Source organism: Marinobacter sp. L-80, assembly GCF_056859395.1.
The window spans coordinates 1-57,063 of the sequence record NZ_JBSXOI010000059.1 but is presented as its reverse complement, the minus strand read 5'-3'; the positions used below and the strand labels follow the sequence as shown (position 1 = coordinate 57,063).

General features: G+C 56.0%; 52 protein-coding genes and 2 pseudogenes (1 of these 54 only partly in view). 27 read left to right on the top strand and 27 right to left on the bottom strand.

Going from position 1 to position 57,063, the window contains the following annotated elements; translation table 11 throughout:
- Positions 1-303, top strand: partial view of an ADP-ribosylglycohydrolase family protein gene (locus AC13E3_RS08685; RefSeq protein ID WP_008176872.1) — the end only. 870 nt of this gene lie to the left of the window's left edge; the window shows 303 of its 1,173 coding nt (coding positions 871-1,173); the start codon falls outside the window, past its left edge; it ends in the stop codon at positions 301-303.
- Between the two features lie 16 nt (positions 304-319).
- On the opposite strand, the gene AC13E3_RS08680 is transcribed toward AC13E3_RS08685, so the two are convergent.
- Both AC13E3_RS08680 and AC13E3_RS08675 read right to left on the bottom strand, forming a co-directional pair.
- A complete protein-coding gene (locus AC13E3_RS08680; protein WP_104270410.1) occupies positions 320-1,012 on the bottom strand; it encodes a TVP38/TMEM64 family protein in 693 nt (230 codons plus the stop codon).
- 143 nt (positions 1,013-1,155) lie between these two features.
- A complete protein-coding gene (locus AC13E3_RS08675) occupies positions 1,156-2,178 on the bottom strand; it encodes a Fe(3+) ABC transporter substrate-binding protein (RefSeq protein WP_008176867.1) in 1,023 nt (340 codons plus the stop codon).
- Positions 2,179-2,371: 193 nt separating this feature from the next.
- On the opposite strand from AC13E3_RS08675, the gene AC13E3_RS08670 reads away from it, so the two are divergent.
- The gene (locus AC13E3_RS08670) at positions 2,372-3,487 is read left to right on the top strand and encodes an ABC transporter ATP-binding protein (RefSeq protein ID WP_008176865.1); all 1,116 of its coding nucleotides are present in this window, start codon (positions 2,372-2,374) and stop codon (positions 3,485-3,487) included.
- Between the two features lie 7 nt (positions 3,488-3,494).
- Here the strand turns inward: AC13E3_RS08670 and AC13E3_RS08665 are convergent, their stop codons facing one another.
- The 3 genes from AC13E3_RS08665 to AC13E3_RS08655 form a co-directional block, all read right to left on the bottom strand.
- Positions 3,495-5,207 (bottom strand): ABC transporter permease, encoded by a 1,713-nt coding sequence (locus AC13E3_RS08665; RefSeq protein ID WP_104270409.1) that lies wholly within the window; start codon positions 5,205-5,207, stop codon positions 3,495-3,497.
- Between the two features lie 147 nt (positions 5,208-5,354).
- On the bottom strand, positions 5,355-6,206 hold the full coding sequence (locus AC13E3_RS08660) for a UDP-2,3-diacylglucosamine diphosphatase (RefSeq protein ID WP_482901909.1): 852 nt from the start codon (positions 6,204-6,206) through the stop codon (positions 5,355-5,357).
- Between the two features lie 177 nt (positions 6,207-6,383).
- Positions 6,384-7,007: a YbhB/YbcL family Raf kinase inhibitor-like protein gene (locus AC13E3_RS08655; RefSeq protein WP_008176858.1), complete on the bottom strand. Its 624-nt coding sequence runs from the start codon at positions 7,005-7,007 to the stop codon at positions 6,384-6,386.
- Positions 7,008-7,121: 114 nt separating this feature from the next.
- Between AC13E3_RS08655 and AC13E3_RS08650 the strand changes: the two genes are divergently transcribed.
- Positions 7,122-7,454, top strand: a complete 333-nt coding sequence (locus tag AC13E3_RS08650; protein ID WP_008176856.1) for an ankyrin repeat domain-containing protein — start codon at positions 7,122-7,124, stop codon at positions 7,452-7,454.
- Between the two features lie 6 nt (positions 7,455-7,460).
- Positions 7,461-8,204 (top strand): spermidine synthase, encoded by a 744-nt coding sequence (locus tag AC13E3_RS08645; RefSeq protein ID WP_482901908.1) that lies wholly within the window; start codon positions 7,461-7,463, stop codon positions 8,202-8,204.
- A gap of 6 nt (positions 8,205-8,210) precedes the next feature.
- Here AC13E3_RS08645 and AC13E3_RS08640 read toward each other — a convergent pair whose 3' ends face one another.
- On the bottom strand, positions 8,211-8,771 hold the full coding sequence (locus tag AC13E3_RS08640) for an LOG family protein (protein WP_273084128.1): 561 nt from the start codon (positions 8,769-8,771) through the stop codon (positions 8,211-8,213).
- Positions 8,768-9,640: a glutathione-dependent disulfide-bond oxidoreductase gene (gene yghU / locus AC13E3_RS08635; protein ID WP_014578957.1), complete on the bottom strand. Its 873-nt coding sequence runs from the start codon at positions 9,638-9,640 to the stop codon at positions 8,768-8,770. The genes AC13E3_RS08640 and yghU overlap by 4 nt, the downstream gene beginning before the upstream one ends.
- Before the next feature lie 109 nt (positions 9,641-9,749).
- Here yghU and AC13E3_RS08630 point away from each other — a divergent pair, with 109 nt between their 5' ends.
- Positions 9,750-11,858: a 4Fe-4S binding protein gene (locus AC13E3_RS08630; RefSeq protein ID WP_482901907.1), complete on the top strand. Its 2,109-nt coding sequence runs from the start codon at positions 9,750-9,752 to the stop codon at positions 11,856-11,858.
- A 26-nt stretch (positions 11,859-11,884) separates the two neighbouring features.
- Here the strand turns inward: AC13E3_RS08630 and AC13E3_RS08625 are convergent, their stop codons facing one another.
- Positions 11,885-12,439 (bottom strand): carboxymuconolactone decarboxylase family protein, encoded by a 555-nt coding sequence (locus AC13E3_RS08625; RefSeq protein WP_273017721.1) that lies wholly within the window; start codon positions 12,437-12,439, stop codon positions 11,885-11,887.
- A 117-nt stretch (positions 12,440-12,556) separates the two neighbouring features.
- Between AC13E3_RS08625 and AC13E3_RS08620 the strand changes: the two genes are divergently transcribed.
- The 3 genes from AC13E3_RS08620 to AC13E3_RS08610 all read left to right on the top strand — a co-directional run bounded on the left by AC13E3_RS08620 (position 12,557) and on the right by AC13E3_RS08610 (position 15,588).
- On the top strand, positions 12,557-13,162 hold the full coding sequence (locus tag AC13E3_RS08620) for a TetR/AcrR family transcriptional regulator (protein WP_008176841.1): 606 nt from the start codon (positions 12,557-12,559) through the stop codon (positions 13,160-13,162).
- 246 nt (positions 13,163-13,408) lie between these two features.
- On the top strand, positions 13,409-14,719 hold the full coding sequence (locus AC13E3_RS08615; protein ID WP_482901906.1) for an NAD(P)/FAD-dependent oxidoreductase: 1,311 nt from the start codon (positions 13,409-13,411) through the stop codon (positions 14,717-14,719).
- Between the two features lie 491 nt (positions 14,720-15,210).
- Entirely contained in the window at positions 15,211-15,588 is a 378-nt protein-coding gene (locus tag AC13E3_RS08610) for a multicopper oxidase domain-containing protein (protein ID WP_069184690.1), read from the top strand.
- 55 nt (positions 15,589-15,643) lie between these two features.
- Here AC13E3_RS08610 and sorU read toward each other — a convergent pair whose 3' ends face one another.
- From sorU to AC13E3_RS08585, 5 genes are all read right to left on the bottom strand, one after another.
- Complete coding sequence (sorU, locus tag AC13E3_RS08605; RefSeq protein ID WP_069184689.1) at positions 15,644-15,958, bottom strand: SorU family sulfite dehydrogenase c-type cytochrome subunit; 315 nt, start codon at positions 15,956-15,958, stop codon at positions 15,644-15,646.
- Between the two features lie 66 nt (positions 15,959-16,024).
- Positions 16,025-17,254, bottom strand: coding sequence for a SorT family sulfite dehydrogenase catalytic subunit (gene sorT, locus AC13E3_RS08600; RefSeq protein ID WP_083231865.1), 1,230 nt, complete (start codon positions 17,252-17,254; stop codon positions 16,025-16,027).
- 114 nt (positions 17,255-17,368) lie between these two features.
- On the bottom strand, positions 17,369-18,214 hold the full coding sequence (locus AC13E3_RS08595) for an anti-sigma factor family protein (RefSeq protein ID WP_069184688.1): 846 nt from the start codon (positions 18,212-18,214) through the stop codon (positions 17,369-17,371).
- Positions 18,207-18,791, bottom strand: a complete 585-nt coding sequence (locus AC13E3_RS08590; RefSeq protein WP_141697240.1) for an RNA polymerase sigma factor — start codon at positions 18,789-18,791, stop codon at positions 18,207-18,209. Before AC13E3_RS08590 ends, AC13E3_RS08595 begins: the two co-directional genes overlap by 8 nt.
- An 82-nt stretch (positions 18,792-18,873) precedes the next feature.
- Positions 18,874-20,331: a cytochrome D1 domain-containing protein gene (locus AC13E3_RS08585; RefSeq protein WP_205632675.1), complete on the bottom strand. Its 1,458-nt coding sequence runs from the start codon at positions 20,329-20,331 to the stop codon at positions 18,874-18,876.
- A 500-nt stretch (positions 20,332-20,831) separates the two neighbouring features.
- On the opposite strand from AC13E3_RS08585, the gene AC13E3_RS08580 reads away from it, so the two are divergent.
- Positions 20,832-21,047, top strand: a complete 216-nt coding sequence (locus AC13E3_RS08580) for an ArgP/LysG family DNA-binding transcriptional regulator (RefSeq protein ID WP_069184685.1) — start codon at positions 20,832-20,834, stop codon at positions 21,045-21,047.
- Between the two features lie 30 nt (positions 21,048-21,077).
- Here the strand turns inward: AC13E3_RS08580 and AC13E3_RS08575 are convergent, their stop codons facing one another.
- Complete coding sequence (locus AC13E3_RS08575; RefSeq protein WP_069184684.1) at positions 21,078-22,070, bottom strand: YeiH family protein; 993 nt, start codon at positions 22,068-22,070, stop codon at positions 21,078-21,080.
- 745 nt (positions 22,071-22,815) lie between these two features.
- Between AC13E3_RS08575 and AC13E3_RS08570 the strand changes: the two genes are divergently transcribed.
- Positions 22,816-23,067: a methyl-accepting chemotaxis protein gene (locus AC13E3_RS08570; protein WP_069184683.1), complete on the top strand. Its 252-nt coding sequence runs from the start codon at positions 22,816-22,818 to the stop codon at positions 23,065-23,067.
- A 291-nt stretch (positions 23,068-23,358) separates the two neighbouring features.
- Here AC13E3_RS08570 and AC13E3_RS08565 read toward each other — a convergent pair whose 3' ends face one another.
- Positions 23,359-23,784, bottom strand: coding sequence for a MerR family transcriptional regulator (locus AC13E3_RS08565; RefSeq protein WP_008175593.1), 426 nt, complete (start codon positions 23,782-23,784; stop codon positions 23,359-23,361).
- A 74-nt stretch (positions 23,785-23,858) separates the two neighbouring features.
- On the opposite strand from AC13E3_RS08565, the gene merT reads away from it, so the two are divergent.
- Genes merT through merB form a run of 5 tightly spaced genes read left to right on the top strand, consistent with a single transcriptional unit; the run spans position 23,859 to position 26,819 of the window.
- Complete coding sequence (gene merT, locus AC13E3_RS08560; protein WP_008175596.1) at positions 23,859-24,209, top strand: mercuric ion transporter MerT; 351 nt, start codon at positions 23,859-23,861, stop codon at positions 24,207-24,209.
- A gap of 13 nt (positions 24,210-24,222) precedes the next feature.
- On the top strand, positions 24,223-24,519 hold the full coding sequence (merP, locus tag AC13E3_RS08555) for a mercury resistance system periplasmic binding protein MerP (RefSeq protein ID WP_008175598.1): 297 nt from the start codon (positions 24,223-24,225) through the stop codon (positions 24,517-24,519).
- A 2-nt stretch (positions 24,520-24,521) separates the two neighbouring features.
- Complete coding sequence (merF, locus tag AC13E3_RS08550; protein WP_008175600.1) at positions 24,522-24,761, top strand: mercury resistance system transport protein MerF; 240 nt, start codon at positions 24,522-24,524, stop codon at positions 24,759-24,761.
- Between the two features lie 5 nt (positions 24,762-24,766).
- Complete coding sequence (gene merA / locus AC13E3_RS08545) at positions 24,767-26,170, top strand: mercury(II) reductase (RefSeq protein WP_008175602.1); 1,404 nt, start codon at positions 24,767-24,769, stop codon at positions 26,168-26,170.
- A gap of 13 nt (positions 26,171-26,183) precedes the next feature.
- The gene (gene merB, locus AC13E3_RS08540) at positions 26,184-26,819 is read left to right on the top strand and encodes an organomercurial lyase MerB (RefSeq protein ID WP_008175605.1); all 636 of its coding nucleotides are present in this window, start codon (positions 26,184-26,186) and stop codon (positions 26,817-26,819) included.
- 409 nt (positions 26,820-27,228) lie between these two features.
- Here the strand turns inward: merB and AC13E3_RS08535 are convergent, their stop codons facing one another.
- The 3 genes from AC13E3_RS08535 to AC13E3_RS08525 are packed head-to-tail and all read right to left on the bottom strand — an operon-like array spanning position 27,229 to position 29,106.
- Positions 27,229-27,924 (bottom strand): hypothetical protein, encoded by a 696-nt coding sequence (locus tag AC13E3_RS08535; RefSeq protein ID WP_153740613.1) that lies wholly within the window; start codon positions 27,922-27,924, stop codon positions 27,229-27,231.
- A 15-nt stretch (positions 27,925-27,939) separates the two neighbouring features.
- A complete protein-coding gene (locus AC13E3_RS08530) occupies positions 27,940-28,674 on the bottom strand; it encodes a HupE/UreJ family protein (protein WP_248237236.1) in 735 nt (244 codons plus the stop codon).
- A 48-nt stretch (positions 28,675-28,722) separates the two neighbouring features.
- A complete protein-coding gene (locus tag AC13E3_RS08525) occupies positions 28,723-29,106 on the bottom strand; it encodes a hypothetical protein (protein ID WP_153740611.1) in 384 nt (127 codons plus the stop codon).
- Positions 29,107-29,186: 80 nt separating this feature from the next.
- Between AC13E3_RS08525 and AC13E3_RS08520 the strand changes: the two genes are divergently transcribed.
- The gene (locus AC13E3_RS08520) at positions 29,187-29,465 is read left to right on the top strand and encodes a metal-sensing transcriptional repressor (protein ID WP_153740610.1); all 279 of its coding nucleotides are present in this window, start codon (positions 29,187-29,189) and stop codon (positions 29,463-29,465) included.
- 31 nt (positions 29,466-29,496) lie between these two features.
- On the opposite strand, the gene dmeF is transcribed toward AC13E3_RS08520, so the two are convergent.
- Complete coding sequence (dmeF, locus tag AC13E3_RS08515) at positions 29,497-30,426, bottom strand: CDF family Co(II)/Ni(II) efflux transporter DmeF (RefSeq protein WP_153740609.1); 930 nt, start codon at positions 30,424-30,426, stop codon at positions 29,497-29,499.
- A gap of 150 nt (positions 30,427-30,576) precedes the next feature.
- On the opposite strand from dmeF, the gene AC13E3_RS08510 reads away from it, so the two are divergent.
- Positions 30,577-31,887, top strand: coding sequence for an MFS transporter (locus AC13E3_RS08510; RefSeq protein WP_153740621.1), 1,311 nt, complete (start codon positions 30,577-30,579; stop codon positions 31,885-31,887).
- A gap of 268 nt (positions 31,888-32,155) precedes the next feature.
- Here the strand turns inward: AC13E3_RS08510 and AC13E3_RS08505 are convergent, their stop codons facing one another.
- A complete protein-coding gene (locus AC13E3_RS08505; protein ID WP_053115071.1) occupies positions 32,156-33,058 on the bottom strand; it encodes a GGDEF domain-containing protein in 903 nt (300 codons plus the stop codon).
- 480 nt (positions 33,059-33,538) lie between these two features.
- Here AC13E3_RS08505 and AC13E3_RS08500 point away from each other — a divergent pair, with 480 nt between their 5' ends.
- From AC13E3_RS08500 to AC13E3_RS08475, 6 genes and pseudogenes are all read left to right on the top strand, one after another.
- Positions 33,539-35,575 carry a TonB-dependent receptor family protein gene (locus AC13E3_RS08500; RefSeq protein WP_217646356.1) on the top strand — a complete coding sequence of 679 codons (2,037 nt, stop codon included), beginning with the start codon at positions 33,539-33,541 and terminating at the stop codon, positions 35,573-35,575.
- A gap of 414 nt (positions 35,576-35,989) precedes the next feature.
- Positions 35,990-36,217 (top strand): annotated as a pseudogene (locus AC13E3_RS08495) (MBL fold metallo-hydrolase); the annotation flags it as partial.
- 281 nt (positions 36,218-36,498) lie between these two features.
- Positions 36,499-36,792: a prolyl oligopeptidase family serine peptidase gene (locus tag AC13E3_RS08490; protein ID WP_092034393.1), complete on the top strand. Its 294-nt coding sequence runs from the start codon at positions 36,499-36,501 to the stop codon at positions 36,790-36,792.
- Between the two features lie 181 nt (positions 36,793-36,973).
- A complete protein-coding gene (locus AC13E3_RS08485) occupies positions 36,974-38,236 on the top strand; it encodes a PQQ-dependent sugar dehydrogenase (protein WP_092034395.1) in 1,263 nt (420 codons plus the stop codon).
- Positions 38,237-38,302: 66 nt separating this feature from the next.
- Positions 38,303-38,641, top strand: a complete 339-nt coding sequence (locus AC13E3_RS08480; protein ID WP_092034397.1) for a c-type cytochrome — start codon at positions 38,303-38,305, stop codon at positions 38,639-38,641.
- 254 nt (positions 38,642-38,895) lie between these two features.
- On the top strand, positions 38,896-39,309 hold the full coding sequence (locus AC13E3_RS08475; RefSeq protein WP_081699724.1) for a methyl-accepting chemotaxis protein: 414 nt from the start codon (positions 38,896-38,898) through the stop codon (positions 39,307-39,309).
- A gap of 50 nt (positions 39,310-39,359) precedes the next feature.
- Here the strand turns inward: AC13E3_RS08475 and AC13E3_RS08470 are convergent, their stop codons facing one another.
- From AC13E3_RS08470 to AC13E3_RS08460, 3 genes are all read right to left on the bottom strand, one after another.
- On the bottom strand, positions 39,360-40,109 hold the full coding sequence (locus tag AC13E3_RS08470; protein ID WP_022992095.1) for an SDR family oxidoreductase: 750 nt from the start codon (positions 40,107-40,109) through the stop codon (positions 39,360-39,362).
- Positions 40,110-40,141: 32 nt separating this feature from the next.
- Positions 40,142-41,263 carry an alkene reductase gene (locus tag AC13E3_RS08465; protein WP_092032325.1) on the bottom strand — a complete coding sequence of 374 codons (1,122 nt, stop codon included), beginning with the start codon at positions 41,261-41,263 and terminating at the stop codon, positions 40,142-40,144.
- A gap of 75 nt (positions 41,264-41,338) precedes the next feature.
- Positions 41,339-41,926, bottom strand: coding sequence for a TetR/AcrR family transcriptional regulator (locus AC13E3_RS08460; RefSeq protein WP_092032328.1), 588 nt, complete (start codon positions 41,924-41,926; stop codon positions 41,339-41,341).
- A 108-nt stretch (positions 41,927-42,034) separates the two neighbouring features.
- Between AC13E3_RS08460 and AC13E3_RS08455 the strand changes: the two genes are divergently transcribed.
- A complete protein-coding gene (locus AC13E3_RS08455) occupies positions 42,035-43,147 on the top strand; it encodes an S-(hydroxymethyl)glutathione dehydrogenase/class III alcohol dehydrogenase (protein ID WP_092032331.1) in 1,113 nt (370 codons plus the stop codon).
- 269 nt (positions 43,148-43,416) lie between these two features.
- On the opposite strand, the gene AC13E3_RS08450 is transcribed toward AC13E3_RS08455, so the two are convergent.
- The gene (locus AC13E3_RS08450; RefSeq protein ID WP_092032336.1) at positions 43,417-44,313 is read right to left on the bottom strand and encodes a LysR family transcriptional regulator; all 897 of its coding nucleotides are present in this window, start codon (positions 44,311-44,313) and stop codon (positions 43,417-43,419) included.
- A 281-nt stretch (positions 44,314-44,594) separates the two neighbouring features.
- On the opposite strand from AC13E3_RS08450, the gene AC13E3_RS08445 reads away from it, so the two are divergent.
- From AC13E3_RS08445 to AC13E3_RS08435, 3 genes are all read left to right on the top strand, one after another.
- Positions 44,595-45,608 (top strand): zinc-binding alcohol dehydrogenase family protein, encoded by a 1,014-nt coding sequence (locus AC13E3_RS08445; RefSeq protein ID WP_092032338.1) that lies wholly within the window; start codon positions 44,595-44,597, stop codon positions 45,606-45,608.
- 172 nt (positions 45,609-45,780) lie between these two features.
- Complete coding sequence (locus tag AC13E3_RS08440; RefSeq protein ID WP_092032341.1) at positions 45,781-46,980, top strand: low temperature requirement protein A; 1,200 nt, start codon at positions 45,781-45,783, stop codon at positions 46,978-46,980.
- A gap of 664 nt (positions 46,981-47,644) precedes the next feature.
- On the top strand, positions 47,645-48,982 hold the full coding sequence (locus AC13E3_RS08435) for a hypothetical protein (protein ID WP_092032344.1): 1,338 nt from the start codon (positions 47,645-47,647) through the stop codon (positions 48,980-48,982).
- Between the two features lie 89 nt (positions 48,983-49,071).
- Here the strand turns inward: AC13E3_RS08435 and AC13E3_RS08430 are convergent, their stop codons facing one another.
- From AC13E3_RS08430 to AC13E3_RS08420, 3 genes and pseudogenes are all read right to left on the bottom strand, one after another.
- On the bottom strand, positions 49,072-49,323 hold the full coding sequence (locus tag AC13E3_RS08430) for a hypothetical protein (protein ID WP_139216045.1): 252 nt from the start codon (positions 49,321-49,323) through the stop codon (positions 49,072-49,074).
- A gap of 616 nt (positions 49,324-49,939) precedes the next feature.
- Positions 49,940-55,921, bottom strand: a complete 5,982-nt coding sequence (locus tag AC13E3_RS08425; protein ID WP_092032346.1) for an AAA family ATPase — start codon at positions 55,919-55,921, stop codon at positions 49,940-49,942.
- A 572-nt stretch (positions 55,922-56,493) separates the two neighbouring features.
- Positions 56,494-56,922: pseudogene (locus tag AC13E3_RS08420) on the bottom strand (tyrosine-type recombinase/integrase); the annotation flags it as partial.
- Between the last annotated feature and the right edge of the window lie 141 nt (positions 56,923-57,063).

The following is a 57,063-nucleotide window of genomic DNA, read 5'->3' as shown; positions in this document are numbered from 1 at the left end:
GCACTTGAGAGCTCGGAACTGAACGGCGTTGCTGCCGGTGACACGTTTGGCCGCACCTGTTACCTGCAGGAAGCCATGCCGGTCAGCTTTCACATTCTGAACACGGCCCGGAGCTACACCGAAGCCATCCGCGCCAACATTCATTGTGGTGGTGACTCCTGCGGTCGAGCCTGGCTGATTGGCCCGGCCATGGCCGCCATGCACGGTGTTGGCGGTGAGAACGGCATTCCTCTGAGCTGGCTCGCCAGGGTAACGGATGCTGCGACCGTCTATCAGGATATCGAGTCGCTTGTGGGAAATTGAGAATCTGCAGCGGGCATCAGACCCTTCCATCCAGCTGCAGCCAGCGAGCCAGACGGGAATGTGGGCGATGCCGCAGGTAAAGGGGCAACGTGCTCATGACCAGCAATACCGTAGCTGCCGCTATAACGGTCAGGGTGGGGTTAAGCTCGAGGGTATGCCCCAACCCGGCAAACACAAAGGTCATGGGTAACATTCCAATAACCGTTGCCAAGGCGTAACGCCAAAGGTGTATCGCCGTCACTCCGGCGGCATAGCTGATCAGGGCGAAGGAGAACACCGGGATTAACCGGGTGAGGAGGACTGCAATAAACAGGAACCGCTGTGACCCTCTGGCCGAGAATACCGGGTTGTTTTCGAGCTTCTGCTGAACAGCATCGCGACCAAGCACTCGCGCCAGATAAAAGGCAATCAGCGAACCCGCCAGTGCACCGGCTACCGCGATTGCCGTTCCGTTGAACATTCCGTAAACCAGGCCGGACGCCGCACTGATCGGCAACGTGGGTATTGGCCCGACCACGACAGCAAGAACCATCAGGAGCATCAGTAATACCGGCCCAAGAGTCCCATGACTGGCAAACCAGTCGGACAGCACCGTTGGTGCAAAGCTGGCAGGCATGCCCAGTTGCCGCAGCAGAAGCCAGATCATGGCCATCAAAAACGCGACAATGGCAAGAAAGGAGAGACGGAAAACCAGCGGCGATCGGGTCATCCGGCTATTCTACCCGCTCATCAGGTAACAGGAAGCACAGCCGGTGCCTCGATAAAATAAAAAGGGCCGGATGTCTTACCAACATCCGGCCCTTGGGCACGCTCTCTCAAGCGTAATCTGCGATCAATTTCGTGATACTTCGATTAACGCCAGCCCACACGGTCGAAGATCTTCACCGCTTCCGGATTGTTGGTGCCCAGTACGCTCACATTGATGTCATCAATGTTCAGGTTGCCCCAGGAATCCAGCACCGGATTCTTCAGTACACCGTCTACCGCCGGGAACTCGTGATTGCTCTCAGCGAAGATCTGCTGGGCGGTATCGGAGGACAGGAACTCCAGGAACCGGACAGCGTTGTCGCGGTTAGGCGCGGTAGCCACCACACCCGCACCACCGATGTTGGCGTGAACACCACGGCCATCCTGGTTCGGGAAGATAATGCCAACCTCCCGGGCCACTTCACGGTCTGCAACATCATCAGAGTTCAGCAGGCGCGCGTAGTAGTAATGGTTGCCAACCGCCAGGTTGCATTCACCGGCAGCCACAGCACGGATCTGATCGGTGTCGCCACCCTGGGGATCACGGGCCATGTTATTGACTACGCCCTGCGCCCACTCCTCAGCGCCTTCTTCGCCGTGGTACTCAACGAGGCTGGCCAGCAATGACTGGTTGTAGATGTTGCTGGAGGACCGGATGCAGATCTCGCCCTTGAATTCCGGCTTGGCCAGGTCCTCGTACTGACTGATCCGGGAAGGATCAAAGTCTGAACGATCGTAGTAGATCACGCGCAGACGCTGACTGAAGCCGAACCAATGCCCTTCCGGATGACGCAGGGAATCCGGCAGACGGCTGTTCAGAACTTCCGAATCCACCGGCTGGAAGATGCCTTCCTGGTCGGCTCGCCAGAGGTTACCCGCGTCAACGGTAATCAGGATATCGGCCGGGCTGGCGACACCTTCTCGCTGGATTCGCTGGATCAACGCATCGGACTTCCCCTCAATCAGGTTGACCTTGATGCCGGTCTCCTCGGTGAAGGCGTTATAAATTGCCTGGTCCGAATCGTAGTGCCGCGCAGAGTACAGGTTGACTTCACTCGCGGAGACACTCGTTGCTGCCAGTGTTGTTGCCAGGGCAGCGGCTGCCAACTTCGCTTTATGAGATACCACGGGATCTCTCCTTGGTTGCTAATTACTATTGCAGGTGAAAACGATTAGTATTTAGATGCGATTTAAACGAACCCGGGCATAGAAGTCAATAAATAGGAATCAGTCGCTTTTACGTATTCAATACACAATCAGACGCAACAAGCTTACAATTGCACCTCCACTGGAGTTTGAACCGGGAGGCTGGATCGGCACCATGAGCATTTATCAGGAAAGCCCAACCTACAGCGACCAACTCGAGAACGGCCTGTCGGGCCCGTCATTGATGCTTGACCGCGTGCATTGCCAATTCCATGGCGATAGCGTTGTCAAAGACATCAACCTGCATCTGGAAGCAGGCGAGGTTGTCTGCCTCCTCGGCCCTTCTGGCTGCGGCAAAACAACGCTGCTGCGTATCGCTGCAGGCCTCCAGACGCCGTCCCGCGGCAAAGTCTTTCTCGGCAGCTCCCTGGTTTCGGCACCCGGTGGCGTGCAGGTACCCCCGGAAAAGCGGAATGTGGGCCTGGCATTCCAGGAATCTGCACTCTTCCCCCATCTGACGGTGCTGGAGAACGTCTGCTTCGGCATCAGCTCCATGCCGAAAAAGCAGCAACGTACGCGCGCACTCGAACTGTTGGGGCGCCTGGGCATGGCCGATGCCGCCAATGTTTACCCACATACCCTCTCAGGTGGTCAGCAGCAGCGGGTAGCCCTGGCCAGGGCCCTTGCTCCGTCGCCACGGGTCATGCTGCTGGACGAACCATTCTCCAGCCTCGACGCCCGGCTGCGCGACCAGATTCGGGACGATACACTGCATGTGCTGAAAGAGCTGAACACGGCCACTCTTCTGGTTACTCATGACCCGGAGGAAGCCATGTTCATGGCAGATCGGATCGCACTGATGCGAGACGGAGAGATCGTGCAAACGGGAACTCCTACAGACCTTTACTGCAATCCTGCCGAGCCGTTCGTGGTCAACTTTTTCGGGCAGGTGAACGAACATCGCGGCGTTGTCCACAACGGCGTGGTGACAACGCCATTGGGCCACCTGGAAGCTAAAGGTTTTGAGGACGGCAGCAGCGCTAGAATTCTGATCCGTCCGGAGGCGGTCAAAGTCAGGCAACTTGAAGGACAGGCCGGTGATGACCGCACCAGCCATGTTCTGATGTCCCGACTGCTCGGCCCGACCAGTCTGTTGCATATTTGTGCTCACGGGCCGGACGGGCAGGAAATGCACCTGCATGCAAAAGTGCCCGGGGTGTTTCTGCCGGAAGAGGGACAGGCTGTCTCGCTTGAGCTGGATATGTCGCAGGTTTTTCTGTTCGCCGAGTAAACCGTGGCTACCCCGTTTTACTTCCCGGGCGGGACCGACGCATCGCCAGGCTCAGAATGACCACGGGAATGATCCCGACCACAACAATGGCGAGGGAGGACATGGCCGACTCGGCCAATCGCTCGTCAGAGGCCAGGCTGTAGGCACGGACCGCCAGGGTATCGAAGTTGAACGGCCGGAGTATGATGGTCGCCGGCAACTCCTTCATCACGTCCACAAACACCAGTATACCGGCCGCCAGCAGGCTACTGCGCATGATCGGCGTATGAACCTTGCGCAAGGTACCACCGGCGGTTTGACCGAGGGTTCGCGCAGCTGCGTCCATTGAGGGCGTAACCTTCCCCAGACTGGCCTCAACCGTATTGAAGGAGACGGCCAGGAATCTCACCGTGTAGGCGTAGATCAGGACAAAAGCGCTGCCACTGAGTACCAGACCCACCATGAAACCAAAGTTGTCACGAAGAAAGAGATTGAGCTTCTGATCCAGCCAGGCCAGCGGAATCATGATGCCCACGGCAATGACAGACCCTGGGATGGCATAGCCCATGGCCGCAATCCGGTTCGCACTCCGGACCCAGGAGCTGGGATTCAGCCGTGCGCCGTAACTCAGCATTACAGCAAGCGTAACGGCAACCAGCGCCGCGCTTGAGGCGAGTATCAGACTGTTGAACGCGAATTCCAGAAAACGCGTCCCGAAAAGGCTGTCGCCGGTCGTAATCGCCATTTCCAGCAGAATCAGGGCCGGAACAATAAAACCAATAAGAACAGGCAGGAAACACACTGCAAAGGCGAGCGCAGCCTGACCTGAATTCAGCGAATACTCGGGCAATGCCTGGTACCGTGCCGAGGTATGGTATTGCTTGCCACCGCGGGAAACGCGTTCCAGAACAACAACAAGAACCACGAACACCAGCAGGCAGGCTGCGAGCTGAGCCGCTGCAACCGGCTCACCCAGGCCAAACCAGGTCCGGTAGATTCCGGTGGTGAAGGTATCGACGCCAAAGAACTGGACTGCCCCGAACTCGTTCAGTGTTTCCATCAGGACCAGCGAAACGCCGCCGATGATCCCAGGACGGGACAGCGGCAGAGCAATGCGTTTGAACATACGCCATGGCCCCAGGCCCAGAGTGCGGCCAACATCAAGTGCACTTACCGACTGCTCCATGAACGACGCCCGGGCAAGCAGGTACACGTAGGGGTAGAGCACCATGGTAATCAGCAGGGCAGCACCGCCCAGGGACCGGATATCCGGAAAGTAATAGTCGCCAAACTCCCAGCCGAACCAGTCGCGCAAGGCGCTTTGTAGTGGCCCCGCAAACTGCAGGAAATCCGTGTAAGCATAGGCAATAACGTAGGTTGGCACCGCCAGCGGCAGCAGAAGGGCCCACTCGAACAGCCGCCTGCCGGGAAACCGGCACATAACCACCAGCCAGGCGCAGGCAGTGCCAATCAGGGTGGTTCCTACAGCCACAGAGACACTGAGCACCACGGTGTTACTGAGGTATCTTCCAAGAACCGTGCTGACAAGGTGTTGCCAGACTTCACCGGACGGGAAAAACACATGGGCAAGGATGACCAGCACTGGCATCGCAACCAGCAGGGCGATCACGAGGGTGCTGACCGTCCAGGCATTGAAACGACGCGCGCGATGACTGGCGGCGCCGGTTCCGGGGCCAGCGCCAGCAAAACCGCTTGTCTGTGATGTCGTATGTTCAGCCATAAAGCCTATGAAGGGCTGGTAGGGACACGGAGTATAAGGGATACGATGGCGTTATGAAAAATAGCCACCCTGAAGGAGGGATATTGAAGTCTCGATCGGCCTGAGCGAGTGCCAGGGTGGGCGACCGAGGTCGCCGCACACCTCTGCTCAGCTGACGAGCCGGTTGACCTGCTCCACGAACGCTGTGGGCAGGGCATCAATCACCGGCCGGGCGTCTCCGCAAACATCCGGATGGGGGGCGTCAGGCTCTCTGGCCAGAACATTTGGGTTTTCCGACCAATGCAGCAGCTCCAGTGTGCCGTTCTCCTGCTCCACCAGCGCCGTGCAGTGTTCTACCCAATCGCCGTCATTGCAGTAAAGACCATCTTCGCTGCGCAGGAAGCCGGCGGAGTGGATGTGGCCGCAGATAAAACCGTCGTAGTTGCCCTTTTCCGCGACCGTCAGCGCCGCCAGTTCAAACCGCCGGATGAACGTGCGCGCCTTGCCGATTCTGCTCTTTACCCAGGCTGCCAGCGACCAGTAGGGCTTGCCCTTGAGCCGGCGCCAGGCGTTGAACCAGCGGTTCAGGCGGAGCAGGATACCGTGGGCACGGTCACCGACCAGAAGCATCAGCGGGCTGCAACGCACCACCTGGTCAAACTGGTCGCCGTGGCAGACCATGAAGCGTCGACCATCTGCGGTGGTGTGTATGGCCTTGTAGCGCAGCTCAATACCGGCAATGGTCTGGCCGCAGAACCGGCGCAGGAAATCGTCGTGGTTACCGGGCACATAGACCACCCGCGTTCCACTGGCAGCCAGCTCAATGAGTTTGTGAATGACGGCCTGATGGGAATCCGGGAAGTGAACCCGTCGCTGCATCCCAATCAGGTCGATGATATCGCCCACCAGATACAGAGTTTCGCAGCGGACCTGGTTCAGGAAATCCAGCAGATACTCGGCCTGGCAGTCAGCCGTGCCCAGGTGCACATCGGAAATGAAAACGCTCCGGTAGCTCCGCATCTTGCCTCCCGTCTTTCAACCATTCCGGATGCTGACACCTTGGCAAGACCGGGTGACGGGGACATGACAACAACAAGACACTTCTGTGACGTTCAGAAAGGAATCAGGGGGAGGGAACGATGGCTATCCGGTAACCGATTGGGTTACCGGAATATCACTGCTCGGTGTCTGAATCCGTTAGCGCAGGTCCGGATTCAGGGTGTAGGTACCCGTCACCCGGGCGCTGGCCAGTACGTGGCCTGCCATGGCTTCGCGCACATCGTTACCATCGAACTCGCCATCCAGGGCAAGGGTATCCACATCCAGTGCATGCACCTCGAAGTGGTAGTGATGGATAATCTCATCGTTCCAGGGCGGACAGGGACCATCGTACCCGGCGTAGGTGCCGTTCATGTCGGGATTGCCCGCCAGGAACTGGGTGTAATTGTTCACGCCGCGGATACCGATGGGACCGGGCCCCGGCTCCTTGCCCTTGGGAATCACGCCATCGCTGTCTTCGCCTTCCGGAATCCGGGTGGTGCCGGCAGGCACATCCACCAGCAGCCAGTGGAAAAAATCGACCCTCGGGATGTCCCTGGAAACCGTCTTGCCTTCCTGGTTTACATCATCCGCAACGCTGGGCACGTCCGGATCAAACATCATCACCACGAAGCTTTTCGTGCCCTCGGGCGCACCGTCCCAGACAACTTCGGGGTTCCGGTTGGGACCGAAGCTCATGTGGTCATCTTCGCTGTATACCCCGAATGCGAATTTCTCGGGAATCGGCTGGCCTTCTTCGATGCCTTCAACCTGCAGTTTCACGGCGTTGCCTCCTGTCGTTTTTAGCCTTGGGCTCATTGACTGTGTCTGGGACAGTCTCATTCTGTGATAATACGTTTTTAACACAAAATCGATTGAACTGACCACGGAGCCCCGATGAGCCAACAGAAGCCCGGCAAGCCGCAACAACCCGCGAACCAGAAAGACGAGGATGCGGTTGCCTTCGCCCAGGGTATTTTCGAACTGGCCCGCAACGGCGGTGCCGGACCTCTGAGCGTGATGCTTGATGCCGGCGTCCCGGTGAACATGCGCACCAGCGAGGGCGAGACCCTGCTGATCCTCGCCAGCAAGCACGGCCACCCGGAAACGGTACGCCTGCTGCTGGAAAAAGGCGCCGATCGCGAAGCGAAGGACAGCAACGGCAATACCGCTCTGTCGCTGGCAAAAACCGACAGCGTAAAGCGCCTGTTCGAAGAATCCGGCCGGTAAGCCGGCATGTTCAACAAAGGCGAGATTATCCACCACACCCGGGATGCCCTGGGCAGCATTCTGGTGGTCGATTACCGCAAACACCGGGTGCTTACCTTCAATTCGGTGTTCGAGCAAAGCAAGATTGATCGCCGATTTCCCTATCTGCCAGTCCATGAGTACAACCGGGCCATGATGCTGCCGGCGGTCTTTGCCAACCCTCGCCACGTCACCATTCTGGGTCTGGGCGGCGGCGTGATGGCGGGCGCTTTTCACCATCTTTATCCCGAGTGTCGGATACACGCCGTCGAACTGCGCCAGGCGGTACTGGACACTGCCAGGGAATTTTTTGATCTGCCCGGCAGTGAGCGCCTTGAGGTAACCATTGCCGATGCCCGGGATGCCCTGGAAAAGCTGCCTGAGGCGAGCACGGATATGATTCTGGCCGATCTGTACAACGCAGACCGGATGAGCCCTGCACAGGCCCAGAAACAGTTTGTGGATGAGTGCACCCGGGTGCTCACGGCGGACGGCTGGCTGGTGCTGAATTACCACCGGACCCCGGATGTCCAGGGGGCTTACTTCCGGCGGCTCAAGAGGCACTTTGCGGTGCTTCTTGGCTTTCGAAGCAAAAGTAACAACACCGTGGTTTATGCCAGCAAACAGCACTTCCAGTCGGTGCATCCCAAAGATCCGGTGTTGGCGGAACTTGAAAGCCGGCTGCCGATTGACTGGCGCCGGCTGATGGCGAAGGTCAGCCGGATGGAGTGAGGTCGCTCACAACCATTTTTCTTCGGGGCTCTGATAACCCTCAAAGGCTCGGTGAAGGGTCGCGGGCTGATCGGTCTGGATCAGCATGTCGATATATTGCTGCTTGAGAAAACCCGCCCGCTCCATGGTTTGCGCCATCGCCAGCAACGGGTCAAAAAACCCGTTGACGTTGTAGATGGCACAAGGCTTCTGGTGCAGCCCCAACTGGCCCCAGGTCCAGGCTTCGAACAGCTCTTCCAGCGTGCCAATACCACCCGGCAATGCGACAAAGCCGTCGGCCAGATCCGCCATCAGGGCCTTGCGCTCGTGCATGTTTTTAACCACATGCAACTCGGTCAGACCGGAGTGGGCCAGTTCCCGGTCTCGCAGGTGCTCGGGGATCACCCCGTGAACCCTGCCGCCGGCGGCCAATACCGAATCGGCCACGATGCCCATCAGACCGACATGGCCTCCGCCGAACACCAGCTCAGTACCATTGCGACCGAAGTAATCACCCAGCTCCCGGGCCTTGTCCGCGTACAGCGGATCATTTCCGGACCGGGAGCCGCAATAAACCGCGACCTTCATTCACCGTCACCAATCTTGTCCTGGGTTTGGGTCTCGAAATCACTGGCGTCGTGACGCTCGTGCAGCTGGCTGCTCGGCTCACCCCAGGCCCGGTTGACCATGCGGCCACGCCTGACCGCCGGGCGCTGGGCGATCTCATCCGCCCAGCGAATGACGTTGGTATAGGTGTGGGCTTCCAGGAACTCGGCCGCGTCATACACCTTGTTTTTCACCAGGGCGCCGTACCAGGGCCAGATCGCCATATCGGCGATGGTGTATTCATCGCCCGCGATGTAGCGGTTATTGGCCAGCTGCCGGTCGAGCACATCCAGCTGACGCTTGACTTCCATGGTGTAGCGGTTGATCGGGTACTCGTAGTATTCCGGCGCGTAGGCGTAGAAATGACCGAAGCCGCCACCGAGCATGGGCGCACTGCCCATCTGCCAGAACAGCCAGTTCATGGTCTCCGCGCGTCCGGCGATGTCACTGGGCAGGAACGCCCCGAATTTTTCCGCCAGGTAAAGCAGGATGGACCCGGATTCGAACAGGCGGATGGACGGGGTGACACTGTGGTCCACCATGGCCGGGATCTTGGAGTTGGGGTTCACTTCCACAAACCCGCTGCCAAACTGATCGCCCTCGGTAATCCTGACGAGCCACGCATCGTACTCGGCGTCCTTGATACCCAGCTCCAGCAGCTCCTCCAGCATCACCGTTACTTTCACGCCGTTGGGCGTCGCCAGCGAATAAAGCTGCAACGGATGCTTGCCAACCGGTAGCGCCTTGTCGTGGGTCGGACCGGCGATCGGGCGATTGATACTGGCAAACCGACCTCCGCTCTCAGAGTCCCATTTCCAGACTTTGGGTGGCGTGTAGGTAGCGTCGGTCATGGCATTTCTCCTCACAAAGTAGCATTCAGCTGGCTCCGAGGTCGCATTGAGCCCGGGGCCGAAAACTCTAGCATGGAAGTTCAAACAAAAAGAACCACAGGAGTACCCCATGGCAGGGCGCATCGTGCTCCTTCTTGCCTGTCTGTTTTTAGTGCCCCCGGTTCACGCCGAGCTGTCAGACAGCAAGCGGGCGCTGATTCAGGAGCTGTTTCCCTCGGCAACGGTCATTGAAGACAAGCTGCCCGATTTTCCCGTGTACCCGGTGTATCAACTCCAGGAACTGCTTGGCTATGCCTACGAAACCGCAGACCATAGCCGCCTACAGGGCTTTGCCGGCAAACCGATCAGCATGCTGATCGGCCTCGACAGCAAAGGGCGTTTCACCGGCATCAAGGTGCTGAATCACCACGAGCCGGTTTTTCTCCATGGCCTGGGCGAAGGCCCCCTGTTCGACTTTGTAGACCAATACGAAGGGCATTCGTTACAAGAGCAGATTATTGTCAGCACCTCCAACTCCAGCCGTTCCGGACGAACCAGCGACGGCAACGTGGTGCACTTTGACGGTGTCAGCAAGGCCACGGTTTCGGTCCTGATCATCAACGACACCGTGCTCTCTTCAGCCCTCAAGGTGGCCCGCAAGAAACTCGAGGGCTTTGCCCAGAGCGCACCCACACGGGCGAAACCGGATTTCTACCAGCCCATGTCCTGGCAGCAACTGGTGGATCGCGGTTACATCGGACACTGGCAAATTGCCGCCGAGTCCATCGAGGCCGAGCTGGGCCGGCCTCTTTCAGACTACCCCATGGACATCGAACCCGCAGACGGCGAACCTTTTACCGAGCTTTTCTTCGCCTACATCAATTCGCCCATGGTGGGACGGAACCTGCTTGGAGACGATGGCTACCAGCGACTTATGGAACGGCTGGATGATGGCGCACAGGTTCTGGCCGTCATGTCCCGCGGCGCCTTTCCCCATGTTTCCCGCGAGTTCGTCCCCGGCAGTTCTCCCGACCGTGTCGGCCTTACCCAGAACAACCTTGCCGTGGAGATGCGCGACCTGAACCTGCTGGACCAGAATCTAGATTTCCGGGCGGCCGGCATCCCGTCATTCGATGCCGGAAACCTGTTCCGCGTGGGCGGTAACGCCGGTTTTAACCCAGGAGCGGAAGCCAATCTGAAGCTCAATGTCGAACTGGCCCGCAATCACCTGATGGTGGACCGCACATCCCTGAATATCCCGGTTCGGTTCAACGAAGAACTGTTCGAAACCGTCGAGGTTGCTCCCAACCCGGAGGACACCCGTCAACCGGTCTGGATCGGCCTTTGGAAAGAACGTTGGTGGCAGATTTCACTGCTGGTAATCGGCCTGACCGTTCTGACCGTGTTCTTCGCCCGCCAGAAAACCCTGAGCCGCAACCCGAAGCTGGTACACCGGTTCCGCTGGGGATTCCTGTTTTTCACTTTGTTTTTCATTGGCTTCTACGCCCAGGGCCAGCTTTCGGTGGTTAACATCTACACCCTGTTCCTGGCGATCTGGGACGGTTTCTCTCTCAATGTTTTCCTGCTGGATCCGATCATCTTCATACTCTGGATCTACACCTTCGTGACCCTGTTCATCTGGGGCCGGGGCCTGTTTTGTGGCTGGCTCTGCCCGTTTGGCGCCCTGCAGGAAATGGCCGCCTGGCTTGGCGAAAAACTGAAATTCCGCCAGATCAAGGTGCCCGAGCACTGGCACCGGCGACTGATTCTGCTCAAATACCCGATTCTGCTCACTCTGGTGGGCACGGCCTTTTATTCCCTGACCATCGCCGAGAAGCTGGCGGAAGTGGAGCCTTTTAAAACCAGCATAACCCTGTTTTTCGTTCGCTCCTGGCCCTTCGTTCTCTACGCCGTCGGCCTGCTTGTGATCGGCATGTTCATCCACAAATTCTACTGCCGCTATTTGTGCCCACTTGGCGCCGGCCTCGCAGTGCTTGGCCGGCTCCGACTGTTCAGATGGCTGGACCGGGTCGAGTTATGCGGCAACCCCTGCCAGCACTGCAAGAATGAGTGCGGTATCAATGCCATTCGCAAGGATGGCCGGATCGATTACGACGAATGCATTCAGTGCCTGGAATGCGTCGTTATTCTCGAAGACGACACCCGGTGCGTCGACAAGCGGCTCGAGACCAAAAAACGATCAAGACAGGCGAACATACTGGCAACGGACGCGGGCTGACCCGTCCCGTTGCCGCGAAGCCCGGATTATTGCTTCTTCTGCCATTCAAACTTCTTGAACGGCTCATCAACGGGCGTCTCCGCAATGTGGTTGACGTAGTTACTCATGACTTTCTGGGACAACACCAGAATCACTTCCAGCACCTGGCGGTGCTGGTAACCCGCTTCGTAAAACGCGTCCAGATCCTCTTTGCTGACATTGCCGTGTTTGCGCATGACCGCAAGAGTGAAGGTTCTGAGCGCCTCGAGCTTGTCGCTCGGCAGCGGCGTTTCGTCCCGCAGTGCATTGGTAATGTCGTCAGACACATCCATCATTTTGGCAATCCCGGTATGGGCCGGAACGCAGTAATGACAGGCGTTTTCCACGTTGATGGTCTGCCAGACGACGGTCTTTTCATCATTATCAAAGCTGCTGTCCAGCACGAGTTGATGCAGTTGCTGGTAACCCTCAAGAATGCCCGGCGCCTCCGCCATGACCGCATGCAGGCCAGGAATCATGCCGAACGCCTTGAGCGAGTTGTCCAGCAATGGTCTGGATTTCTCCGGTGCCGTGTCTTTGTCATGAAGGGGGAAATCTGTCATTGCTAACTCCTTTATTGAATGATTGCTCAATCACTACTTCAGGCTAGCTGTTATTGAGCGGTCATTCAAGATATAATTGAGCAGTCATTCAAATCACTACGATGGTGAATTGTTGTTATGGCCAGACACGCACGCTATGACCGAAAAACCGCTCTGGAAAAGGCCGTTGGCCTGTTCTGGGAGAAGGGCTATCACGGCAGCTCCATGAAGCAGATCGAGCAGGCCCTCGATATGCGGCCGGGCAGCATCTACGCCACGTTTGGCAGCAAGGACGGTCTGTTTTCAGAAGCTCTGGCCGCCTATGCGGAACAGGGCGGCCGGGAGTTGGCCGTTCACCTCAAGGGTTTTGATTCCATTGTTGACGGCCTTCAGGACTATCTGCGCGGCATCGCCTGCAGTTGCGGCGACGGAAGCGCGGCACCCTCACGAGCCTGCATGATCGTGAAAACGCTGCTGGAATCCAGCAATACGCATTCGGCCCTGGCGGACCAGGCCAACAGCATTCTTGCTGCGATCGAGGGATCTCTTGCAGACCTGGTAGAGCAGGCTCGGGTGAAAGGGGAGCTGGCGCAATCCGTAGACAGCCGTCGACTTGCCCGACTCCTGCAGGCGCAGATCATGGGCCTGAGATCCATGGGTGAACGCAATCTGGATCCGCAAGCCATGAAAGACCTTGGTGACGATATGGCCGCCATCCTGGACGGGTATCGCACCCAGCATTAGACCCGCTGTTCCTTCTGCAGCTGCGGCGAGCGCGCCATCCACAGGTTCGCGAGCGCCAGGCCGGAAGGAAACAGCACTTCCGTAGAATTGTACCCACAGGTCCGGGCGCGTTAACATTATTGCCCGGCTCAGGCCCCGCCCTGTTTCCCGATCGAATTCCGGCTGCTCGTCTGGTTCCGAGTGAGGACAGCCAAGCATTCTCGCCTGAAGAGTCCTTGGCTCTCTTCACTTACAGGTCTGATTGGTATGGATAACCTTCATCACATTGTTGTGGTCGGCGGTGGCGCCGGCGGTCTCGAACTTGTTACCAGCCTCGGGAACAAACTGGGTAGAAAGGGAAAAGCCAGAATCACGCTGGTGGATTCCGGTCTGACCCACGTCTGGAAACCCCTGCTGCACGAAGTTGCCTCCGGTTCCCTGGATGCCAGCGCGAACGAGATCAACTACCGCGCCCATGCCCGCAAACACCATTACGAATTCCAGCTCGGCCGCATGAGCGGACTGGACCGCGATAGCAAGAAAGTGGTCATAGCCCCGTTCCACGATGTCGACGGCACAGAGGTCGTTCCCGAACGCCATATCCCCTACGACACACTGGTGATTGCCGTGGGCAGCACCGCCAACGACTTTGGCACGCCCGGCGCCCAGGACAACTGCCTGTTCCTGGACAGCCTCAAACAGGCCCGGCGCTTTCACAACCTGATGCTCAACGCCTTTCTGCGAAAGAATCACGAGGCGTTGCAAGGCGCTGAGCATACCCTGAATATCAGCATCATCGGCGCGGGTGCCACCGGTGTGGAACTGGCAGCCGAATTGCGACTGGCGTCCCGCGAGCTGCCGGTGTACGGCATGAACCACCTTCAGCCCTCGGACGTTTCCATTTCCGTGATCGAGGCCGCTGACCGCATTCTTCCTGCCCTGCCGGGCCGGCTGTCTGCAGCGGCCACCAGGGAGCTGGAACACCAGCGCGTGAAAGTACTGACCGGCCAGCCGGTGAGTGAGGTACGGCCCAGTACGGTCGTGATGAAAGACGGCACCGAATTACATTCGGAAATGACCATCTGGGCAGCGGGCATCAAGGCCCCGGCCTTCCTGGCCGAGCTGGAAGGTCTGGAGGTGAACCGGAGCAATCAGCTGGTGGTGGAACAGACCCTGCAAACCACCCAGGATGCCAATATCTTCGCCTTCGGCGACTGCGCTGCCTGTCCGCAACCGGATTCCGACCTGCCGGTTCCCCCCCGGGCCCAAGCTGCGCACCAGCAGGCAGACACGCTGTTCAAGACCCTCTGCAACCGCCTGGATAATGGCGAGGCGGTGCCCTTCGTCTACAACGACCACGGTTCGCTGATCAATTTCAGCCGCTACACCACCGTCGGCAATCTTATGGGCAACCTGTCCGGCCGCAGCATGTACATCGAGGGCAAGGTGGCCCGCATGTTCTACCTGTCCCTATACCGGATGCATCAGGTAGCCCTGCACGGCATGTTCCGCACCGGGATTATCTGGCTGATGGATAAAATCAGCCGTGCCATGCAACCCCGACTCAAACTACACTAGAGATACAGTCGAGCGGCAATGAAGTGGAGCGGGTGAAGGGAATCTAACTTCTCATTACAATCAAATGTTTATATACATTTATCAGGTTCGTCATACAAGCTGCCATACAAGCCTGATCGGCCTGAATTTTTTGTTATTTTAGGTAACTTCGGGTACTGCGCCGTTCATCTGTAAACTCCTCAGAAAATAGTCGCGGTTAAGAGTGGGGCGTCATAACGATCGCAAAGGTCGCAAAGCGAACATTCGGAATGGCCTTCAATGCCGCCCAATTTGCCTCCGTTTGAGGCTCGGGGTTGTCGTGTTTAGTGGGGGAAGTCCAGACTGGATGGTGGGTCAAGGTTTGTTGAAGGATTTATCAAGGAAATGTCAAATCCCAAACTTAGGCTTTGACATGGGGTAAATATCCACACACCCTGAACGGCTGAGCAATGAACTGGCCGACCTGCCACGCCCGGACACGATCACAGCCCCCCCGATTGTTCCGGCTTGGCATGAAATTGATGCAAGGCTTTACCATCAAAGGTCGTCAGTTTGAAGGTGCGACGGTGGCCGATGGCGAAGTTGTTTTGTTGGGCGAAAGCGAGGTTTGTGAGTTCTTCAACAACACCATGATACCGAATCCCATGCATGTCCGTGGATTGCAGTTCAGGGTGCTAAGCCGACGCTACGCCGATGCACTAGCTGCCGGGCAGTTGGCGGCCGGCATCGTGGATTCAGGGCTGCACGACACCGTGCTGGTGCTGCCCGGAGAGAGGGTCCGGATTGCGCTGACCTTCACCGACTTCCCGGGACTCTATCCTTACCATTGTCACAATATGGAGCACGAGGACAATGGCATGATGCGCTATTACGAGGTGCACAAGGTCTAGGCAACTCAGCAGGGTTGGGTGAACTCCGGGACCGGCACGGCGGTCCCTCCTGCGTTTATTTCCCGGTTACGGATTCAACGTAGTGAGCAACGGCCTCGATCTGTTGCTCCGACAGCGAATCACCGAACGCTGGCATGATCCCCACGCCACTCTTTACCGCATTGCGGACCTGCTCCGCAGAGGGTTTGAGCTCGTCCAGATTGGGGCCAATTTCGCCAACCGATCCTGCATCGTTCAGTGCGTGACAGATGGTGCAGGAGGGTTGAGCCTGCTCGGTGAACACCTTCTTGCCCAGTTCGAGTTGTTCATCCGCCATCACGGTGGCAGACGCAGAGACAAGTACAGCGAATAACAGTGTACGTAGTGACATGGAAAATCCTGGTTCGGTCAAAGAAACGGGCGGCCCGGCGGGCGAACCGCCACAAGGTTCATGCATTTATGAAACGGTGACGGTCACGCCATGGTCTTTCCAACTGGTGTTGCCGTATCCGCGCTCGTTTTCCGTGCGTGTGGGCGGCTGGGTATTGCCCTCGGTGTCGGTTGCGCGGCTGACAATCCGGTGATCGCCGGCGCTCAGATCCATCGACACCACAAACGGCCGCCAGGCATAACGCCCCATGTCGGGCCCAAGGAAGCGGGCGGTCTTCCAGGTTTCGCCACCGTCGGCTGACACCTCCACCTTGCTGACAGCATTCATGCCGCCGAAGGCAACGCCGTACACCAGGTTTTTGCCCTGGCTGGCGGTGGTCAGGGGGGCGGTAACCCAGGATTTGACCGGCATCTCCCACATGGACGGCTGATCGGGTGCTCCTTTCTCGCCAATGGGACGAATGCGATAGCCGGAGGCCTGAATCTTGGCGTCCGACTGGCCCTCGGTGAACGCCACCCGATCCACGTATTTCACGTTGTTGACCCCGAAATAGCCGGGCACAACCATGCGCAAAGGGCCGCCGTGGGCCAGGGGCATGGGCTCATCATTCATGTCCCAGGCCAGCAGGGCCTGATCCAGAGCCTTCAGGGGAATGGACCGTTCCACCATAATGGTTTTCGGGTCCAGCCCGGCAGGCAGGCTCTCGCCGCCCGTGCTGGTGATGTAATTCATCCCGGGTTTCACGCCGCCCAGTTTTGCGACAACCTCCCGTAATGGCACACCGGTCCAGATCAGGCAACCGGCCGCACCTGTGCCCCACTGGGTGCCCCCCGGCCCGTGCTGATAGTAGGCCCGCCCGTTTCCTGAACACTGAAGCACCGTGGTCACAGTTTCCACGCCGATTTTTTTAAGGTCGCCAAGGGTCAGGGACTGGGGGCCATTCACGCCTTCAAAAGTCACTTTCCAGGCATCGCGGTCAGCAACGATATCGGCATTCGGGGCTGGCAGATTGTTGCGCACGTACAATTTGTCACTGTCAGTGACCACACCACTGCCAATCGCTCCCCGTTCGGTTTCGATGGTGTTGGCACTGTGAACGATGACGTCATTGGCGTTTTTCCAGCGAACGTAGTCCGGCAGCGTTTTGGGCTCTGCGGCTTTGGCCAGCGGGCTGAGCCCCAGCAGACTGACGGACGCCATGGCACCGGCGGAGCCCAATAAAAGGCGCCGACGGCTCATTTGGATTGACTCTGCCGGAGACTGGGAGGCAATGGCGGGCGAATCATTGATCGACATGGTATTTCCCTCATTGTTGATCACTCCGGACTGGTTCCGGTTTTGTTGTTGGGCTGATTGCGAATGCATGAGTTAAGTGTAGGGATTGATTAGAAAATAACCACCGAGGTCGGTTCAGGAAGCACTCATCGCTGACTTGTCGATGGGTGGCACATTGCCCGATGGCGCCACAACCAGTAAGCCCGATGCCCGCATCGGCAACCCAATAACTTCCAGCTCGTTGTCACGGGTTCGAAAATCACCGGCACGGGCCACGGCCTGTCGCACGTCCGGATTCCGGAAAAACACGCGCTCCGATATTTGGTACTGAACGATCAGGCTGTTGCCCAGCCGCACGGCGTAGGCCTCGGCGGGCTCGCCACCTACTCTGGTTGTCCAACGGGCCAGAACGCGGCCATTGGCCCACTGCATGGGCGGCGACAGGTCGGCGTCGTCAGACGGCGTGCGCAGATCGTTGCCCACCACCCGCTGATAATCGGCCAGCACGTCGTTGACCATGGGAATCTGACTGGCCACCGCCATCTGATTGGGATCTTCGGGCGTCAGGCTGGGTACCAGAAGCATCGCCGCCAGCACCATGGCCACCGCCCAGCCGCCGCCTCCGATGACAGCCGATGGGCTCAGGCGGGTCAACCAGTGTTTCAGGCCTTCCAGAGGCTTCTGACCGACCGGGCGCCTGTCGCTGGTCTGGACGCTGGCAAGGGTATCGTCGAGGCGCTTGGCAAATGCGGGGGACAATCTGGGCGCGGGTATCTCTTGTAGTCGTTCAGAAAGCATCCGCTGGCGTTCGGCATCGTGTCGGCAGGCCTCACAGCCAGCAAGGTGAGCTTCAACCAGAGTGATGTGATGCTCATCCAGCTCGCCATCGGCATAGCCCGCCAGCCAGTCCTGAATCTGGTGGTGCAGGTCAGACCACTGATGGGATTCCGAAGAGGGGGTGATAGAGGGCTTATCACTCATGGGGGGTCACCCTTGTGTGCGTGTTGTCACTGGCAGCCGGATTGTCGGATGCCACCTTGATCAATCGCTCGGCCAGCAGGCGACGGCCTCGTGACAGGCGGCTCATCACCGTGCCTGGCGCCAGGTCCAGAATCTGCGCAATGTCCTGATAGCTCAGATCTTCAAAGTCCCTCAACAGAACCACCTGCCGGAAGTTGTCCGGCAGGTCGCGAACGGCGGCCATCACCTGCGCATCGGTCTGATGTTTCAGTGCCTGCTCGAACGGGCCGGGAGCGGCGCAGGGGTGTTCGCTCAGCACGGCGTCTTCGGTTGTGAGTACCGGGGCCAGTTGCCGCCGCCGATTGTCCCGGCGGTAGCCATCGGCAACCACACGGTTGAGAATTCTGAGCAGCCAGGCATAGATTGCTACCTGGTCGTCCAACTGGCCAAAATCCCGCCAGGCCCGAAGCAGGGTTTCCTGAGTATAGTCTTCCGCTATTTCAGTCGAGGCGGACTGGCGTTGCGCAACACCGTACAGCCGGTAACGCCAGGGGCGTACTAGGGTGTCAAACTGCTGCTTGCTTCCGGTGCTGCGCATTTTGTGTGCCCGTTTGGAATCGGTGGACTTGTTAACCAAAGACGTCGCCTGTGTTCAGTTTATTCCCTGTCGCCACATTTTTTTACGGGTTGCCGGGAACCGCAATCCAGAACGGGAACTTGCCGTCCACGGGTTGCCGGCGAACGACCTTCAAGGATTGGCTGTCAATCACGGCAATCTGGTTATCCGCCGTGACAGAGGCGTATATGAACCGGCCGTCACGGCTGGCGCGAACGCCATGGGGGCCGACGCCCACATCGACGTTCTTGACAATTTCCAGGCTTTCGGGGTCGATCAGGGTCACGGCGGACGCGGAAATCGCCCCGGTCGCGATGTATTTCCCGCCGGGCACCACGTCGATGCCGCCATGCCCACTGCCCACCTTGAAGGTTTTCAGCATGGTTTCACTGGCCAGGTCCATCACGCCCACGTTGCCCGTAAAGTCGCGCAGCCACAGCCGTTGGCCGTTGGCGCTGATGTCAACGTTGTGAGGCGTCTCAAGCCCCGGCGTCGGAATCTGATGCTGTTTTTCCAGGGTTTGCATGTTCACGACTGCCAGAGCGCCTTCGCCCTGCAAAGTGACGTAGGCAAATTTGCCGTCGGCGCTGTAGATGAGATTGTGGGGTACCTTGCCCACCGGAATTTTCTTCACCAGTTCGAGGGTGTTCATGTCGATCACTGCAACGTCGCCCTGGGTCGGCGCAACCGCAAGGCCATAGCGGCCATCCGGTGAGATCTTGACGCCCTGGGCCACCTCGCCTATCGCCACACTGGCCATGACGTCGCCATTGGCCGTATCCAGAACATAGACATTACCGGTTTTAAAACCAGACACCATCAGGCGAGAGCCATCCGGGCTCAGAGCATCGTAGTGCGCCCCTGCCACGCCAGGCCAGGCCTGTTTTGACGGTAAGGCTCTTACAATACCGCTGTTCTGGACGGCCACATAAAGCGGATCGCGGATGGCGTTCTCCAGGCTCAGCTCTGGGGCCGACCGGGCGGTTGGACCTTCCCGGGATGGCGCTACTGACTGACCCAGCACCGCCTGTCGCAACTGGTACACGTCCTTGCCGGACAGGTTCTGGCCCGCAATCGCCTTGATCTCCTCAGCGGTGTAGGGCTGAAACTCTCCCGCAAGACGCTGCTCGTTACCAAAGGCTGTCAACACGTAGTTCAGCACATCCGCGATCTGCTGGTTCGTGAGGGCACCGCCCCAGGCGGGCATGTTGCCGTTGTACGCCGTGCCCCCCACTTCGATGGACCCCGTCAAACCGTATTGCAGCACGTGGCCAAGATACTGGCGGCCACCAATGCCGTCGGTGGCGTTGTACAGTTCAGCGGTGTGGTTTTTCTGGGGCGGAAACGAGCCCGGTATGCCCTGGCCCTGTGCCTGATGGCAGGCCGCACACTGCTGGCTGTAAACCTTGGCCCCGCGCTCGAAGCGGGTGGATTCAGCCGCATTGGCAGACAAGCTGATACCGATTGCCGTTCCGGCAACAGCGATGAAGGATAGAACGTATTGGCCGATGGTTGGATGCATGCTGAAAGCCCCGAACGCTGAATGAAAGCCGACCGCCTCCATGCTGTGGCAACGCGATGCCAAGATCGAGCCGGTCGGATAAGAACTCAGGGGCCAAGGGCGTTGCCGGGCCGGAATTTATTCCCGACGTAGGTTTGGAACCTGTTCAGATCATGGGCCCCTGCAGACCGTTACGGGCAAGATGCAGTGCGATGGCAGCCATCATGGCACCGAACCAAATCACGGACGCAGTGCTGGCACCTGCAAAAAAGCCACCAGGCTGCCACGAATCACATTGAAAAAGGCTACAACGGCCAACCCCGACGGGCCAGAAACTGTTGAATCATTTACATTAGGTTCAGTCAGGAAGATGTGCTGATGGATCTGGTGATTGAGGATCAGGACGTGGGCCTTCGCCGGAGTTTCGGGACCACTTCTTCGCAGACGGTATCAGCCTGGACTCGCTGAGCCGCGCACCCGCCATCGTTTACGGCCCAAACGACCAGTTACAGCATCGGTTCATGGACAGCTTTGGGTATCACGGCGGTTTTCGCTATCACCTGTGCCCGTCCTCGCAGGGATTTGTCCAGTTTGCACTGGCCGGAGTGGGTTACGGCATGATTGCAGAAAATCAGGCCCTGAGTGTTCCGCTGTATTGGCATTTCTGGCGACACAGCGGCCACACCATTCAGTTTCTGACAACCCGGCTTGAGCGATTTTTTAACAGAGCGTCGTAATACCCACCCCGGGCGATTGCGTCCAGCATTTCAGGCCAGTGCAATCATCGGAGTCACCGCAAGCCCGCCACCGATCAGCAGTACAAACAACATCAGTGCCAGAGCAAAAGGCTTGATCCCCAGGGCGCGAAGCTTCGACATGCGCGTTTCATAACCCAGCGCTGCCATAGCCATGGTAAGTGCGATCTGGCCCGTCAGCGTCAGGCTTTCGTGCAAGGCTTCCGGCAGCGTGACAACGCTGTTAAACAGCGCCACCGCCACAAAACCGAACGCGAACCAGGGAACGGTCAGTTTACCGACGGATTGGGTGCCATCCTGTCTGGTTGCGTGGCGATTGAGCCACCATCTGCCCACCAGCAGCAGGAACGGTACCAACAGCATCACGCGTACCAGCTTGACGACAACCGCGTTCGCCAGCGCCTCTGGGCCAATTGCATTGCCGGCCGCAACCACTTGAGCGACCTCGTGCACGGTGGCACCGATGTAAATGCCATACAGGCCCTGATCCCAGCCGATCATCGAAAACAACACGGGCTCCACCACCATGGCCAGGCTACCGAACAATACAACCGTTGCCACTGCCATGGACGTAGTGGCAGGCCGCGCCCGAATCGTGGCTTCCGTTGCCAGAATGGCCGCCGCCCCGCATATGGCGCTTCCCGCACTGGTCAGCAGGGCAGTCTCCGGGTCCAGCTTGAACCAGCGGGTGCCCAGTTGGTAGCCAACAAACAAAACAGTGACAATGACCAACAGATCCAGAACCACAATGCGCGGCCCCAACGCAAAGACCTGCTGCATGGTGACGGAAAATCCGAACAGCACAATGCCTGTGCGCAACAGCCAGCGGGTCGAAAATTTCAGTCCGGCCTCAACGGATTGGCTTTTCCATGGCATGGGAAGATTCCCGACGATGACCCCCAGCACCAGAGCAAACACCAGCGGGCTGACGCGGTCGCCTGTCAGCGCGGTGAGCAAAAAACCACCGATGGTGAATAGAACACATAACCCAAGACCTTTGTACATAACGCTTTCCTTTATTATCTAATGGAATTACGTTATGCCTTAAATTGTTATCTGTAAAATGAATAAAAAAGGAGATATAAATCGAATATGTAGATTAGTGGTGTTTAATCCGCTGCTATTGTCTCGTGCGCCTTACCTTTTAACCTGTAGTTTGATAAGCTCCGCGCCCGCTGTCGGTGGGCAATTCCGACCCGTTTTCCCGCGTTTTACTCTCGTTGTCACCGCAAGTTGTGTTCGTAACCTGCCTTTTCGTTGATAAAGAGAACCCGCTGACACCCTTCCTGTTTTGACGAGTGCACTGGAAACTCAACTATGGTTAACAAACTCAAAGCCGACTGGCTTTCCAACATCCGAGGCGATTTACTGGCCGGCATCGTGGTTGCACTGGTTCTGGAGCGCTAAACAGCAACTTCTGGGGCTGGTTCAGCCTGGACATCAGGGCCGAGTTTTTGATCGAGACTTTCTGCGGGTCTGGGACACACGTTCTGCATTGAGTAACGGTTAAGGACTTTATGTTGCGACGGTTGGCCAGCAAGCAAGAAATCGCTAGCAGCTCGTGCCGGAATCCCTGCCGCGTTTTAATCAGACCCGCGAGAGCCTCGTTCGAACTCTTGAAGTAGCGCGTTGGGCCATCAAAGTTTCAGAGGTGTATTATCCAGACGCGTTAAGTGGTTCCTTGAGGACAAACGATGTGTCTTATGATGGAGCTATAAACGTCGTTGCACTTTCCACCGAGTGTCATTGAATGGGGTGGAGTCCGATCATAGCCGAGCAGACAAACCTTCTTGTCCTTAATGCCTCCATCGAAGCACTCCGCGCTGGCGAGCAGCGCCGAGGCTTTTCCGTCATTGCCGATGAGGTTCGAACCCCGGCCCAGCGCAATCAGAGATCTACTGAAGAATTGGCATTGACTGCTGAAGCCGAGATCCATGGAGTAGTCGAGGCGACAACAAACATTGTCGACGGCATCCGCAATTCATTTAAAGGTTTTCGCTGAGATCTCAAGAACCATGCAGGAAAGTTCAAGGTCTGGAGCCGCTTTTGAATATACGTTCTGATTGACGAGAGCAAAACTTCCTCCAGCGATACCAATGATTGTTGCGTATTCGTCTATCTTTAATGTTCGCTTTTGTTTAGCTGGGTCTAGAGTAAGCCCTGGTCGCAAAGCGAACGTTTAGATTTGGCGTAGGCTCGGGGATAAGCGGCGACGTATGATGCCGACCGGATCGGCCCCCTTGCTGGTTGCCATAACCGACCCCGGCAGAGAAGTTGGCTCTCGTAGATAAGCTCACGACGTGTTTTCCTCTACGCCCTTATAAAGAGACGTAATGAGCGGGCACTTCACGTCACCCTGCTCAGTGCAACATGCCTGCACCAGCCCCTCCAGCGTTCGCTCGATACGCCGCAGACTTGAAATTTTCTCACGCACCTTGGCGAGCTTCTGTCCGCCCAGTACCCGTGCTTCATCGCAATGGGTGCCGTCTTGCAGTGTTAGCAGTCCTCCGATTTCATCCAGGCTGAAGCCCAACCATTGGGCCGTTCGAATGAACTGAAGACGCGCCAACGCCTGATCGTCGTAATGGCGGATGCTTCCATAGGGTTTGTCAGGCTCTGCCACCAGTCCCCGGCGCTGGTAATAGCGGATGGTTTCCACTCCAATATTGGCGGCCTTGGCCAGGGCGCCAATGGTCATTGAACGTGGTTTCTTGGACATAGGGGGTTGATTCCGTAGCTGACTACGGGAGTAACCTTATCTCAGTCATCCATCTCATGAAAGGAGCCAACGTAATGTCTGAGCCCAAATCCGGTCGCGGTTCGCTGATCGCAGGGGGCGTTGCCGCCGTCCTGGCATCCGCCTGCTGTCTTGGTCCCCTGGTTTTAATCGCGTTAGGAGTTTCAGGCGCCTGGATCGGCAATCTGGCCGCCCTGGAACCCTATCGGCCCTGGTTCATCGGTGCGGCACTGGTGGCCATGGTGTTTGCCTGGCGCCGGATATACCGGCCTGCACAGGATTGCCAGCCGGGCGATGTTTGCGCGGTGCCGCAAGTACGCACAACCTACAAGGTTGTTTTCTGGATTGTCGCGCTGCTCATTCTGACTGCGCTGGCGTTCCCTTATGTTTTACCCCTATTTTACTGAGAGGCATAGCACCATGAAAAAATCACTGATCGCCACAGCGTTATTCCTGTTCGTTAGCCTGCCGGCCCTGGCAGCACCACAAACCGTCACCCTGTCAGTCCCTGGCATGACCTGTTCGGCCTGCCCGATCACCGTCAAGGCCGCTCTCAACCGGGTGGAGGGCGTGACCTCTGTGGATGTTCGTTATGAAGAACGCGATGCGACGGTCACCTTCGACGACGAGAAAACGACCGTTGAGGCACTGACGCAAGCCACCACCAACGCCGGCTATCCGTCCACGCTGAAACAATCTCAGGCAAAACAGGAGTAACCATGGCAAACCCCAAAACCCTGTTGCGGGTGAGCGTCATCGGCACGGTGCTGGTCGCCCTGTGCTGCTTTACCCCAATACTGGTGGTTTTGCTGGGAACCTTAGGCCTGGCAGCCCTCACCGGCTATCTCGACTACGTGCTTTTGCCCGCACTGGTCTTTTTTATTGGCCTGACCTGCTATGCCGTCTGGCGTAAAAAGAAACACGACGCCTGCTGCGACAGCCCTTCAACCAAGGAGTAACGTTTATGAGTGACAACAACCTGCACATTGCGGTGATTGGCAGCGGTGGCAGTGCCATGGCTGCGGCCCTGAAAGCGACGGAGCGCGGTGCCCGGGTGACGCTGATTGAGCGCGGCACCATCGGCGGAACCTGCGTCAACATTGGTTGCGTACCGTCCAAAATCATGATCCGGTCGGCGCATATCGCCCACCTTCGCCGGGAAAGCCCGTTTGACGACGGACTGAGTGCCCAGGCACCGGTGGTGGATCGTTCAGCCCTTCTGGCTCAGCAACAGGCCCGGGTGGAGGAGCTGCGCGAGTCCAAGTACCAGAGCATTCTCAATGACAATGCCGCGATTACCGTCCTCAAGGGCGAGGCGCGGTTCGTGGACGAGCGCACACTGACGGTTACGCTCAACGACGGCGGCGAGCAGACGGTGCACTTCGACCGGGCCTTTATCGGCACCGGTGCCCGGCCCGCCGAACCGCCTGTTCCGGGGCTATCCGAGACGCCCTATCTCACGTCCACCAGTGCGCTGGAGCTGGATCACATTCCCGAGCGCCTCGTTGTGATTGGTGCCTCGGTGGTGGCCATCGAGCTGGCTCAGGCCTTTGCCCGCCTTGGCAGTCGGGTCACCATTCTGGCCCGCAGCCGGGTGCTGTCTCAGGAAGACCCGGCGGTGGGTGAAGCCGTGGAAGCGGCCTTCCGTCGCGAGGGCATCGAGGTGCTCAAGCAGACCCAGGCCAGTGAGATTACCCACAATGGCCGGGTGTTCACCCTCCAAACCAACGCCGGCACCCTGGAGGCGGAGCAACTGCTGGTGGCCAGTGGCCGCACACCCAATACCGAGAACCTGAACCTGGAGGCCGTCGGCGTGGCTACCGAGCGCGGCGCGATCCGGATCGACAACCACCTGCAAACGACCGCGTCCGGCATTTATGCAGCCGGGGACTGCACCGATCAACCCCAGTTCGTCTACGTGGCTGCCGCCGGTGGTAGTCGGGCCGCCATTAACATGACCGGCGGTGACGCCAGCCTCGACCTCAGCGCCATGCCCGAGGTGATCTTTACCGATCCACAAGTGGCCACCGTCGGTCTGTCCGAGGCGGAGGCCCAGGCTCAGGGATACGACACCGACAGCCGCACCCTGACCCTCGATAACGTGCCCCGGGCCCTGGTTAACTTCGATACCGGGGGCTTCATCAAGATGGTCGCTGAGCGTGGCAGCGGACGATTGCTGGGTGTCCAGTCCGTCGCGGGCGAAGCCGGTGAGCTGATCCAGACGGCCGTCATGGCGCTGCGTGCGCGTATGACCGTGAACGACATTGCCGATGAGCTGTTCCCGTACCTGACCATGGTGGAGGGGCTCAAGCTCTGTGCCCAAACCTTCACCAAGGACGTGAAGCAATTGTCGTGCTGTGCGGGATAAGACGGTGCCGCCAATGTATAACATGGATGAGATCGTGGAACGGCTGGGTCTGACCGGCGAAAGGGAAGCCGCGCTTCATGTGACGCTGTTGCGCGAGCTTGCCCTGGGACAACCGGTCACTGTTGAGCGGCTCGCGAAGTCGCTCAACTGGACGACTGATGAGGCAGAGTTGGTGCTGGAAAAACTGCCCTGCGGGACCATCGAGTACGACGGCCAGGGACGGCTGATCGGCTCCGGCATCACACTGCGAGAAACCCCGCATGCATTTGTCATCAACGATCGGCCCCTTTACACCTGGTGTGCACTGGATGCCTTGATGTTTCCAACCGTTATTGGCGAACGGGCGCAGGTGCAATCGCGTTGCCCGCAGACGAACAACCCGATCAACATGACGATTACGCCACAGAGAGTGGTTTCGCTTGAGCCGGAGGACGCGGTCGTCTCTTTAGTGTCGGTGGCCGCATCGGGAGACATTCGAAGTGCGTTTTGTTGCGATGTCCTTTTCTTTGCCTCTCGACAGGCCGGGGAGGCCTGGGGGCGAGATAAACCAAGCGCGCAGCTGGTGACTGTGCAGGAAGGTTTCGAACTGGGACAGCGGATTGCGCACCTTATGCTCGACAGAGCAAGGCGTTACCAACATGACCTTTAATACCTGAATGTTCGATACCAATCTTGAACGTAGGTCAGCACCCAGGAGCTAGGCCATGTCATTTCCAAAGCGTTCCGTCGCTGCACCCTGTCTGTGCATCAAATCAGGAATTATCTGGACATGCGATTGGTGTATTCCTGTGGTGCCTCACCCGAACAACCGGACATGCACCCATTACACTGGCGATCGACGTGCATCGAATGTTCGCTTCTGTTTAGGTGCTTCTGGTCGCAAAGCGAACATTCAGACGCACCTTATTGCGACCACATTCCTAGCCTCCCACGGCGCTCGGTACAAGCTTGGAAGTTAACCCTGCGGATGAGTCCCCAAGCACCATTTAGCTGCTGAAAAGACATCCAGCCCCGTGAGCACGCGGGGCTGGATGTTGCTACGTTTATCTAATGGTTAATCACAACATTTTCTTCAACTGACCGTAGTCTCCTCCAGTACGCAGTACCAGAGTGATGTCGTTGTCGTTCCGATTTCTGAAGAACCAGCCGTGATTGCCGGTAAAGGCTGCTTCCAACTCGCCCTCGTCTTCAGGCACGCCCCGGCCTTTTTCGTAGGAAATTGACTGACCACTTCCATCACCATGGGTATCGAAGTTGATCGGGCCACCCTCTGATACCCAGGAGAATCGGGCTGTAGCGCCTTCCTCCATAGTAAGTTTGAACTCTGTGCCTTCTCCCGGTGTGAGAACCACGCGCACTTCATCCTGCCACTGCGGTTCCACAACTTCTGGTGCAGGCGCAGGTTCTGGCTCGGCAGGTGCAACCTCTGCTTCAGGTGAGGGAGCTGGCTCCTCAACGGCTTCAGCCACGACAGGCTCTTTGACTTCCGGGGCCTCTCGCTCAGTTGAGGATTGAACAGCAACCATCTGAGCAGCCTCGTCAGCAGCAGCCTCTTCGGCGAGCTGCTCCTTGATTTCGCCCATTTCAGTCAGGCCCAAAAGGCGACCTGCGCCGGTTGGGTCCAGGGCATACTCGGCGGGCATGACCACGGTTACAAGCAGAACCAACGCCACAATTGCCGCAATGATGGTTGATCGAACCAGCTTGGCAGTGCTGGGCAGTTCTTCACGGTTGGGAATATCGGTGTTGTACATAAAAAATCTCCAGAATCAGGCGACGAAGTAACCGGTGAGCTGATAGGCAAAGAGCAGAAAACCTGCACTCATCATGGCCACGTTGGCGGTGTAGGCATGGCGGAAAAATCCGTCGGTTTTTCGCCAGAAGCTGATGACAATCAGGATCATGGCCAGGGCGATCAATTGTCCGATTTCCACGCCCACATTGAAGGCGAGGAGGTTCGGAATCAGGCCGTCCTGTGAGATGTCGTATTCGATGATCTTGGTGGACAGACCAAAGCCATGGAAGAACCCGAAAATCAACGTGGCGGCTTTGGTGTTGGGCTGGAAACCAAACCACCGCTGATAGGCACCGATGTTGTCCAGTGCCTTGTAGACGATGGACAGACCGATAATCGCATCAATGATGTAACTATTGATGCCCACGTTGAAGTAAACCCCCAGCAGCATCGTGGTGGAATGCCCCAAGGCAAACAGGCTCACGTAGATCGCGATGTGCTTCATCTGGTAGAGGAAGAAAATGACACCCAGCAGGAACAGCAGGTGGTCATATCCGGTGACCATGTGTTTGGCCCCCAGATAGATGAACGAAATAAGGTTTATCCCGGTAATTTCCTGGATGTACCCCTTGTCGCCCTGGGCGACGGCATGAGCGAGTACATCGGTACTCAGACCCAGCAAGCCCAAAGTTAGAAATATCCAGAGTAGACGATTGCCTGTGCCCGTTGAGGACACACCACGGCATCGGCCAGGCAAGCTTGACAACATAAAGACTCCAATCGAATTTGTTTTCTCGGGCCGCGTAAGCGGCAAGAATCAAGTGGAAAGGGAGGCTTTTGGAGGGCGTTCAAGCCGATAACGCAAACTGCGGGGAGAACCTCCGGCAAAGGGTACGGGCTGCCGGAGAACGGTCAGGCTTTGGGAAACAAACGGAACCCTGAGGTGGTCCACGGTCTCGTGGGTATGATTGCCAGCATCATGATGCATTGATGATGTCTCTGGCTCTTTGTCAAAATCGTGGGTGTGTCCATGCGCACCATGATTGGCTGGATGGCCGTCAGACTGCGATTCCCACTCGCCTGCCAAGTTGGCCACACCGTGAGAGAATGACTCGCCAATCACCGACAGTGACAGGCCCGCCAATGCCAAGAGCATGACGAGCGTCGGAAGCAGTTTTCTCTGGTGAATGGCCGAAATCATCAATCTAATGCGTCGAGTCTGTGGTTGGATTTCAACGAAAACAGAGGATACCATCCCCCCATGGGGGATAGGAATTAAACATGGTAAATGATCACACGCATCAATCTCACCCGAACATTATCAAACGTCTTAAGCGGGCTAACGGCCATCTGGAAAGCGTGATTGGCATGATTGATCAGGGAAAACCCTGCCTGGAACTGGCCCAGCAACTTCACGCCGTGGAAAAGGCCATTCAACAGGCCAAACGCGTGCTAGTACAGGACCACATTGAGCATTGCCTCGACGATGCTATCGGGCCGCTGGAGCCAGACCAGCAGCGGCGTGTCGATGAATTCAAGGCAATTGCCCGGTATCTCTGACCTGATTGCTTTTCAACCTGCGCTCTCCCCGTTAATCACACCGGAGAGGCTCCACCGTCACGTGAACCAGGGACTGGCAGTGTGCCTGAATGCGCTCCTTATAGACTGTAGGCGACTCGGGCTGATGCGAGACCACTGAGACAATAGCCGCATGAATGTTTGGGCCTATCGCCCACACATGCAGATCACTGACTTTGGCATCGTCGTCTTCGACGGCCTGTTTAACAGCTTCCTCCATGTCCTGATGTTGCTCGTCGAGGAGGACCTTTGAGGTGTCTTTCAGCAGATGCCAGGACCAACGGGTTACCAGAATCGCACCGATAATCCCCATCATCGGGTCCATCCAGTTCCACCCGGCATATTTACCCGCCAGAAGAGCAACAATAGCAAGGACTGACGTCAGCGCATCCGCAAGTACATGCAGGTAAGCGGCCCGGCGGTTGTGGTCATGGTGATGATGGTGGTGACCGTGATCATGGCCGTGACTGTGACCATGATCATGGCCTGCATCCCCCAGTATCCAAGCTGACACCCCGTTGACCACCAGGCCAATTATGGCCACAAAAATAGCCCCATCGAAAGAAATGGCGACGGGCTGGATAAAACGCCCCACGCTCTCGATGACCATGTAGAGCGCAAAGGCAGCCAGCAGGATTGCACCGGTAAAGCCACCCAGCGCGTTGACCTTTCCTGTTCCGAAAGAGAAACGGTCGTTGCCCGCGTTTTTCCTGGCATACGCGTAGGCGAAGGCCGCAATGCCCAGAGCCACTGCGTGGGACCCCATATGCAGGCCATCGGCCAGCAACGCCATGGAGCCATAAACGATTCCGGCCAGAATTTCCCAGACCATCATCGCCAGTGTCAGGCCCACCACGATGAGTGTGCGGGTTTCGCCAGAGCGCTTCTGATCCTGACCAAACACGTGATTATGTTGCCAATGGTCGAGTCGTTCATGGTGCATAACAGTGTTCCCGGCAAGACTGATGGTTGGTAGACCTGTAGGCAAAATCTCACTTTTGACCTATCCCCCCTGGGGGGATAGCATGGAATGCTACTGGAGTCAGATTTCTACCACAACCTTTCTGCTTCTTATGCTGTCACTGGTGAAGCCATGCTTGAGATTCTGAAGCACCGAACCTATCGCCATTTGTTTCTGGCCCAGGTCGTTGCATTGCTGGGTACGGGGCTGGCTACGGTGGCCTTGAGTCTGCTGGCATTCGATCTGGCCGGAGACGAGGCGGGACAGGTGCTCGGCACCGCCATGGCTATCAAGATGGTCGCTTATGTCTTGCTAGCCCCCCTGGCATCAGCTCTGGCGGAGAACATACCCCGTCGTGCTCTGCTGGTCTCTCTGGATGTGATTCGAGCGGCGACGGCGCTGGCTTTGCCTTTCGTCACCGAAGTGTGGGAAGTGTACGTGCTAATCGCGGTCCTTCAGTCCGCCTCGGCGGCCTTTACACCAACCTTCCAGTCTACGATTCCGGAGACTCTTCCAAATGAAGACGATTACACCAAGGCGCTGTCGCTTTCCCGATTGGCTTACGATCTGGAAAACCTCATCAGCCCTGCGCTCGCGGCGTTGATTCTGCTTGCCACCAGCTGGCAGGCATTGTTCTCGGGCACGGTAATCGGTTTTATCGCATCAGCCTTGCTGGTGGTGTCCGTTGCTTTGCCCTCCGGGGCCAAATCAGAAAAACGTCGCGGCGTTTATGATCGCGCACGGGCCGGATTCAGAATTTTCATGGCAACTCCTCGCCTGCGCGGGGTGATGTCACTGAACCTAGTTGTCAGTCTTGCGGGAGCCATGGTGATCGTGAATACGGTTGTCCTGGTGCAGGGACAATTCGGCCTTACCGACCAGCATACGGCTATGGCTTTTGCCGCGTTTGGTGGCGGTTCCATGTTGGCGGCATTGGCGTTGCCAGCTTTATTGAAACGCTGGCAGGACCGGCAAGTCATGCTCACAGGAGGTGGGATTCTGGTTGCCGGGTTGGTTCTTGCGCTGCCGGTAGGCTCTCTGGAATGGCTGTTACCCGTTTGGGCATGGCTAGGCGTTGGTTTTTCCACCGTTCAAACGCCCATAGGCAGGGTCCTTACGCGGTCGTCGCATGCTGAAGATAGGCCAGCTCTGTTCGCTGCCCAGTTCTCTTTATCGCATGCCGGATGGCTGATCGCGTATCCATTAGCTGGTTGGCTGGGCTCTTCTGCGGGAATGACCATCACTCTATTGATACTTCTGGGGTTTGCTCTCGGCGGGCTGATCCTTGCCGTGAAGTTATGGCCATCTGTTGATCCGTCAGAACGTTCGCACCACCACGACGATCTTCCAAGTGACCACCCTCATATCGCAAGTGATTTCAACTCCAGTGTCCACAGTCACAACTACGTCATTGATAGCTTGCATCCCAAATGGCCAGATTGAGTTTTGCAGTCACCGCTTAGAAAACTTCAATGGCCGCCACCTCTGGAATGGGGGGGGGAATGCAGGGGCGTTTCTTAGGCAACTCGGGGGAATTAAATCCAGAAATTTGGGATGCTGCGAACGTTCGCTTTTGTTTAGCTGTCGCTTGGAATGCGGAAAGTCGTTGAGCGGATATTCTGATCCAAGCCTGAAAGGCTTCTTTCCAAAACCGCGCAAAAACATGCGTAAGAAGGAAGTCAAAAACGAGGTCTGAGGATAATAGACCATGTCATGCAGTCACAATCCTGTCCTTGCCCAGACGTTTAGCTTTGTAGAGGGCATCGTCAGCGCGTTTGAGAGTGTCTTCATAGGAACGATCTTCAGAGCTTATGTTGGCGGCACCCAAGCTGATTGTTGCAGCAATATCGCCCACTGAAAAATCCATCAAAGCCTGCCGCAAGTCCTGCTGCAATCGCTCTGCAAACTTTAATGCGCGATCTGGCGCGGTGTTGGGTAGGCAAACTACAAACTCATCCCCTCCGAAACGACAAGCGATGTCGGTTTTTCGAAGTTCTGACCGACAGGTATTAGCCACTGCAAGGAGAACTTCATCCCCTACATGGTGCCCCTTGGAGTCATTGATCTTTTTTAGGTTATCCACGTCAAATATCAAAACTGTAGTCGGCACGGCATGACGCGTGAACGTTTCAAAATGCAACGCAAGGTCGTGCTCCAGTTTCCGCCGGTTGAAAAGTCCCGTTAGCTGATCTGTGTCACTTAGCTCCCGCAGTCTGATTTCAAGTTCGTGTCGCTCTGAAATATTACTTGCGACCCAAAGCACCAAAGGCTCTCCATCTACCTGAAAATCTAAAGCCTGAATGCGGCCTTCAAACCAGATGGGGTCTTCCGGCCCTTCATCCGGCAAGCCCCTAACATCCCTGTTGCTTAACTCGTACTCTTCAACCAATAACTTACACGATTCAAGCGCACGGCCTATCTGTTCAAGAAACCACTCAGCTTTGTCGGGTTTGACCAAGTCTGAAATATACTTCCCGATTAGCCCGGTGCCATCGTGGTAATACCGTGCATCACGACCGCCAAACACCGCTATATATTTACCGCTGCGTGACAAGATAAAGGCGGGGTCTGGTAGGGCTTCCAGAACTGCTCTCATTTGTTGAAGATCGATCATGGCAAGCATCTTTAAGGTGTCGCGAGAGAATACATATTATGCGCAATGAAGGCGCATCTGAAAAGAAGTACACAAGCACCGCGAAGAGCTGCAACTGTAAACAGCGGTGGTTTCGTTGCGGTCGCAAAGCGGACATTCAGGTTGAGGGCGAGTTCGCCATAGTCACTTGTTAAAAGTTTAGCGGCCGGATTTTTCCAACTCTGGGTGGACCTAATACGGGGTCAGGGTCAAAGGCGGTGTTTTTCAAGGTAGTTGGTGGCACTGTTCGTCCGTCTAAGCTGCGTTTTTTTCCACTATCAATTTTTCCGGGTTCAGCGTCAAAAGTTACAGCGGAACTGCTATCATTTTGGCTTTTGACGGATATGCCTCGGATAAGGATGACGAGGCGGTGCATAAGCTAGGGTCAGCAAAAGCCATAAAAAAACAATCAGGCGGGAAGCAGGTATGAGGATCAGGCAAGCATGTAGAGCAGGCCCATTGATGGCCGCGGCACTGGCATGGAATGGCGACGCAACCGGGCAGGATGATGCCGCAACCTCCGCGGAAACCCTGCCGTTTATCACGGTGACTGCGCCTCGGCTGTCACGGGATATCTATACTACCCCGGCGGCGGTTTCCGTCGTTAACCGGCGGGATATCCAGCAGGGCCAGCAGCGTATTCACCTGGACGAGTCCCTGGAATTTGTCCCTGGCCTGTATCTGCAGAACCGGGAAAACTATGCCCAGGGCCAGCGCATCTCCAGCCGGGGCTTCGGGGCGCGGGCGCCATTTGGTATTCGCGGCCTTCATATCCGGGTCGATGGCATTCCCTACACTTTGCCCGACGGGCAGGCCCAGATCGACGCGGTGGACCTGGCCAGCGCCGAGCAGATTGAAGTGATTCGTGGTCCTTCCTCGGTCCTATATGGCAACGCCGCCGGAGGTGTTATTGACATCACTACGGCGGATGGCCGTCGCATGCGGCAGTCACCGGTGATTGATCTGCAGGGTGGTAGTCACGGACTGAAGCAACTTGGCATCCGGGCTGGCGGTGAGCAGGGCGACTGGTTCTACTCGGCCAGTGCTTCTGCCCTGCAGTCCGATGGCTACCGAGAACAGAGCGAAGTGGAAAAATACCTGTTCAATGGCAAGCTGGGCTATCAGTTGGATGACCAGCGATCCCTGACCGTGCTGCTCAACCTGCTGGACACTCCGAAGGCGGAAGATCCGAGTGGTCTGAACCTCGAAGATGCCGAGGAAGATCCACGCCAGGCACGAGACATCGCCAAGAACATCGATTCAGGGCAGACCGTGGACCAGCAGTTGGTGGGTGCCCACTACAGCGACCAGGCCTTTGCGGGCGGCGCCCTGGATGCCCGGGTCTTCTACAGCTGGCGCGACTTCGAGCAACAACTGCCGTTCCCCGGCTCCAGCCTAATCAACTACAAGCGGGACTATTACGGCGGGAGTCTGGAATACAGTCGACAGGCCGACCTGGCAGGGCGTCCATTCAACTGGATCGTGGGCACGGACCTGGGCTGGCAGGAAGACGACCGCGGACGTCGCAGTGTTGATGTCACCGGAATGGTTACCGGCACGACGGGGGATGAGTTTCAGCAAGCTAGGAGCACAGGGGTCTTCGCACAGGGTGAGTGGGCGCTGACGGAAAAACTCGCCTTCAGTGCTGGGGTTCGACATGACCGGGTTGCCATGGAAATAGACGATGATTATCTGGGGGATGGCAGCGATGATAGTGGCGAGCGAACCTTTCGCGAATGGTCCGGTAGCGTTGGTCTGAGCTATCAGTACCGACCGGCCCACCAATGGTACGCCACCGTCGGCGATGCCTTCGAAACACCAACTTTCACCGAGTTTGCCCGCCCTGATGGCACGGGCGGCTTCAACCCTGACATAGAGCCCCAACAGGCCCGGAACTATGAAATGGGTGCCCGCGGGTTATTCGACATGGGGCTGGAATACGAGGTCGCTCTGTTTTCCATCAATGTCGATGACGAACTGATTCCATTTGAGAGCCCTGGTGGGCGTACCTTCTATCGGAACGCAGGCCGAACCTCCCGCGACGGTCTGGAGGCGGCGGTCCGTTATCCCTTCCTGCCTGCCTGGGAGGTCCGCAGCAGCCTGACCCTGGCCCGTTACGAGTTTGACCGCTACACCACCAGTGGCGGCGATGACTATGCCGGCAACGATCTGCCCGGGCTGCCGCAAACTCTCTGGAACGGCGCTTTGGCATGGCAGGGGCTGGGCGGTCGTTTCGCCGAAGTGGGTGCTCACTATGTCGGGGATTTCTATGTCGATGACGCCAACACCGAAGAGGTCGACAGCCACTGGCGGTTTGACCTGAGGGGCGGGGAAAGGTGGCACGTGGGTGGCGACACCACCGTGGATCTATATGGGGGTATTCGCAACCTCTTCGACGAGGACTACTACGAGAACGTGCGTATCAATGCCAGCTTCGAACGCTATTACGAGCCTGCGCCGGGGCGTACTTTCTACGCCGGTGTGAAAGTCGGATTCTAATGTTCAGTGCCAGAAGGGAGTGTCGCGGGACGAGGCCATGTAACGTTACGTCGACAGGTTGGAAGAACCCCGCAGCTGGCACTTTTCGCGCTGTTACTTAGTCGCTAGTGCCGGTGATTTGGATCCGGCCAATAGCACGCCCTCGGGCGATTACGTGACTTCAGTCACGGGCACCATCGCTGGTACATCACAGCTACAATGGCAACTACGGGCGTTAGTAATGCAATCACCCGACGAGAGCTCGACATGATTCTAGGCACAGCCACTGGTCAGTTCTCCTTTGCAGGCGGTTCTGGTGCCAACGACATGCCTGAATATGCAACGTGCATTTGATTAGTGAATTAGGATAAAACATCGTCTTGGGCAAGCTTAGCCTGATCTGATGCCCCTAGGCCCGGCGGTTTCGACTCCGGGCACACCACCGGCTTGCTGATGTTACGGGAAGGCATGCCCCTGGATGTCTGGTGCACAGCATAAGTTCATGATGACCTGAGCAGTGGATTTCCATTATTCAGGGTGCTTGAGCACTGTAATGGTGGTCCTCGATGGAATAAGGTTCCGGCAACGGACCAGACCTCGTTTACCATTCCCTGCGCGCCCTCTCTCAGGCTGACGGCAATACCATTGCTGAGCAATGCACCGCTCCTGGTGATGATTGCCCATGGTGGTCCTACCTCCATGGTCTGCCTCGTACTGAATCCTCAGAATCAATTTCTATGTCATCAGGGCTTCGCAGCAGCCGAAGTGAACTACCGCGGCAGTTCCGAAAAAACCAGCCGTCGGTCTCTCTTCATGCAGGGGCGCAGCTCTGGAGGCTACACAGCACCGATGGCACTGGTATCGTCCGGCTATTTCACCGCCGGCGTGAGCCAGTTCGGCGTGAGCGGCCCTGAGCGCCTGCGGCAGATGACCCATCGGTTCGAATCCGGTTATCTGGACTGGCTGCTGGGGCCCTGGATCAGGTACCGCACCAGTGGCAGCAACGCTCACCTCTGGCTCAGGCCAGTCGAATCAGGCGGCCAATGGCGTTCTTTCAGGGCGGCAAGGATTCCGTCGTCGTGCCGGAACAGACGCGGAGCATGGCGGAAGCGCTCCGAGCGAATGGCCAGCAACCTCTGGTCAGGCTTTACCCGGAAGAAGGCCACGGATTCCGCAAAGCTGTCAATCACGCGGATATGTTGAGCAGGCTCGCTGCTTTTTATAGTCGGTGTTGCTGAGCCCGCTGCCAGTCATTTTACCAGCTCTCATATGGCGGGATTACCCTGACTACCACCAACCTGCTCCTTGACTTCCGGGTACTCGCGAACTTTACTCTTTTTGTGATAACAAAAAGTAAAACTGCAGCCACCAGATCGCTGGCTGACTGTTAATCAGTGAATCAAGAGGGCAATAAAAACAATGAATAAAAAAGCTTTAGTTCTCGCTGTCGTGGCAGGCCTTACCGCCACACCCTTCGCTTATGGCCAGTCCAACAACCTGGAAAAGCTCGGCAAATTCCAGGTGACTGGTGAGGCGGAATTCACGACTGTTGACCAGAACAGTAGCAGTGCCGATGCTATCCGGAAAACACTTGAGAAAATTACACTGCCAGAAGGTTTTGAAATCTCCCTTTATGCACTGGTCCCGGACGCTCGACACATAGCGGTGGGGCCGCAGGGCGTTGTTACGTTTGTAGGTACCCGAAAAACCGAAGTCTGGGCAGTGACAGACCGCGACAAGGATCGGGTTGCGGATGAGGTGAAGAACTTTGCCCCGTCGATCGACAAGGCTGTGCCCAATGGCCCGTGTTTTTCACCGCAGGGAGTGCTTTACATTGCCGAACAGAACCGGATTCTGGCCTACCCCGCCGCAGAGTTTTTCTATGAAAGCGGCGATGTGGTTGCCTTCGAACTGATTCCCGAAGGTGAGCTGATACCAGAGGAATTTGTCAGCTACAATCATACGGCCCGGGTATGCGACATCGGCCCCGACGGCAAACTTTATGTCTCGCTGGGACAACCCTATAACGTTGCTCCGCCAGAACATCTCGATACCTTCAGTAAAGTGGGTATCGGCGGGATCATCCGTATCAACCAGGATGGCACTGGCAGGGAAGTTTATACCCGAGGTGTACGTAATTCGGTCGGACAGGACTTCCATCCTACCACCGGAAATCTTTGGTGGACTGACAACCAGGTTGACGGTATGGGTGACGATATACCTCCCGGAGAACTCAACCGACAGACAGAAATGGGCCAACATTTCGGCCACCCCTGGTACGGCGGGGGTAACGTGCGCACAACCGAATACCAAGGAGAAGAAGTGCCCGTGGAGGTAGTATTTCCGGTTGTTGAGACCGTCGCTCATGCGGCTGATCTGGGCATGACGTTCTACACTGGAAATATGTTCCCTGAACGTTACCAGGGCGGAATTTTCATCGCGCAGCATGGATCCTGGAATAGAACTGAACCTGTTGGTGCACGAGTCATGTTCACTCCGGTGGATGCCGAAGGCAATGTTACGGGCGAAACCGTTCCCTTTGCCGAAGGATGGCTTAGCGAAAACGGCGAATACCTCGGCCGCCCAGTGGACGTGGCACAACTGAAAGATGGTTCATTGTTGGTCTCTGATGACCTGGCTGGCGCCGTCTACCGGATTGCCTATACCGGATCCGGTTCCTGAGACCCTACCTCCAATCCCTTACGCCAGAGAGTCCCAGGCTCTCTGGCTACTCAGAGATAACAATAAATGTCACTACTGACCAAAGCGCGCTTCGGCGTGATACTCATGGGTGCGTCCCTCGGCTTTTCTGCAAACACCTTTGCCGCTGACCCGGCCGAGGGCCGCATACTCGCAGCTCAGTGCAAAACCTGCCATGGTCTTGATGGGATTGCGAAAATCCCAATTGCGCCAAACCTTGCTGGCGAAAGTCAGATTTACCTTGTGAAACAGCTGAAGGCCTTCCGCAGCGGTAAACGCGAAAACGAGATGATGTCGGTTGTCACAAAAGACCTTACGGACCAGCAAATATCAGACTTGGCTGCCTGGTACGAATCCATCAGCGTAACGGTCTCTATGCCGGAGTAGCGAAAGGCCTCCACCGGATGCCCTTTTACTTTTAAGGGAACCGAACTTACCCAAAGCGTAAATCTGAATGTCGGCTTTGCGACAAAAGCGAACATTTGCCTCTAGTAAGTCATCCGTGGAAACGGGGTAGAACCCGGCGGTAACGAAGAGCCAGGAGTAGACACTGAAATCCTTAACTTCTCTATCAAACATGTCACCGCGACAGGCTACCTCACTCCAAATGGGATGGTCGTTGTTGCTGGATCTGAAGCAGTATTGAAAAAGCGAGTGTCGACGAGGCAACGGCGATCATTGCGGATCTGAACGAACGCTTTCAGAGTATCGAAAAAATGGTCGGCACCATCGCCGGCGTGGCTGACCAGACCAATCTTATGTCGTTGAACGCAGCCGTAGAAGCAGCCCGGGCTGGTGAGCATGGGCGAGGATTGGACGTGGTTGCTGATAAAGTTCGCACGCTGGCGTCAAATACAGGCGTCTCTATCAAAGAAATTGCGGACGTAATTCATGCCATTCTGGAGCTTTCAAGGGGCGTCGAGCGTCAGGTACGTGAGTTGCTTGGCAAGGCCGTTGAAGGCAGAAAGCAGGTAACAGATGCTGAGTCGATCGTTGCTGAAATCCAGGGTGGCGCCAGCGATGTGCAGAATGCGATCGATGAAATTGGCCGGTGATACTGTCGTGACGCCGCCCCAGGAGGGCGACGTCACGACGAACTCGACTTTTACAGTTCTTGGGCGGTGGGCCGCAAGATAATCTCGTTAATATCGACATCGGCCGGTTGCTCGATGGCATAAACGATGGCCCGCGCCACGGCATCGGCATCAATCGCAACGCTGTACAGATCTTCTGCCGCTTTCTTGGCATTTGGATCGGTAATGGTGCTGGTGAGTTCGGTCGCTACGGCACCCGGTGAGATGTTGGTGCTGCGAATCTCATCACCGGCTTCCATCCGCAAGCCTTCCGAGAGGGCTTTGACTGCGAATTTCGTTGCGCAGTAAACAGCGGCACCGGGGAAGAGCTTGTGACCGGCGACGGAGGACAGGTTTATCACGTGGCCGCTGTGCTGTTCCCGCATGGTGGGCAACACCGCCGCAATGCCGTACATCACACCTTTGATGTTTACATCCACCATCTGGTCCCACTCGTCTACCTTGAGCGCATCCAGCGGTGCCAATGGCATCAAGCCGGCATTATTGACCAGTACATCGATCCTGCCAAAAGCTTCTTTTGCCGAGGCGGCCAGGGCTTCCACCTGTTTGCGGTCGGTTACATCGGTGACCTGCCAGATGACTTCGGCGCCCTTGGCACTCAGGTCCTCAGACAGGGCTTTCAGGCGGTCTTCCCGGCGTGCTGCTAGCACCAGTTTTGCGCCGCGGTCGGCCAGGCGGCGGGCCGTAGCTTCACCGAGGCCACTGCTGGCGCCGGTGATAATCACAACTTTGCTATTGATCAGATCGTTGGTGTTGCTCATGGTTTGTTTCCTTTTGGTGATAAAAGTTTTCTTCAGGCGCTGACTTCGAGTTCTTTCAGCGTTGGGTAATCGGTATAGCCGCGCTCATCGCCGCCATAAAATGTGCTGTCGTCCCACTTGTTCAACTCGGCGTGCTCGCGGAAACGCGCCGGCAGGTCGGGATTGGCAATAAACGGACGGCCAAAGGTGACCAGGTCACAACGGCCAGCGCTGATGCGCTTGCGCGCTTCCTCTGCGGTATAGGCACCGTTGGCAATATAAGTGCCCTTGAATCCGGCCTTGATAACGTCGATCACTTCTTCCGGGCGGCCATTGGCATGGTTGCCCTGGAAGGAATCTTCAACCACTTCCAGATAGGCAATGCCCAGATCATTGAGGCGACTGGCAAAAGCACCGAAGGTTTCCACTGGATCTTCGTCATACATGGCATTGAAGCTGCCGGTCGGGCTGATACGCACACCGACGTTTTCTTTACCCCAGACGTCGATGACCGCTTCCACCACCATCAGCGGCAGGCGCATGCGGTTTTCCACCGCACCGCCAAATTCGTCGGTGCGCTGATTGCTGCCGCTTTTGAGGAACTGGTCCAGCAGGTAGCCATTGGCAGCGTGTACCTGAACACCGTCGAACCCTGCGGACTTGGCGTTGATGGCGCCCTGACGAAACTGCTCTACGATAGCCGACATCTCACCCGCGTCCAGAGCTTTTGGTTCCGGCACATCCACCATTCCTGAATCGGCACTGATGAAGGTTTTCGCACCCTCAGGCTGGATGGCAGACGGAGCCACTGGCTTATTGCCATCTGGCTGCAGGGCGGTGTGGGAAATCCGGCCTACGTGCCATAGCTGAGCGTGTATGCGTCCACCGGCCATGTGCACGGCAGTTGTTACCTTCTTCCAGCCCACAACCTGTTCCGGGGAATGAATGCCTGGGGTAAACGCATAGCCTTTGCCCTGGGGCGATACCTGAGTGGCCTCGCTCAAAATCAGGCCCGCATCGGCGCGCTGCTGGTAGTACCGGGCATTCATCTCATTCGGGATATCGCCGGGCTGAGTGGAGCGGGCCCGGGTAAGGGGCGACATCAGTACCCGATTGGGAAGGGCAAGATCGCCCAGAAGATATGTCTGAAACAGTGGATCGTTTGGATTGCTCATTAAGTATCCTTCCTGAGGATGAAATGATTTTAATTAGACCAGTCTACTAGTCGAATGGCGAAAAAAAAGGAGGTGTCAGGCAATGCCAAGACACTGACGGAAAAAGACGGAAACAAAACGCTCCATCGGCTCGGTGCTCTTCAGGACCTTGGCTCTCAGGATGGCGCCTTCCCAGCCTGAAAGCAGAAAGCTGGCTACATCGGCGGGAACGATGGATTCATCCACTTCTCCAGCCAGTCTGGCTTCTTCAATGCAGCGCTCGAAACGCTTTTCCCAGCCCTGAAATACAGTATCCAGACGTTTGCGGAAAACTTCATCTTGGCCGGCCAGTTCCTGGCCAAGATTGCCAATGAGGCAACCGCGGGTGAACTCGCAACTGGTCATGGTTTCCTGGCCGGTGTCGAAGTAGGCGCGAAGACGATCAAGGCAGGAACGACTGGTGTCGTTGAAAATCCGATCCAACTTTGCGTCATATTCCTCGGCGAAGAAATCAATGATGGCGAGTCCGAAATCGTTTTTGCTCTTGAAATAATGGTAGAACGACCCTTTGGGCACGCCGGCCGATGTTAGTACGCCGTTGATGCCTGTCGCGCCAAACCCTTTCTGGCCGATCAGGTCGGCGCCGGTCTGGATGATGTGGTTACGCGTGTCAGTAGATGTCATGCTTGTTATAATAGACCGGTCGTCTACAATGAGTCAAATTCGTATAACCCGAGACATGTTGTCCCGAATAGCCGAATTACCCCTGAACTGTATTGAAGGAGTCTGCCAGTGATCAAATCCCGTGCCGCCGTGGCATTCGCGCCTAACAAGCCGCTGGAAATCGTAGAAGTTGACGTTGAAGCGCCAAAAAAAGGCGAAGTCCTGGTTCGCATCGTTGCGACCGGTGTTTGCCACACCGATGCCTATACCTTGTCCGGCGCCGATTCGGAGGGCATTTTCCCAGCCATTCTGGGCCATGAGGGCGGCGGTATTGTCGAAGCGGTTGGCGAGGGCGTGACGTTTGTAGAAGTCGGTGATCATGTTATTCCGCTGTATACGGCCGAGTGTGGGCAGTGCAAGTTCTGCACGTCCGGGAAAACCAACCTCTGTGGCTCCGTGCGTGAGACCCAGGGTAAAGGTGTGATGCCCGACGGCACCTCCCGCTTCAGCTACAAGGGTGAGCCGGTATATCACTATATGGGCTGCTCCACTTTCTCCGAGTATACGGTGCTGCCGGAAGTCTCGCTGGCAAAAATTCCCAAGGAAGCGCCGCTGGAAAAAGTCTGCTTGCTGGGCTGTGGCGTCACCACCGGTATCGGTGCCGTGCTCAATACTGCCAAGGTGGAAGAAGGCGCCACTGTAGCCATCTTCGGCCTGGGCGGTATCGGCCTGGCGGCGATTATTGGCGCCAAAATGGCCAAGGCCAGCCGCATCATCGCCATTGACATCAACCCGGGTAAATTCGACATCGCCAAGGACCTGGGCGCCACCGATGTGGTCAACCCCAAGGATTACGACAAGCCGATCCAGGAAGTCATTGTGGAAATGACCGACGGCGGGGTGGATTATTCCTTCGAGTGCGTCGGCAACGTCCAGCTGATGCGCTCGGCCCTGGAGTGCTGTCACAAGGGCTGGGGCGAATCCATCATTATCGGGGTGGCCGGTGCCGGTGAGGAAATCAGCACCCGTCCGTTCCAGCTGGTCACCGGCCGGGTCTGGAAAGGCTCTGCGTTCGGCGGGGTGAAAGGCCGCACCGAGCTGCCGGGCTACGTGGAAAAGGCCAAGACCGGAGAGATTCCGCTGGATGTCTTTATCACTCATGACATGAAGCTTGAACAGATCAATGACGCCTTTGACCTGATGCACGAAGGCAAAAGCATCCGTTCGGTGATTCACTTCTGATGTTCCGCTTTCGCTTCCGTATGCGTTACGGTGAATGCGACGCCCAGAGCGTCGTGTTCAACGCCCGGTATGCGACCCTAGCGGGCACCGGTCATAAGTTATCTGGTGCTAACTTCCCGCAAAGAAACGAAGAAGATCCCTGGCGACGACCGGCCACTCCCGCTCCGCCTGAAATGTGTGACTCATCCCTTCGTAGGATTTGAAATGACCACCCTCGCGTTTCGATCAGGCTCCTCCAGTCGCAAACAAAAGTAAACATTTGAAACCGATTACACCTTTATCTTTTTCGCAACGGCGTCAGTCAATGCTTCCGCCAGAGCGCGCACGCGCCGAGACTGTGATCGCCCCGGAGGAAACATCATCTGAAGAGGGGTCGGCGGCGGGCTGTACTCCTGCAACAGAGGCACCAGCCTCCCGGATTCAATGTCGGGCCCAACTTCCAGTTCTGACTTGAGGGCAATGCCAAGGCCATCAAGCGCCCATCGTCGCACTAAAGAGCCATCATTAACTGTCTTATTGCCACGCACCGTCACACTCATTGGGCTTTTCTCCGTACCAAAGCGCCACACATTGTCAGGGATCGCTCCGAACCGCATGACCAAGCAGTTATGTCGAATCAGGTCGGCAGGCTCTTGCGGTGCGCCATGTGCAGCAATGTATGCAGGAGATGCGCAGACAATCCGGCGATGGTGTCCAAGGTTTCGGGCCCTCAAGGTGCTGTCTGTCAACGTGCCAAAGCGCAACGCAAGATCGAAACCTTGGCCAACGATGTCCACATATCCGTCGGACAGGTGCAAGTCGACTGAGATCGCGGGATGCTCAGTTGTGAAGGTCGAGATCACATCCGAAACGAAACTGCGGCCCAGACCGATCGGTGCACTGATGCGGATCGGCCCCGACAGTGTCTCGGCCCCGTGGCGGATTCGAGTGTCGAGGTCATCGATCTCGGCCAGCACCTCTTTGGCACCACTCAGCAACGTCCGGCCTTCTTCGGTCAGGCTTAGCGACCGTGTGGTGCGGTTGAAAAGAACAACGCCGTAATGTGCTTCCAGAGCGGCAAGCCGCTCGGAAACCGCGGTTGCAGAAAGGCCCACCTCACGGCCGGCAGCGACAAGACTGCCTTTCTCGGCGATGGTTAGAAAAAGGCGGATGTTATCAATCAACATTAAAAGGAAGTTCCGAATTATCTCTTGTGATCTTATCCATTTATCCGACCATGGCAAACAGTTAAATGACTCGGCCTCTGTCACGAAATTCCGAAAACCGAAGGCGATCGGGTTACTGGAACAGGGTATCTCCGTAAAAAATAATGTCCGGATTTTCCGGATTATTATTTCGTGTTTCGATCGTTTATCCGGCAATGGAAGGCTTGTACATTTGATCCATCGAAACCGTCGTCACAAACAGTGGCGTGCCGTGCATCCCAAGCCACTTCTGGAGAACGAAAATGAAAGCTATCGGCTATACCATTAATGGCGCAATTGACCGCGCCAACGCCTTGATCGACCTTGAGATCGAAAAACCCACCGCGACCGGCCATGACATCCTCGTCAAGGTCGAGGCCGTGTCGGTTAACCCGATCGACACGAAAATCCGCCAAAGCCGCGCTGGCGAGGGCGGTACGCCAGTGATCCTCGGTTGGGACGCCGTGGGCGAGGTTGTGGAAATTGGCGACAAGGTTAGCCAGTTCAAAACCGGCGACAAGGTCTGGTATGCGGGTGCGATCAACCGCCCCGGCACCAATGCCGAATACCACCTCGTTGATGCCCGCATCGTCGGCCACGCGCCGAAAAGCATCGAAACGTCCGCAGCTGCCGCCTTGCCCCTGACGACACTGACAGCCCAGGAGATGATCTTTGACCGCCTGAAAGTCACCGATTCCGTGCCGGGTGCCGCGAATGCCATCGTGATCATTGGCGGCGCGGGCGGCGTTGGCTCTATTGCGATACAGCTTTTGCGCGAGCAGACCGATCTGACCATCATTGCAACGGCCTCGCGCCCCGAAACGCAGGAATGGGTCAAGGAGCTGGGCGCGCATTATGTCGTGGACCATTCCAAATCCTTGTCGGAACAGATTGCAGCCCTGAACATCGGCGCGCCAGGGTTCGTATTTTCGACCAACTATTCCGAAACCTACGTGCCGCAGATCGTCGAATTCATTGCGCCTCAGGGTCGGTTTGGCCTGATTGACGATCCTGAAGTGTTTGACATCATGCCATTCAAGGCTAAGGCCGTGTCGATTCATTGGGAGCTGATGTTCACGCGTTCGCTGTTCACCACCGACGACATCGCGCGTCAGGGTGAAATCCTGGATGCCGTCGCTGCTTTGATCGACGCCGCGAAGATTCGTTCGACCGCGACCGAGAGTTTCGGGACGATCAATGCCGAAAACCTCAAGCGCGCCCATGCCCTGATTGAAAGCGGAAAAGCGAAGGGCAAGATCGTTTTAGAGGGTTTCTGAAAGGCAGGTGAGCAGGCTTGATCACGTCATAAAATTACCTGTGAAAAGCTCAACGGATAACTTGCTGACCAAAGTGGTGAGAGATCAAGGCGCTTGGAGCGTTTGCGTTTTTGGGGTTGGCGGTGACTGCATTGATACTTGCCGCCACGGCAATGCAAAACAGGATGAGCGTATGGCACTGAACGATCTTCTCTGGCGGCGACCGCGCCATTACATGGATGTGGATGATGCCCACGACCATGTTCACTGGGTCGAGCTGTTCTTCGATCTGATCCATGTTGTCACGATCTTCATTCTGGGGAACTACCTTTCCCACCATCTGGACTGGCCGGGCTTCTGGATTTTCACCGGTCTGTTCCTGGCGATTTTCTACGCCTGGGCAGACAGTTCGGTCTACAACTCGCTGTATATCTCCACGGACATGCCGCATCGCGTGGCGATGGCACTGCAGATCGTGACGATGATGGTGATTGCGGCGGCGATTCCAGACGTGGGCGGTAAAGGCTGGGTGTATTTCGCGCTGGGCTACGCGCTGAATCGGGCGCTGACGGCCTATTTGTATTGGCGTGCGCGTTGTGTCGACAGCGCGGGTAACGAGCTGGCGCAGGAGCAGGGGCGGAATTTCTTCGTATTGGCCGGGTTGTTCGCGGTGTCGGCTTTTCTACCAAAACCACATGCTTACTGGGTTTTCGGTGCCGGCGTGGTAGCCATTCAGCTGCAGTACATGCTGCCGCGCGTCGGTACCCTGCGTTTCGAGCGCTTCGTGCCGAGTCTTGGCCATATCTCGGAGCGTTTCGGCCTGCTGGTGTTGATTCTGCTGGGAGAGGGCTTCTTCAAGCTGGTGCTAACGCTGGCGGATAAGGGCATCTATAAGGTTGGCGCGGGGACGCTTTTCAATGTGACCATGGGCGGTTTGTCTCTCTTCGCGCTGGCCTGGATCTATTTCGACAGCGTCGGCAATGCGAAGCCGAAGAGCCGCCATATCGGTGTACTGGTGGGATACTGGCTGGGACACATCGCGATCCTTTGGAGCGCGGTGGCGATTAGCGTCGCGCTAGCCGGTGAAGTTTATGTCGGTCTGCGGGAGCCTTATCCTGAAGGCTATGGTGCGCTCGGTTCGGTCGGCCTCGCCGTTTTTCTTGCGGCGCTCTGGACGCTGCAGCGGATGGTGGCCAAAGACGATGCCAGCTGCCACTACCACAGCACTGGTTTGAGGGTGTTCGGTATTTTCATGGCCTTGGTCCTATTGGCCGTTCACCCTTTCGTGCCGTCGATTTTCGGCAACGCTCTTTGGGGGCTGGCGCTGTTCTCACAGATTGTCGTGCCGATTTATCGAGCTGTTAGGTCGATAGGTACTGCTGATGGTCAGTAGCTGGCTTTCAATAAATCGAGCGGTGTCATTTACTGAGCACTGTCCAAGCTCCGCTTCTCGGCTCGGGCTTGTAGTGAACAGTACTTATGAACGTTCGCTTTGCGACCAAGGCTACTCACGGGCCTCAGCTAAACAAAAGCGGACGTTCAGAAATGATTCAATTGACCACTAAGCGGACCTTTTCAGGTCGGGGTTTACCCAATCCGGCTATTCGGAAACAAAGCACGCTTATGTTTAATTGCGCCTCCTGCTAACAAGGCCTGTTGCTTGCCTCTCATCTTTCCGTTCCAGTGAGACTATTGTGGCGTGATAATAAAGTCGGTAACACGTTAATAAAGTTGGTAACTCATTCGGCTGGGCCTATGCGTATCGCAGCCGGTACCGAACCCGAACTTTCCAATGAAGGTTCGTTCGATCGGGTCTCCCCCGGTTTTGGCATGAATTAACGTGCCACATTGGAATTCGATCAGGTTTGGGCGCCAACAGCACATGGCCATTGGCTGGCCGATATTGTCCCCGGCTTACACGACTTCCTGGAAGGTTAGTCACCTGGCGGCCTGCTAAAGGGGCAACTAGACTTCTGAACATGCTGTGGTTGGTTTTCGATCATTCAGGGCATGCTTGTGGGAGCTTAATACACCAAAAGACAGGGATATCAACGACGATGAAAACGCTCTTGGTCTTACCTTTTGTTTTGATCCTTGTCGGCTGTGCGGCCAACGAACCCATGCGCAGTGACAAAGCGGTCTTTAAATGGGACATGAGTGACTGTTCAGTCGGACAGGATTACTGTCCTTTCCAAGAGCGGGCGCTAATTGAAGTCGTGAATCCCGGTACAGATAGCGAGTTTTCCCTCGGCTTTATTGAATTTGATGACCAGGGTGCGCTGCACGATTACGCGGCGAAAGCGTATGTGCTCGATTATCTCAAAGAGGAAATGGCCGAGCCTTCAATTGTCGTCATTTTCACCCACGGGTGGCATCACAATGCGTTTTTTCAAGATGGCAATGTCGTTTCGTTCCGAGGCATGCTCGCCGGGCTTGCCAGAAAGTTCAAAGATCGAAACATCATTGGCCTCTATCTGGGGTGGCGGGGTGATTCGTTCCTGGTGCCTTGGATCAACGAACTGACATATTGGGACCGCAGTGAATCCGCCCATCAAGTGGGTTTCGGTGCTACCCCCATATTTACCGAGATCGAAAGCATTGTGAAAATACCCGAAAGCTCCCCTGACAACATTCTCGTTACCGTGGGGCACAGCTTCGGAGGGCTGATAACTTACACCGCGCTCGCGCCGGTGCTACAAAGTCGCTACCTGGTAGACCGTCAAGTGAACGCGGACACCGTTAGAGGTTTCGGTGACTTGGTCGTCCTGATCAACCCTGCTTTCCCGGCACAGCACCACCTGCCCTTGTTCAACTTGGCTCAAGAGGGGTGTGCCACATTCAGCGAGAACCAGCCCAAGCGACTTGTCATTGTAAGCTCGACCGCTGACAAAGCAGTACGCTTGCTTTTGGCTCCCGGGGAGCTAATCAGGAACTTGCCCGATCGTATGCGAGACAACGGCCAAGTGTTGGTTTGTGCGGATAACGGTAAGAACCCGTCGGTGCTACTGCAGCGTCAAGGATTCAATCAGGGCTCAACGCTGAAGGGTCCGGGAGATTTCGCCGCAACAGCGACGCACTGTCTGACTTTCAAAGACGACAAGCTCGTGTTTGGTTTTAAAAACAGCATTGTAAAAAACCACCCCTATATCACCCTGAGCACCACCGAGCACGTCGTCAAGGATCACAACGATATCTGGAATAAAAGGGTCGTCGGTTTGGTTGAAAGCCTGATCCAGAAAAAAGTGACGGCGGAGGTGGCCTACCGGCTTCCCGCGAGCACCGATGAAGTTGAAGAGTTTGAATATTACGAGTGCCCGACGACGCAAGGTTATAAGGGCACCCTCGATCTTCCAGCTAACCAAGAATCAAACACGTATTTGCCGCCCCAAACATAGCACTTCGGACGCAATGCAGCGAGACTGACGTTGACACCCTTGCTCGTTTGCATAGATAGATACCCGAACCATTCTTGGGCGCGAATGCATCAGCTGACTAACATTGGAAAACGGTGAAAAGTGCCATTCTCAAGCAATGCTTTAAGTTTTGATTTTGCTCCCTTGTCGTCACTTTTAGCCACGTGCCCGACAAGCTGTTTAATGCTGACGCTTGCGACCTGAACGTTTTGATCGCCAATCTGAACCATTTCACCGGAAACAGAGCCGATATTGATTGTAGAAGAAGGTTTGTTCGTTAAGTGTGGTTCTTCAGTTGTACTCTGAACGTTCGGAGAGAGCATATTGGGGTGCTTGGCGCCAACATTTAGGCTGCCACCTTTGAGAAACTGACCATCAGTTACCTTTCCTGCGAGACTATTCCTTACTCTGAGCCTGACGCCGAGTTTAGCTTTTTTTCATGGAACCCGAGAGGAGCGCGCCCTATTCTCGAATCGACTTTAAGTCTTAGCGCTTTGTGTGGATTTTAGCGGGTAAGCCACTAAATGATGGTTGCGTAAGCTAAGTTCTATGCATGGTCGTCCACGGCCGCAGCACAGCTGTTAACCCTTGAAATCTTGCACAGCCAGGCTCAAGCTTGACGTATAATCAGGGTAGATACCCAATTTTCTTACCCTGGGGATTGAATCCGTTGCTTATCTTAAAGCAGTTTTCTGTATTGATGGGCTTGCTTGTCCTGCATGCGAGCCAACCGCTTCTTGCCTCAGCCGCTTTTATGACCCGGCGATGGAGAAACGCACCCTTAGGCAGGCGGTAAAACGAGGAAATGGCATACCCAGCAACAAAATAGTCGATGGCGCGACAATACTTCGAGAGCTCTGGTGGCACACTCGGACTACTCAAGGCCTGAGATCTATTCTACGCATTGTTGGCTTCATCCAAGCGACAAACATTCAGCAGTTAGCCATCCGCTACAAGCGCATCAAAGTACACCCGCTCGTACTTACCATCACTGGACTCATGGCGCAGGATAACCCGAGTTTTGACCATGAGACTTCCGAAGCGCGCGCCTAGCTTCTCTTTCGCTTCTTCAGAAATTAGAAGAACGTGCCCATGGCCTGAGCGTTCCTTGAAGCTGTTCTCCGGATAGCCGAGCCCGTCCATCCAGATACGCGTCGTTGTAACGAGTTTCTCTTCGGCATCGTAAATGTCAAATGGACGCTTTCGCGAGCGCTTCCAGCCGAACTCATCAAGAACGCGTTGGTTCAAGGTCAGAATTGGATCGCGCAGATCTCCATACATCAGGTCGGCGACAGTGCAAAGCATCGCACCATCGCGATCCTTTATCATTGAGCCTAGATTGTCGAGATCCATGGCTCTTGCCATACCGAACAGATGCTCATCGGGTCCACAAGCCCATTCAAGTTCGGGGAGTGATGTACGGACTACCGAACATTTCTTCCAGTTTCCGACGAATGCAAACTCCGCTTGTTCAGCGAGAACGAAAAAACCATCAGCAATGGGCACGAAGGAGTTTTCCGGGCCCAACTGAAGCCACGTATCCGCTTCGATCCTCCAATGATCCATCTTGGGCAGAGCTGCAGGAACAATCCAGTCAGGTCGTGGCTCACGCGGGATCTCACGGCGAGAAAAGTGCGCTCCTCCCAATTCAGGCCAAAGAACCTGGAAGACACTGAAGTCGAATTGGCCTGCTATTGTGAGCTCTTCTATGACCTTCCCGAGGGAAACCAGAGCGCAATACGGCATAAGCCGCGCGTAAGAAAAACGGAGATCGAGGCTCTTGAGGTCGATCGCAAGCTGCTTCTCGGCAGGGGGGCCAAATGCCTCCTCACCGCCAACCTCGCGCATGAACTGAGCGCATCGCCTTCGGATCGCTTCAACTTCAAGTCCTGAAGCGCGGGAGACCATCTTGATCTCGTAACCGAGCGCAGCCGTCCAGAACCATGGATCATCAATCCAGAATTTCGAATCCGGCTCCACACCCGCAGGGAGCTCGAACTTTTCTGCGTTTCCGTCGCCGAGGACTGAGATTTCGTAGAACACTGGCAATTCTTGTGAAGGCACATCGAATGCTATCCCGAAGCGATGGAGAATGTTGCGCGCAATATTGGTGACTACCGCGTCGTCGGAAAGAGAGAGATCGCGCGCGTACTTTATGAGGGTGTCTTTGCAAGCTGAGTTGTCAACGAGCTTCCAGAAGATCGCTGAGAGCTCGCGGTGGCACTTCTCGACGCTTAACAACATCCCGGCAATCACATCGAATAGCTGCAGCCCTTCGGGATCCGCAGCCAAATCGAGCAAGCTTTCGCGGAGCCTATCCGTTAGTGGGTAGCATAGAAGCGAGAACCCAGTTCGAAAAATATGTCCGATCAACTCCTCGTGCGAGGAGACGTCATCGAGCACTTCGACAGGGGCTGCGGCGCCGTATTCTCGGTAGACTGACAGATGATCCTGAACTTGCATCCACACCTTGTACCAGTCCGCATCGGGGGCAATTAGGTCGAATACCTCATCAAGATCTGGCAGCACCATCTGCGCGGACGCCCTTCCATGGGCAAAGTCGTTCACGATCGAACCAAACCCTTGTTCTTGGCTCGCTTCACCGTCGCGTTTTTTACGCAACTTTTGAAGCGCGATCTTCTCTCCGCCAAGCCAGACTGACCAGCTACCCTTCAAGGCACATTTTTCGGCAACAACATAAAGTTCATCAGCTTTCTCCTTTGCACCAAGATCCATCAGACGCGATGTCGCCGCAATCGCAAACTTTGCGTCCTCCAGAACGATCGGGCGCTCGTTCAGAAACATCTCTACTTCCGCGAGCGATGCAGTTTCGAGGAGATCGGTCGCGCGCCGCGCATATGAATAGTCGACATGCCTTCTACCGTAGGATGCAACACCATCATTTGCGGCCACGAGTGCAGATAGGGACTCAATCGCTTTCAGCTTCTTCTCGTCATAATCGAATGACGATGAAGCACCTCCTTCCAGTGGTCCTTCGTTACGGATCTCTGTAAGTTCACGCTCTGCACGTTCGAGTGCGTGATCGAGTTTTTCGTTATTATTGGTTGCCACATCTTTGAGGCGAGAGAGCAAAGCCGATTCGTGGGACGTATCAGCGAACATCTGCGTGCACGTAACAAAGGCGTTCTCCGCCTCCTCTCTCACAGCTTCCGGCAGCCGGTCGTAGATTGGTGCTATCGCTTGATAGGCATCATCTCCAGCAAAGGGTACAACGAGCCTGCCGTAGAGCGTAAAGCATTGCCAGGCTAGGTCTGGCCGCTCAAGCACGATCCCGTGCAAGGTGGCAGCAACGATATCTGCCCAATTTAGAAGGCGCGTTCCGATGACCCGAGAGATGATCCCTGCGCAATGACCAGGGGCCCGCGCGACATTCTTTAGTAACCCATAGGAAACGCGATGACCTGTGTCGCTTCCTTCTGTATCGGACAGGCCGATGACAAATCGCGCGAACTCCAGAGCTAGTTCTCCCGCGCGATCAGGCACCGTATTGCATGCCCGCTCGAAGGCTTCATTCCAGAAGACGTATTGCGGCTCCTTCTTTGCCGCAAGCCAGTACCCGCAGGTATCGTTGTGAATGAGAGCCAGTTCGGCCTTCCCCTGATCAGCCGCATCGATCTCTGCTAGAGCCGTTGCAAGATCCAGACGTAATTGAACCGCGGAGTGCGGCGAGGACTCCGTCTCGATGAGGCGGTCTAGGTATCTAACTCTCTCAAGTGCCTTGTCCTGATCACCGTTTACACCATAAACCTCCCTCGCGAACGCTAACCTGAACGGCGTAAAGCGAAGCCGCGTATCACCTCGCGCGTAAAGTCGTCCTACCTGCTCTTCCAGAGCTTCAAGCGTTGCACCACTATGAAGCGCCGAAATCCTAACAAGCGTCTTTGCGTACCACTTCAAGCTATCACCCGAGAGTGGCCCAAGGGATTGGTGCCTTTCACCCGAGTCAGCGAGAGCCACGAATAGGCAGCTCTTGACCACCTCTTCCTTGACCGGGACGTCACGGGGATCACTTGCCATCTCCAACTTGCCCTGCAAGCGACCTAATCGAATGACGTTTTCCAACACCTTGTTCTGGAATTCATCTTCTTCAGACGCCTCAAAGAGAACGTCTACCCCAAGGTGCTCACTCAGTCGTGCAACCGAAAAGGCACTCGCGAGGAGCCCGCCGATATGCTCGCGGTAGCCGTACTCACGAAAGTTGTCGCTTGCGCTAACACGAACGTTTTCGAGAAAACGCCTTGCGAGATCTTGATCTCCTTGCTCGAATGCAACACGGGCGCACACGCGCGAGTTAGGGATAGATAGATCAGCAGCTTGTTCAGCTAGCCGTGCCAGCAAACCTCTGACGCGCTCGCTGTCTTCCGCGTGATTCAGGTAGTTTGCCGCTTGGACGAGCAGAGCAGTCTTTGCCGGCTCCTCTATGCCGATCTCGGTACAGAGCTGGTCGATGTCGGTCGTTGGATCGTCGTATAAGATGCCGCGGGCAAGAACGAATTTGAGGTTATCTGTGGGGTTATACTCAAATAGATCATCGAAAGGTAGACCAGCAACGATCTCAAGGATGTTCTCTATGCTGCGAAAGCGATGAGCGCGCTCGATCCAGTCATATAGACCTCGTAGTTCGGGATTACGGATTGACTGATTACCTTGTCCGAAGAAATACTCGGCAGGCTCGATTACCTCAAACAGAGATCGCGCGCGAACGAAATCCCCTCGCTCATGAAGCTCATCCAGGAGCGCAAACGCACCGTCGGTTGCGTCGCCATCCGCTATCGCGGTTTGGAAAGCGCGATCCAGTTCCTCAAAAGTAAGATAGGTGTCGACAAGGTCGAGCTGACTGATAGCCTCTAGGCGATAGTCGATTTCTTTTTCGGCCATCATCAGTTGAATGAGTTTTGGTAGTTCGTCCTTACCATTGATCGCGCTGTATGCAAGCCGAAGGTCAACGTAAACGTCCTTGCCAGGACGAAACTCCTCTAAGTGCTTCCGGAAGAGGGCGGGCTTAGCCAGTTCCTTTACAACTTGCTTGTCTCCCGCACGAGAGCGATAGCGCAGCTCAAGCCAGTGCTGATCGCTTGTACTATCGGCGCGCGCAGCAACTTCTGCCAGTTCTGAATATAAGGCGGCATCGACGCTCGGGTCTTCCTGCCCAAAACGCTTTTTGGTTTCTTGGCCTAAGAATACGCGGAAGCTGTTGTGAAAGATGCTCCACTTTCCTGACTTCAAGCCGGAGAGCAAAAACCCGGCTTGCTTGCGAACACTCTCAACGGCCGCATAATTGACAACGCTTGCGAGCTCCGCAGGTGAGATTTTGTTATCCGCCCTCGCGAGCAGTCCGAGAACGTGCTTTGCGTCATCGTCTAGATGGACCCCGTTCCAGACGAGCTCATACATCAGCTCAACGTTGGTGCCGATTTCACTTGAGGAAAGGAGATGATCTGCCTCCTCCTTGGTTTCGGTCTCTGAGAGTTTTCCGATGTAGTAACGGGCTAAAAGTGGATGACCAGCGCACACATCGGAGAGCGCTTGCCGATCAACATGCTCTGGTAGTTCAGCCTTGTCGGCCATATCGAAGATGGCTTGCTTAGGCAGCGGTGCCATCTCAACGCGCCGATCCTCGGCTGAGGCTTGTTGAACAATACTGGGAGCCAATCCATTAAGCTCTAGGTATTGCGAGCCGAGAATGAATAGAACTCCATCGGGAACGCTTTGCGGAGGTGGCAGTATCGACAGAAGGTTGTGTTGCGGGTTTTCTTCCCGCTGAATGTGGTCCAGACCGTCGACGATGATGAGGGTCTTTTGACTTTTTTCCAGAAATAGCTCCTTGGCCTCTTCGAGTTGGTTTAGGAACTCCTCGCGAAGCTGTTCCGCGTCCGCAAATCGCGGACGTGAAAAACCGAGCTTATCTAGAGCGAATGTGACGTCATTGAGGAAATCCATAGCCTCGGCTCTACCAAGACCGTGGCGCTCGTCAGGCACAAAGGCGAGATATCGCGCAACGCCATAGCGCGGCGTGGATGCAATAGCATGTTGCAGTGTTGTGGACTTTCCCGTACCTGGTGGACCAATAAGGCTTATATATCCAGAACTGTGATCGTCAATCACACGTCTTAGGGCTTTCTCAACAGCAGGGTTGACCTGTACATCTTGATAAAGCGGAAAACTGTGTGATGCGCGAAGCCCAGAGATGCGGTTCCAACCAAGTGTGTCGATGAGCTCTTGCTCGGTCCAGAGCTTCTTCGTATTACGGTCTGCAACGATTTCAGGTATCAGATGCTTTATCTGCCGGGCTTTTTTCGCGGCGTATGCATCAAGGTTCTCTATCTGACGTCTGGTGAGCTCATTCTGATCGTAGAATCTCAGCTGACAGAACATCTCGAAGAATTGTTTTTCTGGCAGCATCGAAACTACCATAAGCTCCCGGATGAACGGCGCCCAAGGGGAATCTAGCAGCGCTTCTCGGCTCAGATCAGTCTCGGGGTCTGTAAGGAAAGCAAATAACTGCGCACTATGACCAACATCGCCAAGTTTTTTCTTATCATTGGTGGACGGATAACCTGCCAAGACGTAACGAATGCAGATCCTCTTGTCAGGGTATTCCTCTCGAAGCGCGCTCCAGCTTTTCGCGATCTCGGCAATCAGCCTGTTGTCGACAAGTTCAGTTGCCATACTGAAGCGGTCGGGATAGGTCTGGGACTTGATCTGATAGGCGAGTAACTCATGGCGGCTGATCGCAACAAGGTCATCGCAGATACCTGCGGCGTGATCACAGACCGAAATTGCGTCAAGCTGGTTGTCCTGTATGAGGCGCAGGAGGGCGCTGGCCGAAAACTCGTACTGAACGAAATAGCCTCTGATGGCACTTTCTTCACCTGATGCTGGCGCGCGTTCTTTAGCCATCCACTTTGTTACCTAACAGCTTATTAGTTTGAGTTCATATTAAACCGCAACCGCATGGCCCCGTCCAAATCTGCTTCACAGCCTTGATAGTGCCCATTTTTCAAAGTGTTGCCTAGCTGCACCTGGCCGTTTTCGGGCTTCATCGTTTGTGAATAGTGTGTAGGCGGTTTATCCGTGCACGTTTTTGCAAAAAATGCAGAAGGTCAAAAAGTTCCTAATGTAAGTCAACGGGTTACAGAGGGGCTTTGTGAAAAGTGTGCAGCGCCGCGCAAACTAAACCGCAGAAAATTTGGCGTTTTTCAGGCTTTTTCATTATGCCGCTACTTTAGCGACAGGCCTTTTTGCCATCGACTTTCCATGCTTCAAGCAGTTATCAATCGGGAGTTTGCGGATCTGAAAGAGGAAGCTATCGGGGGAGACTCTGAAGAGAATCGGGCTGGGAATTGGCTGGTCTCCGAATGTTCGCTTTTGTTTAGCGACGGGAGGAGTCTGATCGAAGCCCGAGGGTGATCATCGACCGGGGCTGGGAGCGTTTGCGGCATCCAAAGAGACCAAATACAGAAGCTACGCACCTAAATTTCAATACTCTCAGCTATCTCCAGAGCATCCTCGACCTCGACACCAAGGTACCGCACGGTGCTCGACATATTCGTGTGTCCCAACAGCAACTGGACGGCTCGAAGATTCTTGGTCTTCTTGTAGATCAATGTCGCTTTGCTCCGTCTCATTGAATGGGTTGCGTAGACTGAAGGATCAAGTCCAATGCTGGTAATCCACTTTTTGACAAGACGGGCGTATTGGTGAGTAGTGATATGGTCGAACTTTCGCATCCGGCTCGGCCACAAATAATCCATACCTGCGAGTCCTCGCAACTCGATCCATGCTTCGACCGATTCGCGCGTCTTTTTGGTTATCTCAAACTGAACAGGCTGACTGGTCTTCTGCTGGATGACTTGCGCCCGGTCCAGAACCTCACCGTTTCTGGAAATGTCTCGAACCAATGTAAGCGCCAATAAATCCGCACCTGTGGCTGGCAACTGAATTTCGCCACACTGATTCCTGCTTTCAAATGAAGGAGGAATCCGATGACCACCCCTGATTTACATCAGTTCTGGCAACAGACGCTATCGGACTGGCAGGCC

Excerpts from the sequence above, each read along its gene's own strand:
- AC13E3_RS08680 (WP_104270410.1), bottom strand. The coding sequence starts at position 1,012 with ATGACCCGATCGCCGCTGGTTTTCCGTCTCTCCTTTCTTGCCATTGTC.
- AC13E3_RS08670 (WP_008176865.1), top strand. The coding sequence starts at position 2,372 with ATGAGCATTTATCAGGAAAGCCCAACCTACAGCGACCAACTCGAGAAC.
- AC13E3_RS08665 (WP_104270409.1), bottom strand. The coding sequence starts at position 5,207 with ATGGCTGAACATACGACATCACAGACAAGCGGTTTTGCTGGCGCTGGC.
- AC13E3_RS08660 (WP_482901909.1), bottom strand. The coding sequence starts at position 6,206 with ATGCGGAGCTACCGGAGCGTTTTCATTTCCGATGTGCACCTGGGCACG.
- AC13E3_RS08650 (WP_008176856.1), top strand. The coding sequence starts at position 7,122 with ATGAGCCAACAGAAGCCCGGCAAGCCGCAACAACCCGCGAACCAGAAA.
- AC13E3_RS08645 (WP_482901908.1), top strand. The coding sequence starts at position 7,461 with ATGTTCAACAAAGGCGAGATTATCCACCACACCCGGGATGCCCTGGGC.
- AC13E3_RS08640 (WP_273084128.1), bottom strand. The coding sequence starts at position 8,771 with ATGAAGGTCGCGGTTTATTGCGGCTCCCGGTCCGGAAATGATCCGCTG.
- yghU (WP_014578957.1), bottom strand. The coding sequence starts at position 9,640 with ATGACCGACGCTACCTACACGCCACCCAAAGTCTGGAAATGGGACTCT.
- AC13E3_RS08630 (WP_482901907.1), top strand. The coding sequence starts at position 9,750 with ATGGCAGGGCGCATCGTGCTCCTTCTTGCCTGTCTGTTTTTAGTGCCC.
- AC13E3_RS08625 (WP_273017721.1), bottom strand. The coding sequence starts at position 12,439 with ATGACAGATTTCCCCCTTCATGACAAAGACACGGCACCGGAGAAATCC.
- AC13E3_RS08620 (WP_008176841.1), top strand. The coding sequence starts at position 12,557 with ATGGCCAGACACGCACGCTATGACCGAAAAACCGCTCTGGAAAAGGCC.
- AC13E3_RS08615 (WP_482901906.1), top strand. The coding sequence starts at position 13,409 with ATGGATAACCTTCATCACATTGTTGTGGTCGGCGGTGGCGCCGGCGGT.
- AC13E3_RS08610 (WP_069184690.1), top strand. The coding sequence starts at position 15,211 with ATGAAATTGATGCAAGGCTTTACCATCAAAGGTCGTCAGTTTGAAGGT.
- sorU (WP_069184689.1), bottom strand. The coding sequence starts at position 15,958 with ATGTCACTACGTACACTGTTATTCGCTGTACTTGTCTCTGCGTCTGCC.
- sorT (WP_083231865.1), bottom strand. The coding sequence starts at position 17,254 with ATGTCGATCAATGATTCGCCCGCCATTGCCTCCCAGTCTCCGGCAGAG.
- AC13E3_RS08595 (WP_069184688.1), bottom strand. The coding sequence starts at position 18,214 with ATGAGTGATAAGCCCTCTATCACCCCCTCTTCGGAATCCCATCAGTGG.
- AC13E3_RS08590 (WP_141697240.1), bottom strand. The coding sequence starts at position 18,791 with ATGCGCAGCACCGGAAGCAAGCAGCAGTTTGACACCCTAGTACGCCCC.
- AC13E3_RS08585 (WP_205632675.1), bottom strand. The coding sequence starts at position 20,331 with ATGCATCCAACCATCGGCCAATACGTTCTATCCTTCATCGCTGTTGCC.
- AC13E3_RS08580 (WP_069184685.1), top strand. The coding sequence starts at position 20,832 with ATGGACAGCTTTGGGTATCACGGCGGTTTTCGCTATCACCTGTGCCCG.
- AC13E3_RS08575 (WP_069184684.1), bottom strand. The coding sequence starts at position 22,070 with ATGTACAAAGGTCTTGGGTTATGTGTTCTATTCACCATCGGTGGTTTT.
- AC13E3_RS08570 (WP_069184683.1), top strand. The coding sequence starts at position 22,816 with ATGGGGTGGAGTCCGATCATAGCCGAGCAGACAAACCTTCTTGTCCTT.
- AC13E3_RS08565 (WP_008175593.1), bottom strand. The coding sequence starts at position 23,784 with ATGTCCAAGAAACCACGTTCAATGACCATTGGCGCCCTGGCCAAGGCC.
- merT (WP_008175596.1), top strand. The coding sequence starts at position 23,859 with ATGTCTGAGCCCAAATCCGGTCGCGGTTCGCTGATCGCAGGGGGCGTT.
- merP (WP_008175598.1), top strand. The coding sequence starts at position 24,223 with ATGAAAAAATCACTGATCGCCACAGCGTTATTCCTGTTCGTTAGCCTG.
- merF (WP_008175600.1), top strand. The coding sequence starts at position 24,522 with ATGGCAAACCCCAAAACCCTGTTGCGGGTGAGCGTCATCGGCACGGTG.
- merA (WP_008175602.1), top strand. The coding sequence starts at position 24,767 with ATGAGTGACAACAACCTGCACATTGCGGTGATTGGCAGCGGTGGCAGT.
- merB (WP_008175605.1), top strand. The coding sequence starts at position 26,184 with ATGTATAACATGGATGAGATCGTGGAACGGCTGGGTCTGACCGGCGAA.
- AC13E3_RS08535 (WP_153740613.1), bottom strand. The coding sequence starts at position 27,924 with ATGTACAACACCGATATTCCCAACCGTGAAGAACTGCCCAGCACTGCC.
- AC13E3_RS08530 (WP_248237236.1), bottom strand. The coding sequence starts at position 28,674 with ATGTTGTCAAGCTTGCCTGGCCGATGCCGTGGTGTGTCCTCAACGGGC.
- AC13E3_RS08525 (WP_153740611.1), bottom strand. The coding sequence starts at position 29,106 with ATGATTTCGGCCATTCACCAGAGAAAACTGCTTCCGACGCTCGTCATG.
- AC13E3_RS08520 (WP_153740610.1), top strand. The coding sequence starts at position 29,187 with ATGGTAAATGATCACACGCATCAATCTCACCCGAACATTATCAAACGT.
- dmeF (WP_153740609.1), bottom strand. The coding sequence starts at position 30,426 with ATGCACCATGAACGACTCGACCATTGGCAACATAATCACGTGTTTGGT.
- AC13E3_RS08510 (WP_153740621.1), top strand. The coding sequence starts at position 30,577 with ATGCTTGAGATTCTGAAGCACCGAACCTATCGCCATTTGTTTCTGGCC.
- AC13E3_RS08505 (WP_053115071.1), bottom strand. The coding sequence starts at position 33,058 with ATGATCGATCTTCAACAAATGAGAGCAGTTCTGGAAGCCCTACCAGAC.
- AC13E3_RS08500 (WP_217646356.1), top strand. The coding sequence starts at position 33,539 with ATGGCCGCGGCACTGGCATGGAATGGCGACGCAACCGGGCAGGATGAT.
- AC13E3_RS08485 (WP_092034395.1), top strand. The coding sequence starts at position 36,974 with ATGAATAAAAAAGCTTTAGTTCTCGCTGTCGTGGCAGGCCTTACCGCC.
- AC13E3_RS08480 (WP_092034397.1), top strand. The coding sequence starts at position 38,303 with ATGTCACTACTGACCAAAGCGCGCTTCGGCGTGATACTCATGGGTGCG.
- AC13E3_RS08470 (WP_022992095.1), bottom strand. The coding sequence starts at position 40,109 with ATGAGCAACACCAACGATCTGATCAATAGCAAAGTTGTGATTATCACC.
- AC13E3_RS08465 (WP_092032325.1), bottom strand. The coding sequence starts at position 41,263 with ATGAGCAATCCAAACGATCCACTGTTTCAGACATATCTTCTGGGCGAT.
- AC13E3_RS08460 (WP_092032328.1), bottom strand. The coding sequence starts at position 41,926 with ATGACATCTACTGACACGCGTAACCACATCATCCAGACCGGCGCCGAC.
- AC13E3_RS08450 (WP_092032336.1), bottom strand. The coding sequence starts at position 44,313 with ATGTTGATTGATAACATCCGCCTTTTTCTAACCATCGCCGAGAAAGGC.
- AC13E3_RS08445 (WP_092032338.1), top strand. The coding sequence starts at position 44,595 with ATGAAAGCTATCGGCTATACCATTAATGGCGCAATTGACCGCGCCAAC.
- AC13E3_RS08440 (WP_092032341.1), top strand. The coding sequence starts at position 45,781 with ATGGCACTGAACGATCTTCTCTGGCGGCGACCGCGCCATTACATGGAT.
- AC13E3_RS08435 (WP_092032344.1), top strand. The coding sequence starts at position 47,645 with ATGAAAACGCTCTTGGTCTTACCTTTTGTTTTGATCCTTGTCGGCTGT.
- AC13E3_RS08430 (WP_139216045.1), bottom strand. The coding sequence starts at position 49,323 with ATGCTCTCTCCGAACGTTCAGAGTACAACTGAAGAACCACACTTAACG.
- AC13E3_RS08425 (WP_092032346.1), bottom strand. The coding sequence starts at position 55,921 with ATGGCTAAAGAACGCGCGCCAGCATCAGGTGAAGAAAGTGCCATCAGA.